Source organism: Caballeronia udeis, from assembly GCF_044909315.1.
GTDB classification, from domain to species: domain Bacteria; phylum Pseudomonadota; class Gammaproteobacteria; order Burkholderiales; family Burkholderiaceae; genus Caballeronia; species Caballeronia udeis_A.
In genome coordinates this window covers 1-47,314 of sequence record NZ_JBIYEB010000044.1, presented here as the reverse complement: position 1 = coordinate 47,314, position 47,314 = coordinate 1, and the positions used below count along the sequence as shown (strand labels likewise).

The 47,314-nt window shown below is 56.8% G+C and carries 35 protein-coding genes and 5 pseudogenes; 16 read left to right on the top strand and 24 right to left on the bottom strand.

Going from position 1 to position 47,314, the window contains the following annotated elements; genetic code table 11:
• Nucleotides 1-109 precede the first annotated feature (109 nt).
• From ABH944_RS40865 to ABH944_RS40845, 5 genes and pseudogenes are all read right to left on the bottom strand, one after another.
• Nucleotides 110-1,134: pseudogene (locus tag ABH944_RS40865) on the bottom strand (IS110 family RNA-guided transposase).
• Nucleotides 1,135-1,318: 184 nt separating this feature from the next.
• The gene (locus ABH944_RS40860) at nt 1,319-2,440 is read right to left on the bottom strand and encodes a porin (protein ID WP_404614480.1); all 1,122 of its coding nucleotides are present in this window, start codon (nt 2,438-2,440) and stop codon (nt 1,319-1,321) included.
• A gap of 71 nt (nt 2,441-2,511) precedes the next feature.
• Complete coding sequence (locus ABH944_RS40855) at nt 2,512-3,837, bottom strand: MFS transporter (protein WP_404614478.1); 1,326 nt, start codon at nt 3,835-3,837, stop codon at nt 2,512-2,514.
• Nucleotides 3,838-3,938: 101 nt separating this feature from the next.
• Nucleotides 3,939-4,415: a cupin domain-containing protein gene (locus tag ABH944_RS40850; RefSeq protein WP_404614476.1), complete on the bottom strand. Its 477-nt coding sequence runs from the start codon at nt 4,413-4,415 to the stop codon at nt 3,939-3,941.
• 64 nt (nt 4,416-4,479) lie between these two features.
• Nucleotides 4,480-5,334 (bottom strand): fumarylacetoacetate hydrolase family protein, encoded by an 855-nt coding sequence (locus ABH944_RS40845; protein WP_404614491.1) that lies wholly within the window; start codon nt 5,332-5,334, stop codon nt 4,480-4,482.
• A 240-nt stretch (nt 5,335-5,574) separates the two neighbouring features.
• Between ABH944_RS40845 and ABH944_RS40840 the strand changes: the two genes are divergently transcribed.
• The 3 genes and pseudogenes from ABH944_RS40840 (at nt 5,575) to ABH944_RS40830 (ending at nt 7,768) form a co-directional block, all read left to right on the top strand.
• Nucleotides 5,575-6,228: a GntR family transcriptional regulator gene (locus ABH944_RS40840; RefSeq protein WP_404614474.1), complete on the top strand. Its 654-nt coding sequence runs from the start codon at nt 5,575-5,577 to the stop codon at nt 6,226-6,228.
• Between the two features lie 189 nt (nt 6,229-6,417).
• Nucleotides 6,418-7,170 (top strand): annotated as a pseudogene (locus tag ABH944_RS40835) (IS6 family transposase).
• A 142-nt stretch (nt 7,171-7,312) separates the two neighbouring features.
• A complete protein-coding gene (locus ABH944_RS40830; protein WP_472975153.1) occupies nt 7,313-7,768 on the top strand; it encodes a porin family protein in 456 nt (151 codons plus the stop codon).
• Nucleotides 7,769-8,388: 620 nt separating this feature from the next.
• Here ABH944_RS40830 and ABH944_RS40825 read toward each other — a convergent pair.
• Nucleotides 8,389-9,303, bottom strand: coding sequence for a LysR family transcriptional regulator (locus ABH944_RS40825; RefSeq protein ID WP_472975152.1), 915 nt, complete (start codon nt 9,301-9,303; stop codon nt 8,389-8,391).
• Between the two features lie 102 nt (nt 9,304-9,405).
• On the opposite strand from ABH944_RS40825, the gene ABH944_RS40815 reads away from it, so the two are divergent.
• Together ABH944_RS40815 and ABH944_RS44675 are read left to right on the top strand one after the other, a co-directional pair.
• Nucleotides 9,406-10,425, top strand: coding sequence for an aldo/keto reductase (locus ABH944_RS40815; RefSeq protein ID WP_404614470.1), 1,020 nt, complete (start codon nt 9,406-9,408; stop codon nt 10,423-10,425).
• Between the two features lie 253 nt (nt 10,426-10,678).
• A complete protein-coding gene (locus ABH944_RS44675) occupies nt 10,679-11,092 on the top strand; it encodes a hypothetical protein (RefSeq protein ID WP_472975151.1) in 414 nt (137 codons plus the stop codon).
• 427 nt (nt 11,093-11,519) lie between these two features.
• On the opposite strand, the gene glcC is transcribed toward ABH944_RS44675, so the two are convergent.
• Nucleotides 11,520-12,263: a transcriptional regulator GlcC gene (gene glcC, locus ABH944_RS40805; protein ID WP_404614468.1), complete on the bottom strand. Its 744-nt coding sequence runs from the start codon at nt 12,261-12,263 to the stop codon at nt 11,520-11,522.
• A 224-nt stretch (nt 12,264-12,487) separates the two neighbouring features.
• On the opposite strand from glcC, the gene glcD reads away from it, so the two are divergent.
• The 4 genes from glcD to ABH944_RS40785 all read left to right on the top strand — a co-directional run bounded on the left by glcD (nt 12,488) and on the right by ABH944_RS40785 (nt 18,663).
• Nucleotides 12,488-13,987, top strand: a complete 1,500-nt coding sequence (gene glcD, locus ABH944_RS40800; protein ID WP_404614466.1) for a glycolate oxidase subunit GlcD — start codon at nt 12,488-12,490, stop codon at nt 13,985-13,987.
• Nucleotides 13,987-15,054, top strand: a complete 1,068-nt coding sequence (glcE, locus tag ABH944_RS40795) for a glycolate oxidase subunit GlcE (protein ID WP_404614464.1) — start codon at nt 13,987-13,989, stop codon at nt 15,052-15,054. The genes glcD and glcE overlap by 1 nt, the downstream gene beginning before the upstream one ends.
• Nucleotides 15,055-15,066: 12 nt before the next feature.
• Nucleotides 15,067-16,284 (top strand): glycolate oxidase subunit GlcF, encoded by a 1,218-nt coding sequence (gene glcF, locus ABH944_RS40790; protein ID WP_404614462.1) that lies wholly within the window; start codon nt 15,067-15,069, stop codon nt 16,282-16,284.
• A 210-nt stretch (nt 16,285-16,494) separates the two neighbouring features.
• A complete protein-coding gene (locus tag ABH944_RS40785) occupies nt 16,495-18,663 on the top strand; it encodes a malate synthase G (RefSeq protein ID WP_404614460.1) in 2,169 nt (722 codons plus the stop codon).
• Between the two features lie 40 nt (nt 18,664-18,703).
• Here the strand turns inward: ABH944_RS40785 and ABH944_RS40780 are convergent, their stop codons facing one another.
• Nucleotides 18,704-19,228 (bottom strand): gamma carbonic anhydrase family protein, encoded by a 525-nt coding sequence (locus ABH944_RS40780; protein WP_404614458.1) that lies wholly within the window; start codon nt 19,226-19,228, stop codon nt 18,704-18,706.
• Between the two features lie 348 nt (nt 19,229-19,576).
• The gene (locus tag ABH944_RS40775; protein ID WP_404614456.1) at nt 19,577-20,596 is read right to left on the bottom strand and encodes an IS110 family RNA-guided transposase; all 1,020 of its coding nucleotides are present in this window, start codon (nt 20,594-20,596) and stop codon (nt 19,577-19,579) included.
• A 252-nt stretch (nt 20,597-20,848) separates the two neighbouring features.
• Here ABH944_RS40775 and ABH944_RS40770 point away from each other — a divergent pair, with 252 nt between their 5' ends.
• On the top strand, nt 20,849-21,979 hold the full coding sequence (locus tag ABH944_RS40770; protein ID WP_404614454.1) for an IS110 family RNA-guided transposase: 1,131 nt from the start codon (nt 20,849-20,851) through the stop codon (nt 21,977-21,979).
• A 270-nt stretch (nt 21,980-22,249) separates the two neighbouring features.
• Here ABH944_RS40770 and ABH944_RS40765 read toward each other — a convergent pair whose 3' ends face one another.
• The 4 genes from ABH944_RS40765 to ABH944_RS40750 all read right to left on the bottom strand — a co-directional run bounded on the left by ABH944_RS40765 (nt 22,250) and on the right by ABH944_RS40750 (nt 28,341).
• Entirely contained in the window at nt 22,250-23,668 is a 1,419-nt protein-coding gene (locus tag ABH944_RS40765) for a sodium:solute symporter family protein (RefSeq protein ID WP_404614452.1), read from the bottom strand.
• 225 nt (nt 23,669-23,893) lie between these two features.
• Nucleotides 23,894-25,147: a CaiB/BaiF CoA transferase family protein gene (locus ABH944_RS40760; protein WP_404614450.1), complete on the bottom strand. Its 1,254-nt coding sequence runs from the start codon at nt 25,145-25,147 to the stop codon at nt 23,894-23,896.
• A gap of 28 nt (nt 25,148-25,175) precedes the next feature.
• Entirely contained in the window at nt 25,176-26,657 is a 1,482-nt protein-coding gene (locus ABH944_RS40755) for an FAD-binding oxidoreductase (protein ID WP_404614488.1), read from the bottom strand.
• 673 nt (nt 26,658-27,330) lie between these two features.
• Complete coding sequence (locus ABH944_RS40750) at nt 27,331-28,341, bottom strand: LacI family DNA-binding transcriptional regulator (RefSeq protein WP_404614448.1); 1,011 nt, start codon at nt 28,339-28,341, stop codon at nt 27,331-27,333.
• Nucleotides 28,342-28,842: 501 nt separating this feature from the next.
• On the opposite strand from ABH944_RS40750, the gene ABH944_RS40745 reads away from it, so the two are divergent.
• Nucleotides 28,843-30,498, top strand: a complete 1,656-nt coding sequence (locus tag ABH944_RS40745) for an MFS transporter (protein WP_404614446.1) — start codon at nt 28,843-28,845, stop codon at nt 30,496-30,498.
• A gap of 159 nt (nt 30,499-30,657) precedes the next feature.
• On the opposite strand, the pseudogene ABH944_RS40740 reads toward ABH944_RS40745, so the two are convergent.
• The 6 genes and pseudogenes from ABH944_RS40740 to ABH944_RS40715 all read right to left on the bottom strand — a co-directional run.
• Nucleotides 30,658-30,942, bottom strand: a pseudogene (locus ABH944_RS40740) (hypothetical protein); the annotation flags it as partial.
• A 111-nt stretch (nt 30,943-31,053) separates the two neighbouring features.
• Nucleotides 31,054-32,370, bottom strand: coding sequence for a DUF6765 family protein (locus ABH944_RS40735; protein WP_404614486.1), 1,317 nt, complete (start codon nt 32,368-32,370; stop codon nt 31,054-31,056).
• A 179-nt stretch (nt 32,371-32,549) separates the two neighbouring features.
• Nucleotides 32,550-34,184, bottom strand: a complete 1,635-nt coding sequence (locus ABH944_RS40730) for an LVIVD repeat-containing protein (RefSeq protein ID WP_404614444.1) — start codon at nt 34,182-34,184, stop codon at nt 32,550-32,552.
• A gap of 53 nt (nt 34,185-34,237) precedes the next feature.
• Entirely contained in the window at nt 34,238-34,645 is a 408-nt protein-coding gene (locus tag ABH944_RS40725; protein WP_404614442.1) for a hypothetical protein, read from the bottom strand.
• Between the two features lie 40 nt (nt 34,646-34,685).
• On the bottom strand, nt 34,686-36,170 hold the full coding sequence (locus ABH944_RS40720) for a hypothetical protein (protein ID WP_404614440.1): 1,485 nt from the start codon (nt 36,168-36,170) through the stop codon (nt 34,686-34,688).
• A gap of 288 nt (nt 36,171-36,458) precedes the next feature.
• The gene (locus tag ABH944_RS40715) at nt 36,459-37,412 is read right to left on the bottom strand and encodes a LysR family transcriptional regulator (RefSeq protein ID WP_404614438.1); all 954 of its coding nucleotides are present in this window, start codon (nt 37,410-37,412) and stop codon (nt 36,459-36,461) included.
• A 183-nt stretch (nt 37,413-37,595) separates the two neighbouring features.
• Between ABH944_RS40715 and ABH944_RS40710 the strand changes: the two genes are divergently transcribed.
• From ABH944_RS40710 to ABH944_RS40700, 3 genes and pseudogenes are all read left to right on the top strand, one after another.
• Entirely contained in the window at nt 37,596-38,951 is a 1,356-nt protein-coding gene (locus ABH944_RS40710) for an NAD(P)/FAD-dependent oxidoreductase (RefSeq protein ID WP_404614436.1), read from the top strand.
• A 286-nt stretch (nt 38,952-39,237) separates the two neighbouring features.
• Entirely contained in the window at nt 39,238-39,579 is a 342-nt protein-coding gene (locus ABH944_RS44670; protein WP_472975150.1) for a hypothetical protein, read from the top strand.
• A gap of 193 nt (nt 39,580-39,772) precedes the next feature.
• A pseudogene (locus ABH944_RS40700) lies at nt 39,773-40,226 on the top strand (Tn3 family transposase); the annotation flags it as partial.
• Nucleotides 40,227-40,294: 68 nt separating this feature from the next.
• On the opposite strand, the gene ABH944_RS40695 reads toward ABH944_RS40700, so the two are convergent.
• The 3 genes from ABH944_RS40695 to ABH944_RS40685 form a co-directional block, all read right to left on the bottom strand.
• Nucleotides 40,295-41,578 (bottom strand): GDSL-type esterase/lipase family protein, encoded by a 1,284-nt coding sequence (locus ABH944_RS40695; RefSeq protein ID WP_404614434.1) that lies wholly within the window; start codon nt 41,576-41,578, stop codon nt 40,295-40,297.
• A gap of 369 nt (nt 41,579-41,947) precedes the next feature.
• A complete protein-coding gene (locus ABH944_RS40690; RefSeq protein WP_404614432.1) occupies nt 41,948-43,108 on the bottom strand; it encodes a porin in 1,161 nt (386 codons plus the stop codon).
• A gap of 130 nt (nt 43,109-43,238) precedes the next feature.
• On the bottom strand, nt 43,239-43,793 hold the full coding sequence (locus ABH944_RS40685; RefSeq protein ID WP_404614430.1) for an ABC transporter substrate-binding protein: 555 nt from the start codon (nt 43,791-43,793) through the stop codon (nt 43,239-43,241).
• A 626-nt stretch (nt 43,794-44,419) separates the two neighbouring features.
• Here ABH944_RS40685 and ABH944_RS40680 point away from each other — a divergent pair.
• A pseudogene (locus tag ABH944_RS40680) lies at nt 44,420-45,233 on the top strand (aldehyde dehydrogenase family protein); the annotation flags it as partial.
• 53 nt (nt 45,234-45,286) lie between these two features.
• Nucleotides 45,287-45,658, top strand: coding sequence for an aldehyde dehydrogenase family protein (locus ABH944_RS40675; RefSeq protein WP_404614482.1), 372 nt, complete (start codon nt 45,287-45,289; stop codon nt 45,656-45,658).
• A gap of 193 nt (nt 45,659-45,851) precedes the next feature.
• On the opposite strand, the gene ABH944_RS40670 is transcribed toward ABH944_RS40675, so the two are convergent.
• Together ABH944_RS40670 and ABH944_RS40660 are read right to left on the bottom strand one after the other, a co-directional pair.
• Nucleotides 45,852-46,712: a 3-hydroxybutyryl-CoA dehydrogenase gene (locus ABH944_RS40670; RefSeq protein WP_404614428.1), complete on the bottom strand. Its 861-nt coding sequence runs from the start codon at nt 46,710-46,712 to the stop codon at nt 45,852-45,854.
• 92 nt (nt 46,713-46,804) lie between these two features.
• Nucleotides 46,805-47,314 (bottom strand): ABC transporter ATP-binding protein (locus ABH944_RS40660; protein WP_404614426.1); only part of this gene is annotated, 510 nt, incomplete at its 5' end.

Sequence of the window (47,314 nt, the reverse complement as noted above, 5' to 3'; positions counted from 1 at the left end):
ATTCGCGTTGAAATTTCGCAATGCAGAAAATTGCGCAGCGGTAGCCGCACAGAGCGAAAGGCGTCGCTTCAGGAGAGGTGTATTTCCGCAGCCTGCTAGGAGATGCCGGTCACACAACGGAGGCAGTCACCTGTTCTTCAAACACTGTGTTGTGGCTCACGATTGCCCACGCTATTCGTGCAAACTTGCTGGCCAACGCACACGCAACCACGCAGGAATGTCGCCGCGCGAGCATCGCCCGGGTCCAATCTGCCATGGGTCCGGAATGTTTACCCAGCCGAAGCATGAATGCCCGGGCACACTGGACCAACAGGTGGCGGATATTCTTGTCGCCTCGCTTGGAAATCCCGAGCAGGGTCGATCTACCGCCTGTACTGTATTGCCTTGGGACCAGCCCCACTGCGGCGGCGAAGTCTCGGCTGCATCGGTACTGCTTCCCGTCGCCGAGCTCCGAGGCGAGAAGACTAGCGGTGATGGGGCCAACACCAGGAATCGTCAACAAGCGTTGCCCGAGGGCGTCGTCGGAAAGCTGCCGCTGGAGCTCTTTTCGATATCACCGATTTGCTCGGTAAGATATTTAAAGTGCGCATGTAAGCGTTCAAGAATTGCTACGAGGCGCGGCGGTAATTCGTGCTCGGCGAGCACCAAAGATAGGCGCTTCACAACGGCGTGTCCCGTGGGCAAGCTGATACCGAATTCGAGTAAAAACCCATGCATCTGATTGGTAGCGCATACCCGATCGCGCACCAGGGTCTGGCGCACCCGGTGCAGTGCTGAAAGTGTTTGCTGGGATACGGTCTTCGGTGTCACGAACCGCATCGACGGCCGCGAAGCAGCCTCACAAATGGCTTCAGCATCAATGAAATCATTCTTCTTACTCTTGACGAAAGGGCGCACGAATTGTGGAGAGATTAGCTTGACCGCATGTCCAAAATCTCTAAGCTTTCGCGCCATCCAATGAGCGCCAGCGCAGGCCTCCATCACGACAGTGCAGCCGTGAAAGGTGGCGAAGAACTCAAGCAACTGCTTGCGCGAGAGCTTTTTCCGAAACACCGCTTTGCCGGTTCTGTCCTGCCCATGAACGTGAAATGAGTGTTTCCCCAGATCAATCCCGACTAACGTGACGTTTTGCATGGCATGGCCTCCGCTGGAAAGTTTCAGCAGCCTACTCGCTGAGAGGTGGGGGTGACCATCCCATTACAGCATGTCCATGAAGTTAACAGCCCCCTTCACGTCTTTTTGAAACCGTCTCTTATAGCGCATCTGCATCACCACTCCCTTCTTGAGGAACACCGTGCCCCGCTCGGGTATGGGAGACTCAAAACTGATGCCGAATACCGATTTGTGCGCCCAACTCATTGTGGCCACTGTCCGGTGTCAGCAACGAGCCGAGCGTGATGCTGGCACCGGCCATGCGAAACTGCGCACTGCGAAAATTCTTCAGCGACGAAGCCACAGCGTACAGTTGCGTCCGTTTGGACAGCGAGTAATTCACTATCGCGCCGATCTGCTCGGCATTGTTACCCAGCGATGAATCGTCCTTGATGTACGCATAAGCGGCCCCTGCGCTCAGAGCGGGCGTGATGAGGTAGTCGGCCGATACGCTAAAGGTACTGTGGTAGTTTCCCGGCACGTTTCCCACGGGGCCGACCGACGGATCATATTTGCCTGCAGGATTGGCCAGCGCATTGCCGGTAGTGGCAGAGATGACCTCGTTGGCGCGGAACCAAGCGAGGTAGACTTTCCCCTGGCCGTAGTCATAGCTGGCACCCGCCATGATCTCCTGAACGCGGTGGCTGTTGGTCGCGTTGGCCGCGTTGAGATACGCACCTGCCAGGTAGAGCGGTCCCTGCTGGCTTTGCATGGCCGCCTGGTAGACGGCATTGCCCGCAAGCGCTCCGGGCACGTCTCCCGCCGAATAGTGCAGTTCGATCTGTGTGTTGGCGATCTTCGGCGAAATGTACGAGATGTCGTTGTCGACACGGGAGAGCCAGTTCGCAAAGTCGTTATAGCCTGAGCCATAGGTCGCCGAGCCGAAAGCGTCGAGAACAGTCCCATAGACAAACATCGGTGTATTTTGTCTTCCAAAGCGTACTTCACCGAAGTTACCGGCAAGACCGACCCACGCCTGTCGATCGAACAGGCGAAAGCTGTTTTGCTCTGTTCCCGTGGAGGGATCGAAGCCGTTTTCGAGGTCGAATCGCACGCTGTACCCACTGCCCAGATCCTCAACGCCCCGCAGCCCCCAGCGGCTCGTCATTTCTCCATTGTTGGCGAGCGTGACGAGTTGCGTTGACTTGCCGCCAACCTGGGCCGACTGGTAGCCGACAAACGTATCAAGCACGCCGTAAAGCGTCACTGATGATTGAGCGAAAGCGCCGCCAGAACTCACGCCGCATGCCAGTGCGAAAAGTCTCCTGAGAGTAGAAATGTTTTTCATAATAAGTAGTTCTAATTTTATGGAAAAATCGGTGCAATCACCACGACTACAATGAATTCTGGGTTACCCGGCTAGGCAGCTACGTGGGTTCGAGAACGCCCGGTTGACGGCATGCGCAGCATTGCAAGCGCGCCTACGCATGAAACAGCCGCGAGCACGAACAGGCAATACGACGGTCGGCCCGTGAGTTCCCGTATCCAGCCGATCGTGAACGGGAAGACATAGCCGCCGATATTGCCGATCATCGAGATCAAGCCAATCCCGGCAGCTGCAGCCGTACCTGACAGCAACGTACCAGGGAGGGCGAAGAGGACGGCGTTCGCGCTGATGAGGCCGAAGGCGGCCAGCGTAAGACCGAGCAGTGAAATGGTGGGCATCGTGGCGAAGGTGCCGCTCAGCGCGAGGCCAAACGCGCCGATCAGCGCCGGTCCGGCAACGTGCCAGCGACGTTCGCCGGACCGGTCGGAATGCCGCCCAACCAGTACCATGCCAATGGCAGAGATGCCGAACGGAATGGCGCTGATGAGGCCGGTATTGATCAGTCCCTTCACGCCCAGTTCATGGATGATCTGGGGCAGCCAGAACGCGAGTCCGTATATCCCGCCAATCTGCGTGAAGTTGATGAGTGCAAGACGCCAGACATCGCCGCTGCGCAGTGCGTCGCCGAGTCGGTGCGCATGACCCTGCGCATCCCGGGCTGCCCGCTCGTGCGCCAACGTACCCAGCACGCGCTGGCACTCGTCGGGGCCCAGCCAGCCGGCCTTCGTCGGATTGTCGTCTAGCACACACAGCGTGGCGATACCTGCCAGTACTGCTGGTGCGCCCTCAAGCAGAAACAGCCATTGCCAGCCGTGCAGGGCCCCACGGCCGTCGAGTGTTTGCATGAGCCACCCGGACAGTGGCCCGCCAAGCACACCGGCAAGCGCAATGCCGAGCAGGAACAGACTGACTGCCTGAGCACGCTGGCGAGCGGGGAACCAGTAGGTTAGATAGAGGATCACGCCGGGGAAGAAGCCGGCTTCCGCTGCACCGAGCAATGCGCGCATCACGTAGAACGATAGCGGCGAGTGCACGAACATCATGGCAGCGGACACAATGCCCCACAAAATCATGATCCGTGCAATCCAGAAGCGCGCGCCGACGCGGGCGAGCATCAGGTTACTCGGTACTTCGCACAAGCAATAGGCAAGAAAGAAGATGCCTGCGCCAAATCCGTAGGCTGCGTCGCTGAGTCCGATATCACCCGCCATGCGCAGTTTGGCGAAACCAATGTTGATGCGGTCTACGAATGAAATAACATAAAGCAGGATCAGGAAAGGCAGCAGGCGGCTGGCAATGCGGTTGTACAGCTTCCAGTCCGCATCGCTGGAAAAGCCTGCGCGCGAGAGTAGGTTCAAGGGGGCTCCTCATGTTTTTCGGTGACCACCTCGATTGGCGCGATCGACGAGCCGGCCGGGTGTTCGCGATAGGGTCTGTGCGGTGGGAACAGTCGGCCCGGCTAGCCGGTTGCGTGCAATTCGTCGCCTGCTACGCTGACCGGTTTTGCCGCGATCAATACGAACGCGATCACGCACGGTTCTGTCCCGCGGTTGATCCAGTCGTGGATCGTGCCGCGCTGCACGAGCACGTCTCCCGCCTTCAAGTGGACCTCGGTGCCGTCGAGATCCATGTCGATTTCGCCGGACAGCACGACGGCATAGTCGATCGAATCCGTACGATGGTTGCGTGGTGTCACGCCAGGGGCATATTCGATGACCCGGAACACGGTGCCGTCTGGATGTGCGGTCGCTACCCGGCGCTTGGCGCCGTCTTCCTGTTCGGTGTTGTCCGCCGGAAAGCCTTCGGTGCTCCAGATCACCGACGCAGTGGCGCCTTGGCGAAGTGGCGCAATGTTCGAGACCTGCCCGTCGATCGCAACGCAAGCCTTGCCGTTCGCGTCGTGGCCGGTAACGACGCGTCGAATAGAAAAGCTCATGGTGTCTCCTGTCAAGACAAAGCAATAGATTAAGGCAGAGATTGCCGCCCCATCGTCGGCGGGTTCAGATGACGCCGATCGGGTTGCGCATCGTGCCGATACCACTGACCTCGGTTTCCATCACATCACCCGGCTTCATGAATTCCGGCGGAGTGCGCGCATGGCCGACACCGGGGGGCGTACCTGTCGCTATGACGTCTCCTGGCTCGAGGGTGAGACCAAGTGAGAGTTCGGCAATGATGGTCGGAATATCGAAGTACATGCTCCGAGTATTCGAAGACTGCTTGACCGCTCGATTGACACGGCACGACAGATCTAGGCCGGCTGGATCAAGCGCGTCGCGCGTTACGATCCATGGCCCCATGGGGCATGTGCCATCGAGGCTCTTACCTTTGAACCACTGTTGGCCGTGCCGGCGCTGGATGTCGCGCCAAGTGATGTCGTTGAGGGCTGTATAGCCAAAGACGTGTTCCATCGCACGCTCCTTCGCGATGTCCCGGCCTCCGGTTCCTATCACGACGGCCAACTCCACCTCCCAATCCAGCTGAGCCGAGATGTCAGCAAAGTATGGCACCGTGTCAAAGGGGCCGGTGACGGTCGTAGGTGCCTTCGTGAAGAAGGTCGGGAACGCCGGCATGTCCTTGACGTGCGGGCGAATTTTCTCGCCTTCCGCAAAATGCTCAAGATAGTTCCAGCCTACGCAAAAGACATTTTTGCGCGGGCGAGGAATGGGAGCGTGCAGCGTCGCGGCGTCAAGCGGCAGGTCGTCGGGAGCGCGACGCAAAATATCTTCCAGCACGGCCTGCGCGGGAGCGCCTGCGCTAATCAGCGAGACCATGTCGGTCGGATCGAACGGAAGTGCGATGTGAAGCAGAGCTGAGGCGGAGGCGATATCCACTACACGGTCTTCGTTGCGCATCACGCCCACACGCGAAGACGCTTGGGGGCCAGTGCTAAAGGTAAGTAGTCGCATAAGTCAAGTTCAAGTAAAAAGAAGATGTCTGGTTTGATATATGATCAGTATTAAATTGAAGAATAATATATAAACCTACGTCGGTCATCATAATATTGATTTTTCCGGGTAAACACCGGTATAGTAGATCCTGATCCCCTGAGCAGCGAGTACCTAGTGCCTCTTCAGAGCTATGACGATGCGGAAATGCAGGTTTCACAGACCACCGCGAGCGCCGTCTATCAAAAGCTGCGGCAGGACATCCTGCGCGGACTGCTTAAGCCCGGCGAGCGTTTGCGCGTAAACGAGGTGGCCCAGCGTTACGGTTGTGGCACCATCCCCACCCGCGAAGCATTAAGTCGGCTTTCGGCGGAAGCTCTCGTGCTTTATCTGGAGCAGCGCGGCTTCGCGGTCGCGCCGATCAGTATGGATAGCCTCGCCGACCTCACCCACGCACGTGTGTGGACCGCACAGGCCGCCATGCGCGAGGCAGTACTCAAAGGCGACGCGCAGTGGGAGGAGCGTGTATTGCTAAGTTATCACCGGCTTTCGAAAATATCCCGTTACGAATCGATTGATCCACCAGTGGCCAATCCGGCTTTCGATCAACCGCACCGCGAATTTCACATGCAACTCTTTTCGGGTTGTGGCTCACACTGGATGGTCGATACATGTATGCGACTTTTCGACCACGCCGAGCGATACAGGAGCCTGTCGCGTCAAGTCGCGGTAATGCCTCGCGAGGACGAACACCGGCGGATCGTGGACGCGGTGCTCGAGCGTCGGGTTGACGATGCCGTGTCGCTTATCAGCGAGCACTTCCGTCTTACCGCGAGGATCGTGGGCGATCCCGGGAAATGAGAGGTCCTTCCAAGGAGACTTCATTGGACCGTTAATCTCGTCGAGCATCATTTGCAGGCGGTGTAGACGCTCAGCGCGTTGGGTGAGATTTTTCAGTGGTACTAAAACGTAGTAGTCACGATACGTGAGGTCGCCTCGCAGCTGTGACGTACACGTACAGTGTCGGCGTGACCGATTTGAGAGCCGGCGATGATCAAGCTGAAGAGTCTGGACGGGCTGTTCACCGGTCGCCACTTTGACCGTGACGTGATCATTCTTTGTGTGCGCTGGTATCTGCGCTACAAGCTCAGCCTGCGCGATCTCGTCGAGATGATGGCTGAGCGAGAGTTGTCGCTTGCTCACACGACGATCCTGCGTTGGGTGCGACGCTATACGCCCGAATTCGTCAAGCGCTGGAACCGTTTCGCAACACCTGTGGGATGGCCCTGGCGGGTTGAAGAGACGTACCTGAAGATCCGTGGAAAATGGGTTTATCTATATCGGGCGGTGGATCGGGTCGGCCAGACGGTAGACTTCACGTTCAGGGCAAAGCGCGATGTGGCTGCGGCAAAATCCTTTTTCAGGAAGGCCATCAACCATCTGGGCCGGCCACCAGAGACGGTCACGCTCGATGGGTATGCCGCCTCGCACCGGGCCGTGCGTGAGATGAAGACTGATGGCCTGCTGCCCGAGGACACGGAGGGGCACTCTTCGAAATACCTCAATAATTTGATTGAACAGGACCATCGTCACATTGCCGCGCGTCAAACAAGATGAGGTCTCTCATCCAGATTGTCGCGCCACAGTCACATCAAGTCCAGGACGAACGTGATACTCGGGTCCAAACGTTTCACGAGTGCCGCGACCACGTTTTCAGGCATCGAATTGATACATCGCATTCGCAAGAGGCAGTTCGACCTCTCCGTTTTCGTGCTCGAGGACATCGTTGCGCCCGCCGTCTAGAATCTTATCCTGTTTAATCGATAAGGTATCCATATCTATAAGATACATCTCGGCTACGCCACCTATTTGTACCAGATCCGGTTTTAGCAACACGTTTGCCTATAGCTTTGGCAATGTCCCTGGATCAGTTGGCACAAACAACGTGCTCGCGATTGTTGACTACACGAACAACACCTTCGCCGCAACGCTTTGTGTACAACGGATCAAAATCCGAACCTGTCCTTCCTCGTCAGCTGCAAACCTCGGACCCGCGTCGAATCAAATGGATACCCATGCTGCTGTACGCTATACGGTGTCCCTCGCCAAAGACGTCCCGGAGTACCAACACTTCAATTACGGCGACATCTCGCGCAAGGACGACATAGGGAAAATTGGAACAGCGATCACTCTAAATCCGTCAAACCAGATTCTCGCATCCTGTGCTCGCGACTACATCACCTTTGACGCACAGCCACATAAATCGCGTGAGACAGCAAGCATCGCGTACGACTATACCCTTTCGGAGCGTACCGATGCTTACATTGCGTACCCGTACGACAAGGCGACAGACTTTGGCACAGCAAACATCTTAATTGCTGGTATCTGGCATCGCTTCTAGTCAGCAGTCAATCAGGTGTTGAATCAGCGTATGTGCAAAAGACAGCGAATGCGGTGGTCACTGCACGCAGCAGATCTGCTTGCTCAAGTCCGGTGCGCCGTCGTCAACGGTGAACTCAAGGAAAGGCTCGCAAGGTATGATAAGCCGAAGGTGCCAGCGCCCATCGAACTTGACGAGCTTCCCGGGCAATTCGGGCTCAACCCCAATGTGTTTAACGCCGCCATGGCAACACACACACCTTGATCTCACCAACCAGACTCAAGTTACGAGGCCCCGAAAATCATTATCATGTGATCGACTTTCACCTCTGTCTGGAAGGAGTGCATGTCAAGCTTCTGGCAACCGGTCATGCCGGCGACCTGGTCGGATGCGAAGGAAACATCGTCACTGGTTTGGGAGCAGACTTTGACCCTCCATGCGGCAATGGCGGTCGCAATTAACCAGGAAAATCAGCTCAGCATCAGGACTGCGGAGATACCGATGCCAGCCAGGAGTCGCCGTGGGTTCAAGCAATCCGGTATCGGACGCGGGTACAGGAAGTTCGGCATTGATGCTTTGCTTGAGCCCAAGTCCACTGTCACGGCGACTTCGACCAGCCATCGCACAATGATGCACTGAAGTTATGCGGCGTTCTCGATTGCAGTCCGGATCCACACGGTAAAGGCGTCCATGGTTGCCCTTGTCCGCGCCGGTAGATGACGGTCGCGTGGGTAGAGGATCGCAACTTTCGGCGCAGGCGTTTCCCATTTCGCCAAAATGCGCTCGAGCTTCCCCTCCCTCAGAGCGGGAGCGGCGATGAAACTGAGCGATTGGACGATACCCATGCCGGCTATCGCAAGCTGCAATCTCGCATCCGAGTCCCCGACAGCCGCGATGGTTGGCGGGTACATATGCACAGGTCTGCCTGCTTCCTCAAACTCCCATTCCAGCTTCTCGCCAGCTTGCGGAAGCAGAAAATCGATAAGTCGATGCCGCACAAGGTCGTCTGGCTTCTCCGGTCGGCCCACTCGACGCAGATACTCGGGAGAGGCGACAGTGACGCGCACTGGACGGCCAAGAGGCCGCAGGACCAGGTCCTGGTCCTCCAGTCCGCCGATCCTGACTGCGAAATCTATCCCTTCGCGCACAAAGTCACTTCGTTGGTCACTCATAATCAGCTCAACATGAATCTTCGGATGCTGTTCAGACCACTGCGGCAGTTGCGGCACGATGATCGAGCGCGCCACTGACATATTCGCGCTGACCCTAACGCGTCCTGCAAGCGCTTCCTGTGAGTCGGAAAGCGATGCCTCGATCTCGTCAAGTTCACTCAGCAGTCGTCGGCATACTTCGAAATACCGGGAACCGGCCACTGTCGGCGCAACCGCTCGCGTACTGCGCGCAAGAAGCCTGATTCCCAGCGCTTCCTCCAGCTTCGCAATTCGCTCTGTCACGTTTGAGGACGACATTCCCATTGCTTTGGCCGCTTTCCCGAACGAGCCTAACTCAACTATCCGGACAAACAGTCGCATGGCTGCCAACTGGTCAATGCGCATCGATTACTCGCTCCGAACGAAAGGGTTCTTCGCATTGTACGGTCTAGGCGAGCGTTCCCGGTTGCCCTATCGTGCTGAGACTTGGCATTCACGGAGAAGAAAATGCAATACGTAACATTCGGCCGTTCTGGTCTGCGAGTGTCACGCCTGACGCTCGGCGCAATGACGTTCGGTGCGGGATCTGGTGTCTGGGCATCGATTGCAGGACTCGGCCGCGAACAGGCAACCGCACTAACGCGAATTGCCATTGAGCGCGGTGTCAATCTGATCGATACGGCAGATGCATATTCGCAGGGGGCCTCGGAGAAGGCCGTCGGTGAGGTCCTGCATGACCTCCACCTGGACGAATCCCAGATGCTCGTCGCGACAAAGGTACGCCTGCGAACTGGCTCTGGTCCGAACCAGGTCGGCCTGAGCCGCTCACACATCATCCGTAGTGTGGAAACAAGCCTCGAGCGCATTGGACGCAGCCACATCGACCTCCTGCAGCTTCATGACCGTGACGCACTGACGCCGATAGACGAGACACTTCGCGCGCTCGACGACCTTGTAACACAGGGAAAAGTCCGGCACATCGGCGTGTGCAACTTCACTGCCTCTGAGCTTGAGCGGGTGAACGCAATTACCTCGCTTGCGCACTGGGCCAAAGTTACAAGCAACCAGGTCCACTACTCGATGGCCTCTCGCGACATTGAACATGAGGTCGCCCCTGTGGCGCGTGATCACGGGATGGCGTTGATGATCTGGAGCCCGCTTGCTGGCGGCTATCTCAGCGGCAAGTACACCGCAAACGGCGGTGAGCCGGCCAAAGGACGACGCACTAACCTGAATTTCCCTCCTATCGATCCGGTCCTTGCTGATCCCATCGTTCACGAGCTCCGCATCGTGGCCGAAGAACTGCGTTCGACGCCTGCGCAGGTTGCCCTGGCATGGCTGCTTGGCCGCAAGGAGGTCACCACAGTGATTGTCGGCGCAAGCAACGAGGCACAGCTAATTGCCAACCTCCAGGCCGAAGAGCTGGAATTGCCGCCAGAGCAGCGTGCCCGCCTCGACAAGGTGTCGCAGCCCAAGGTCCCCTACCCCCAGTGGATGCAACTCTTTCACGACAAAGACCGCCTCTGACTCGAGCAGCCCGCAAATATAACCGTCAGCGCTACGTTCCTTTGGAGATGCAATGACGATCAACAGCCTTTGGCCGAAGACGCGACCATCACCGCCCCCCAATCATCGCGATTTGTGTCGTTGGCACCGGATCCCTGCATTTAGAAATATGAAGTAGATTCGTTATTCCTGATTCTCCGAAAGGCAGACCGACTGCAATAACGACTATATCCCCGGAAGAGCAGCAACTGCGTTCCGCCGTGAAGACCTCCGGATGAAGCAGTGGAGCCCGCTCGCCGTTGCCTGGTGTCGAATCAAGATCGAGGCGAAATCTCTGCCCGGCGGACAGGTGCGCGGAGCCGCCCTCGATCGTACCAAGTCTGATTTTTGGAACTTGGAGATCGAGAAGGATTGCGATCGGTCGACCGCACTCAAATTCTATTTCCCGAATGGCGGTAAGTCGTCGCAGATGCTCTTCTCAACTACCGTGGCTGAAGTTAACCCGGAAAACGTCCGCCCCAGCATCGAACAGTTTCCTGATTGTTACTTTATCGGAACTGGCGAGCCCGAGGGTCGCGACAATCTTGGCATTATCGAACCGCTTCATCTTACATCCTTAACCAGGTCTACTGATCGACAACGCGAGAAAGCCGCTGTGGGCTCGCGGTGCGAGGCCGATGTAGATTAGTGCGAATGCGGGAGAGCGGAATGTGATTTTCAGTCGAAGCAGAGCGTACTAAAGGTGTTGAATGGGCTTTGCCGGATTCACTTTAAAATTCCATGGCCGTCTTGGCAGCGTTTTATTACTACCGATTGAAGGTCCAATCAGTGCGATACCCGGCTCGATCGCTGTCGATGCGTCTCACCTGATCGTACCGATGGCTGAGCCTGTTTTCAGGCAGTACAGAAGCTAGCGGAGCTCGATGGCTAAAGGGGCGCGTACATAAACAGATGCCGGCCGGAAGGCATTGAGCTGACTGATGCCGCTTTCGTAGCAGGCTTCCAGCAATTCGCGAAGCAGAACCGCCGCCGGAGTTGAATGCGGCCGGACAGCGTCCCCACGAGGCCATGACTTGCACGCCTGCGGCCGCGGCAAATCAACCGGAAGCTGACTGCTACCAACCGTTAACGCGCAGGGTTGCGCGAATAAGCCTTTGTTCTTCCAATTCGATCTCTTTCAAGGCCGTGCTAACGGCACGAATATGTTCGCCGGCCGCTCTGCGCGCCTGCTCTGGCAACTTGCCTGTCACAGCGTTGCACAGCCGTGCATGCTGTCGGTCGATCTGTTGCTTCTGCGGTTGCCGATGATACAAATTATTTACCGAAGCCAACACGGAACTCAGCATGAGATCCGTCAGGGAACTCAACGTGTGCACCAGGACCGGATTATGTGAAGCCTCGCAGATGGACAGATGAAAAGCGTGATCGAGCCGGGCGTGATCGGAAGCACTGATGTCAGTCCCATTTGCCGCCACCATGGCGTTGTAATGTCGCGTGATCGCCGCGAAGTCCGCAGGCGTGCCCCGCAATGCGGCAAGGCCAGCGGACTCTGCCTCAAGGAAGCCGCGCACCTCGAGTAAATCGTAGAGTGTTCTCGGCTGCGATCCTAGCAGGTGCATTAGTGGTGTAGGCGGCGATTGCGCACTCAGGTTCGCGACGAACGAGCCCCGTCCCTGCGACGTTTCGATAATCCCTCGGGCCCTCAGTGATTTGAGCCCTTCCCGCAGTGCCGATCTCGATACTCCCAGCTTGTCAGTAAGCCTTCTCTCAGAGGGTAGGATCTGCCCCGCTCCAAGGACCCCATCGGCGATCAACTGTTCGATACGTTCCGCAACCACATCCGCAACTTGCCGATCCATTTCACCTCCCTACCTCTGATTTCTTACTGGTATGACCAGTAGCAACATGTCACGACGAAACTCAACCTCGACCGCTACAACTCAATACTGTACTGCGAATACTCGATCGTCGTGCAACCATGACTAACAGAAAGTGGTATGACCAGCTAATTGTATGTCGACATCCAGGCCGTTTGAGGAAAGAATAATCCTAAGGATTAAATTCTTGAACGGCGGGGACATCCGTGAGCTACCACTACGACGAAAAAATTGATGGTGCATTGCCGTCGCACGATTGCGCCCAAATTCTCGCCGAGTTGTCCGCACTCCTGCCAGGATGCGAAATCCTGCATGAGAAGGAAGACCTTCGGCCTTTTGAATGCGATGGCCTGTCTTCGTATCGCGCCACTCCAATGGTGGTCGTGCTGCCAGAGACAATCGAAGAGGTTCAGGCGTTACTTGCGTTTGCGTCAAAACGCCAAGTGCCCATAGTCGCACGAGGAGCCGGAACCGGCTTGTCTGGAGGCGCGCTTCCACTTGAAAAGGGCATTCTGCTCGTGATGGCGCGGTTCAAAAAAATAATATCAATAGACGCAGAAGCCTGCGTTGCCCGGGTGCAACCCGGCGTTCGCAACCTTGCGATCTCACAAGCCGCTGCCCCGTTCGGTCTGTACTACGCGCCCGACCCGTCGTCCCAGATTGCTTGTTCGATTGGCGGAAATGTTGCCGAGAATTCGGGCGGTGTCCACTGCCTGAAGTATGGTTTGACAGTCCACAATATTCAGAAGCTCACGATCGTGACGATCGACGGCGAACTGCTCACTCTTGGATCGGACGCGCTGGACTGCCCTGGTTTCGACTTGCTTGCGCTATTCACTGGCTCGGAAGGCATGCTCGGGGTCATCGTGGAAGTAACGGTGAAATTATTGACCAAGCCACAAAGCGCGAAGGTCCTTTTGGCAAGCTTCGACAATGTCGAAAATGCCGGGCGCGCGGTTGGGGAAATCATCGGTGCCGGGATTATTCCCGGTGGACTGGAAATGATGGACAACCTAGCCATCCGCGCGGCGGAAGACTTCATTCACGCCGGCTACCCGGTCGACGCCGAAGCCATCTTGTTGTGCGAGCTTGACGGCGCGGAAATTGACGTGTTGGAAGATTGCGAGCGAGTAGAAGCTATCCTTCAGGCAGCGGGCGCCACAGACGTCCGGCTGTCCAGAGACGAAGAGGAGCGGCAACGCTTCTGGGCAGGCCGCAAGAACGCGTTCCCAGCGGTCGGGCGGATCTCACCTGACTATTACTGCATGGACGGCACCATTCCCCGGCGAGAGTTGCCGCGCGTTCTCCGGAGCATCAGTGAGCTTTCGGCTGAATACGGGCTCCAGGTCGCCAACGTTTTTCACGCCGGCGACGGTAACATGCATCCCCTTATCCTATTCGACGCGAATACACCGGGCGAAACGGAACGCGCAGAAGGGATCGGCGCGCGGATCCTTGAACTCTGCGTCGAGGTGGGCGGCAGCATTACGGGTGAACACGGGGTTGGCCGCGAAAAGATCAATCAGATGTGCGCCCAGTTCAACAGCGACGAACTCAGTTTGTTCCATGCAGTCAAGGCGGCTTTCGACCCCGCGGGTTTGCTAAATCCCGGCAAGAACATCCCGACGTTGCATCGTTGTGCAGAGTTTGGCTCGATGCACGTCCACCACGGTGAGCTGACATTCCCGGCACTGGAGCGGTTTTGATGCAACACGCATTCGAGGCAAAGGACGATAGCAAACGACTCATCGAGCAGGTCAAGTGCGCTTACGTCACGCGTTCGCCTGTGCGAATAGCGGGTGGCAACAGCAAATCGTTTCTCGGTCGACCGGTGCAGGGAGAGGAACTCGACACTCGCTCGCACCGGGGCATTGTCAGCTACGACCCTACCGAACTCGTGATCACGGTCCGTGCCGGCACACCGCTTGTCGTGCTTAGTGAAACCCTGCGTGAGGCCGGGCAGATGCTGCCGTGTGAGCCTCCCGAGTTCCAGGACAGGGCCACCGTAGGCGGGGCGGTTGCGAGCGGCCTGTGCGGGCCTCGACGGCCTTGGGCGGGTTCAATGCGCGACTTCGTGCTTGGTTGCCGCGTCATTAGCGGGCAGGCGCAGCACCTTCGCTTCGGAGGCGAGGTGATGAAAAATGTTGCGGGATACGACATGTCCCGCTTGCTTGCGGGGAGCTTCGGATGCCTGGGCATTCTGACGGAAGTTTCGCTCAAGGTACTACCCGGTTCACGCGAGCAGCGCAGCGTTACGTTCAACATCTCCTGGGCGGAAGCCTCGCTTTGTCTGAGCGAGTGGCGCAAGGATTCTTTGCCGATAAGCGGTGCGTGCTACGTCGACGGCAAACTTCACATTCGCCTTGAAGGCGGTGCTGGTTCGGTACAGGCGGCACTGGGACGCATAGGTGGCGAGGAACTGGATCCAGTTTTCTGGAGCATGCTTCGCGAGCAACAACTCCCGTTTTTCAAAGACCCTCGTCCACTTTGGCGTCTATCGACAGCCCGTAACAGGCTCGCCGATCCTCTACCTGGCGAGGTGCTGCTCGACTGGGGAGGCTCGCAACTTTGGCTCAAGAGCGACGAAACAGCGAAGGCCATCCGGGACATCGCCGAGGCCGCCGGCGGCCACGCGACGTGTTTTACTGCGCGAGATGGAATAGAACCCTTTCATCCGCTTGAGATACCTGTCCTTCGTTACCAGCGAAAGCTCAAGGAGCGGCTGGACCCGCGATCGATTCTCAATCCTGGGCGCATGTACGCGGACTTTTAAGGAAAGAGACTCATGCAAACCAATCTCAGCGACCAAGTAAAGACGTTGGCGCGCGCCGAAGAAGCGGAAAGCATTCTCCGCTCCTGCGTTCACTGCGGATTTTGCAACGCCACTTGCCCGACCTATCAACTTCTCGGCAATGAGTTGGATGGACCGCGCGGACGAATCTACCTGATCAAGCAGGTGCTCGAGGGAGAGGCGGTTACCGAGAAGACGCAGTTGCATCTGGATCGCTGCCTGAGCTGCCGCAACTGCGAGACCACATGTCCCTCAGGGGTCAAGTACCATGCCTTACTGGACATTGGGCGCGCGGAAGTTGAGCGGCGTGTCGAGCGTCCCGCGCTGCAACGACTAATGCGCGAAGGACTGAGACGCGTCGTGCCCAATCCTGCTGTATTCGGTTCGCTGCTAAAGACAGGGCTATTCTTTCGTCCCGTGCTTCCAGCCGCCCTCAAGCGAAAGTTACCTGTGCCCGGCGTGCAACCGAAGGCTCGCCCGAAGGCTCGACATGAGCGGCGCATGCTGATGCTCGAAGGCTGCGTGCAGCCATCGTTGTCCCCGAACACCAACGCGGCGGCTGCCCGTGTCCTCGACCGGCTGGGGATCAGCGTCACATATGCTCCGCAAGCCGGCTGTTGCGGTGCAACTGAATATCACTTGAACGACCAAGATGCGGGACTTGAAAAAGCGCGCAGAAACATCGACGCCTGGTGGCCAGCAGTCGAAGCGGGTGCACAAGCCATCGTTCAGACCGCAAGCGGCTGCGGCGCGTTCGTGAAGGAATACGGCCATTTGTTGCGCGACGATGCTGCTTACGCCGCGAAGGCAGCGCGGATCAGCGAACTGGCGCGCGACCTCGTGGAAGTGATTGGTGCGGAACAGGTGGAGTCTCTTCCCGCAAAGACGGCTAAGCGAATCGCATTCCACTGTCCGTGTACGTTGCAGCACGCACAAAAGCTCGGGGGAACGGTCGAAACCGTTCTACAACGACTCGGCTTCGCGCTGACGACCGTGCCAGACGCACATCTTTGCTGCGGGTCAGCAGGCATCTACTCCATCACTCAACCGGCGCTGGCCACGGCGCTGCGCGATAACAAGCTCGATGCATTAGAAAGCGGACGTCCTGATGTGATAGCGACAGCGAACATCGGTTGTCAAATGCACCTGGACGGCGCGCGTCGAACTCCGGTTCGACACTGGATCGAACTTGTCGAGGAAGCCCTTGCGTAGTGCGCGTATGGTTCGTACTTGGCAATGCCTTCCCTCACAAGTCCCCCTTCCCTTTGCCAACGCCGTGAGTCAGGACAAGAGGCTCGATGCGCGCGTCCAAATTTGCTGCTCTCGACGTGCGAAGCGGGAGCAGAACAGATAACTTTCCCAGCAAACAGCAGGCGCTGCTAGCGTCTTCGGATCAACCTTAAACACGATGATATGAGTCAAATGATCGAGCACAACGGCCTCAAGGTCGCGGCTGTTTTCAGCAAGTTTGTCAATGAGGAAGCGCTGCCCGGCACAGGCGTCGACGCGCAGGCCTTCTGGCGTGAGTTCGATGCGCTGGTCCACGATCTCGCGCCGAAGAATCGCGGGCTGCTCGCCGAACGCGATCGCCTGCAAAGCGAACTCGACACGTGGCACCAGAGTCACCCGGGCCCGGTGCGCGACCTGAAAGCGTATCGCGCATTTCTCGAACGCATCGGCTACATCGTGCCGGCGATGGCCTCTACCGAGGCCAAGGCGACCACCTCCAACGTCGATCGCGAAATTGCCGAGCAGGCGGGCCCGCAACTGATCGTGCCGCTGTCGAACCGGCGTTACTCCCTCAACGCCGCGAACGCGCGCTGGGGCAGCCTCTACGACGCGCTCTACGGCAGCGATGCCATTCCCGATACCGACGGCGCGGAACGCCAGAAGGCGTTCAACCCTAAGCGGGGCGCCAAGGTGATCGCCCGCGCGCGCGCTTTCCTCGACAAAGCCGCTCCGCTCGCGAACGGATCACATGCCGATGCGACCCTCTACGCCATCGAAGGCAGCCAGTTGAAGATCACGCTCAAGAACGGCACGACGGGCCTGAAGAGTCCAGTGCAACTGACCGGCTTCCAGGGTCTCGCGAGCGCACCCTCGACCGTGCTGCTCAAACACAACGGCCTGCACTTCGAGATCCAGATCGACGCGCAGGATCCCATCGGCAAGACGGACGCGGCGCATGTCAAGGACGTGCTGCTCGAAGCCGCGGTAACGACCATCATCGATTGCGAGGATTCGGTGGCCGCTGTGGACGCCGCCGACAAGGTCCAGCTCTATCGCAACTGGATGGGCCTGATGAAGGGCGATCTCGCCGAGCAAGTGACGAAGAACGGCAAGACCTTCACGCGCCGCATGAACCCGGATCGCGAGTACGAAACGCCGCACGGATCGACCCTGAAGCTGCATGGCCGCTCGCTTCTCTTTATTCGCAATGTCGGCCACCTGATGACGAACCCGACCGTCGTCGACCGCGAGGGCCATGAGATCCCCGAGGGCATCCTCGATGCGGTGATGACGTCGCTTGGCGCGATGCACGACCTGCAGCGCAAGCTCAATTCGCGCACCGGCTCGATCTACATCGTCAAACCGAAGATGCACGGCCCGGCCGAGGTCGCGCTTTCCAACGAACTGTTCGGGCGCGTGGAGGACCTGCTCGGGCTGCCGCGCAACACCATCAAGATGGGGATCATGGACGAGGAACGCCGCACGAGCGTGAACCTGCAGGCATGCATCGGCGCGGCCTCGGCACGGGTGGCCTTCATCAACACGGGTTTCCTCGACCGCACCGGCGACGAGATGCACTCCGCCATGCAGGCCGGTCCGATGTTGCGCAAGGGCGACATGAAGGCGTCGGCGTGGATCAAGGCCTACGAACGCAACAACGTTCTGGCGGGCCTGAGCTCCGGCTTGCGCGGCCGGGCGCAGATCGGCAAGGGCATGTGGGCCATGCCCGACCTGATGCACGCCATGCTCGAGCAGAAGATCGGCCATCTGGAGGCGGGCGCAAACACCGCCTGGGTGCCCTCGCCCACCGCAGCCACGCTGCACGCACTGCACTATCACATGGTCGACGTCCAGGCCGTCCAGCAGGAGCTGGAGCGCACGAGCTACGAGGGCGTCCGCGACGAACTGCTCGATGGCCTGCTTTCAATCCCTGTCGTGGAGAAGGCGAACTGGTCCGACGAAGAGATCAAGGCGGAGATCGAGAATAACGCGCAGGGTATTCTCGGCTACGTGGTGCGCTGGGTCGACCAAGGCGTGGGGTGCTCCAAGGTGCCCGATATCCATGATGTCGGCCTGATGGAAGACCGCGCGACGCTGCGCATCTCGAGCCAGCACATAGCGAACTGGCTGTTCCACGGGGTGGTGACGAAGGAGCAGGTGCAGCAGACGCTCGAACGCATGGCGACGGTCGTCGACGCGCAGAACGCGGAGGATCCGCAGTACAAGCCGATGGCGCCGGATTACCAAGCCTCGCTTGCGTTCAAGGCAGCCTGTGCATTGGTGTTCGAGGGTTGTGCGCAGCCGAGCGGCTATACCGAGCCGCTGCTGCACAAGTTCCGGCTTGAGGTAAAGCCACATTGATGATCTATCGAACCCGCAAAGCTTTCGACCAGTGATCGTTTTACGAACGTTCCTTTAAATGCGCTTTGTAGAGGCCGGCCTTTGCCACGTAGTCTTCGGCATTGGCCAGCACCTCCGCAATGTCGTCCTCGGAAAGCTGCCGCACCACCTTTCCGGTAACCCCCATAATGAGCGACCCGTCGGGAAAATGCTTGCCCTCTGAAATCACCGCGCCGGCAGCAACAATACAGTGCCGACCTATCACCGCATCATTAAGAATCGTCGCGTGAATCCCAATCAGGGTCCCATCGTGTATCGTGCACCCGTGGAGGACCGCCGCATGTCCGACGCTAACATCCTCACCCACCGACAAGGGATGGTTCGCATCCGCATGTAAGATCGCACCGTCCTGAATATTACTGCCCCTCCCAACAGTAATTCGATCGTTGTCTCCTCTGATAACCGCACCAGGCCACACACTGCTTCCATCCAAAATATGGACATCGTCAATAACTGTTGCCGCTGTGCTCACGTAGGCGGTGTCCGCGATGGATGGTTGTTGTTCCTTTAACTGAAAGATTGTCATGATATCTCGAAGATAGATTAAAACGGTTCTCGTGACGCTCAGTTCGGCTTAACCTTTAAGGCAGTATGACTTTTATATGGACGCCTCCCTTTTTGCGAAGGTTTTTCGTGTGCATGACTCGATGGGACGGTTGCTGCTTTATATCCGGCCTGTTGCAGCCAATCATTCGGCTGCGGGCCCCGATGAAATCCGCTGACTCCCACCTCATTTCCGTGTCGAGCTGAAGGCTCTTCGTCATACCCAGGTTTAGGGAGTCCCGGTCCGACCTATCTTGTCATTGCACGCGATTGCCAACGCAACCTGTCGAGGTGCCTCCTGTGAGAACAGCTCCTTTGTAACGCATATTTTTTAAAGAGGTTTCGAGCTTACGTATGCGCTGCTGTACTGCCTGTCGTGGGCGAGAAGTGCCCAGATGGTTCTAGCGATCTTGTTCGCTAGCGCCACGATTACCACGTTGAACGGTCGGCGTTTGCCAAGCTGCTCGACCCATGCGCCAGCCCTGTCTGGGTGTCGCAGCACACTACGGGCGCCGTGGATCAGCAGCGTTCGCACGTAGGTGTCGCCTCTCTTGCTGATACCCAGCAGTTGAACCTTGCCTCCAGAGCCCGTTTGTTTCGGTACCAGGCCGAGCCAAGCGGCAAATTCCCGACCGGAGCGAAAGGCCTTCGCGTCGCCCATCGTCGCGACAGCCGCTGTGGCGCTCAACAAGCCGACGCCCGGTATGGCCGCGATTGTCTGGCATGCGACGTCGTCTTTCATCCATGCCTGAAGGCGTTGTTCGATCCCGGCAATTTGCCGATCCAGCCCCGTCAGGCCACTCCACTGTTCCCGCAACGAATCGATCAGCACGGCAGACAAACGGTCCGACAGCTTTGCCAGAATTCCCGGTATCGCCTTGTCCAGGGTCTCGCGGCTCTTGCCCATCACTTCGCCGTACTCGGTTAGCATGCCTCGCAGACTGTTGATCTGCATCGTGCGGAACTTCACCAGTTGCTGCCGCATGCGGTGCAGTGCCAGCACGGCCTGTTGCGCTTCTGTCTTGACCGCGACCGGCTTGCTGGGTATCTGTGTGGCCATCCAGATGGCGCGCGCATCCGCTGGATCGTTCTTGTTGCCGATGTTGAACGCCTTGACGAACTTCGGCGGCATCAGCTTCACCAGGTGACCCATCTTCGTGAGCTGGCGTGCCCAATGCTGCGCACCGCCACACGCTTCCATACCGATCAGGCAAGGTTCCCGGTTCGCGAAGTAGTCGAGAAACCTATCTCGCTTGACTGGCTTGTTGACGACTTCACCTGTGTGCGGGTCGACCCAGTGCACCTGAAAGACGCTTTTGGCAATGTCGACGCCTATGGCCGTATGGTTCATGGCGGACCTCCTCCGGTTGGCTCTGAAGACCTCAATGATCTTCTATTCCGACCGTACCGTTACGGCCGGTCCGTGAGTGAGTATGTGTGTCTGTTCATCGCTTCCACCATTTACGAGGTGGGAGGCGTCCATTCCATTTCCGTGAGTCAGCGGCTGGCCCGCCGTGAGGAATCAAACGCGGGTTAGCATTGCTGCCAGAGCCGCACGATGTGCACCGGGCACACCCCGGCGATTTCCAGCGCGGAGGCCAGCATGGAACACGATAGCACGGTGTACGTCGGTCTTGATGTACACAAGGAGTCGATCACCGCGGCGTACGCGGTCGGCATTAGCGAGGTGGAGTTGCTGGGTAAAATCGGTACGACGAAGACTGATATCGATCACCTGTGCAAACGTCTGCAGTCGAAAGCGCGACACGTAAATGTTGTCTACGAGGCCGGCCCTTCAGGCTACGGACTGTACCGCGATCTCGTCCAGAAAGGATTTGAATGCATGGTATGCGCACCGTCCCTGATTCCGAAGAAGCCGGGCGAGCGCGTCAAGACGGACCGGCGCGACGCGGTCAAGCTCGTACGCGCGCTGCGCGCCGGTGATCTGTCAGCAGTGCACGTACCGGATGTTGAAGACGAGGCGTTCCGGGACCTGGCCCGCGCATGGGCAGCAGCGAAAATGGATCTCAGACAGGCACGCCAGCGGCTGAAGTCGTTCCTTCTGGCGCATGGCGTTCGCTATGCAGGTCACGCCGATTGGGGGGCCGCGCACCGGCGGTGGGTCAGCACATTTGCATTCCCCAACCACTGGCAGCAACTGACCTTCGACGAGTGCCGTCGCACGATCGAAGACAGGCTCGCACAGTGTGATCGCCTTGAAGCGACGCTGCATGCAGCCGTCGTCAGCTGGCGGTTCTATCCAGCCATACTGGGCCTGCAGGCGATGCGCGGCATACAGTTCATCACCGCCGTGGGCATGCTCTCCGAGCTGGGCGACCTGTCGCGCTTCGAACATCCGCGCCAGCTGATGGCGTGGCTCGGCGTGACACCATCAGAACATTCTTCGGGAGACCGGCGCCGTCAGGGCAGCATTACAAAGACCGGCAACAGCTACGCAAGAAAGCTGCTGGTCGAGGCGGCCTGGAGTTACCGGTACCCGGCACGTGTGAGTCCTGACATCCAGCGTCGGCACGAAGGCATTCCGAAGCCCATCATTGATCGCGCCTGGGACGCGCAGGTCCGACTATGCCGGCGATATCGCAAGCTGGCAGCACGCGGCAAAAACGTCAACATAGCGGTGGTCGCCGTTGCCCGCGAGCTGGCGGGGTTCATCTGGGACATCGGCCGACTCGCGATGTCGCTCTCCGTGCCGTACGAAGCGCAGGCAGCGTAACGGGCGTATCTGTCGAACATCTGACGCGAGGAGTTTCCTGAAGGCGGCGTAGCCCGGCACCCGAGCAACCCGCGCTTGGACTATGCAATGGGTCCCATCCGATTTGCGGCTTTAGATAGCGGCAGGCTCAAGGGGCGGACCTCTGTAATGCGGTAACCAACCCGCGGATATCAGTGTGATCCACCGTCGAGACTTACTGCTACGTCGCCCTCAGGAAATTTACGTACCTATGAAACGAAAACGAACACCGATTCCGATTGACACGGAAAGTCATATCAGTCCACTGTTTGATACGGCCTTTTCCTTCATTTCCCTATCAGATTTTTTTGCGACGAAGCGTTCGATCAACATCACCAGGGGCGGCGTCACCAACGCGATGTATATATCGTCAATTCCGTACGGATCGCCAAGCAGATACCAAGCTGTCGTCGACAGCGCTGCTGCCAACAGGCCGAGTGTCGCACCTCGGCTGCTGCGATAGAAAGGCAGATAGAAACCTATCATTGCCACCACGGAAATGGACAGGCGAAGTGCGCGCGTAAAAAATGAAAGATGCAGTACTTCGGGAACGAAAAGCACAAAGATCAAGGGGATGAACCCAATTGGGATGGAAAGCAAGCGCGAGATTCTGAACTCTGCCTCTGGAGTAGGATGCCGGGCAGGGACGTAAAAGTCGCGAACAATCAAGGAGGAGATCGCAAGCCCTACGCTGCTCACGCCGACAAATACCGACGCTGCCAGCGATGTGGTAACGAAGCCGGCAACGATCGGACTCATATGATTCAGAAAGATTGGGAATGCATATAGGCTATTCATCCCGGGGAAGAGATATTTCGCCGCGATGCCTACCAATCCTAACGCGACGCTGATCGGTATACAAAGGACAGCCGATATATATGTCGATCGTCTTACGCTTTCAGGCTTTTTAAGCGAAGACATCGCCTGGATAATGTACTGCGTCGAGAATATCGCGCCAACGTTAGCAATGGTCCATGCCACGACTGTCGAGGCGCCGATTTTTCCGTCCCATGTGAAATAGTAATGCGGCATCTGTGCGAGCATCGGTCGCACGCCATGAGTCATATTCAATGCCACCGCGAGGACAATGAAAACACCGACATACTTGATGGTCGTGTGCATGATGGAGACGTAAGCCACGCTCTTCATGCCTCCTATTGCACAATAGAAGGTGCTCACGACAGCGGTGATCACGGCAGCCGAAGGCAAGGAAATCCGTAAAACGCTCGAGATTGCAGCAGCGCCGCTTATGTAATAACCCACATTCACGAGCAAGAGCGCATAGATCATTATCAGCGAAACAGTTATCTGCGTAGAGCGCCCATACTTTTTGGCGATCGCCCCTGAAATCGTAAACTCCCCTGAGGCGTACAGCTTTTTCGCCAGAAACAATCCGAACAGCGGGAAGCCGATAGCGGCACTCAACACTGCCCAAGACGCAGCCAGACCGGATTCAAACGCGGTTTGTGCGGCACCGACGGTGGACTTTGCGCCAATGAACTCCGACATCATCAGAATCCCGATCACGATCGCGGGCATGGACCGCGCGGCAACCATGAAGTCTCCGGCGGTTTTGCTACGCAGTCTTAAGGTGAGCCAGAATGATACGGCTAGATATGCAACAAGGATTCCAGCGATTATGATGGTTCCACCTACATCAAAGGAATGCATCGTCGTCTCCTGATTTTAATTAGTATCACTAACTATATGGCAAAAAATCCAACCAATCTCGTTTTGAATCCAATGAATGACTCGGTTGCCGACCAACAGTTGCGATCTTCGTCGCACTGTGTATCGTTGGCCAGCAACGACCATCACAAAGTCATTTCATCGAGCCGCGCCTGCTCCAATCTCCGTCATAACTGACTTTTACCGGGCTGAAAAATCCGCTATTACTCAGCTCGCACCGATAACATCTCGTCCAGGTCTGTAAATCACTCCCGCAGCGTGTAGTTCGTCCTGGTTTTTGTCAGTCCACCCGATAGAAGCAAGAACTTCCGCAGTGTGCTCGCCAAGCATGGGTGGCGGACGCCGGTATTCGATCGCTGTGCGCGAAAACTTGATCGGGTTTGCGATTTGCGGTACATGCACACCCATCGAGTGCTGCATCGAGAAGCTCATTCCCCGACTGACCACTTGCGGATCCGCAAGGGCTTGCGCGACGGTATTGATCGGACCCGCGGGCACCCCCGCTTCTTCGAGCGCCGAGAGCCATTCGTCTCGACACTTTGTGCGAAGGAGATGCTCGATCTGTTCCACTAGGCTATCGCGGTTTGCCAGTCTGGCGCTGTTCGTAGCGAAACGTGAATCGCCAGCGACAGACGGCATCAACAGAACCCGGCACAGCGCCTGAAACTGCCGGTCATTCCCTACGGCTATGATCAAATGCCCATCACTAGCCGCGAATGACTGATACGGGCAAAGATTCGGATGAGCATTTCCCCAGCGCCTTGCAGGCGCTCCGGACACAAGGTAATTAAGCCCGTGATTTGCCAGCCAGCCGACCTGGGTATCGAGCAAACTCATATCGATATACTGCCCTTCGCCGCTGGTCTGGCGTTCATGCAAAGCACTCAAAATTCCTACCGTTGCATACATCCCGGTCATCATATCGGCAATGGGAACGCCACATTTCTGAGGACCGCCTCCGGGCTTCTCGTCAGTTTCGCCCGTGATACTCATCAGGCCACCCATCGCTTGAATGACGAAATCGTATCCTGCTCGCTCCCGGTAGGGACCGGTCTGCCCAAAACCCGTAATGGAGCAGTAAATTAGCTTCGGATTTAAGCTACGAAGGCTTTCGTAGTCCAGGCCGTATCGCTGCATGTCACCGAATTTGAGATTTTCGATAATGACATCAGCGGTCTTTGCCAGTTCACGCACGATTTCTTGCCCCTCTGGCACACTGAAATCCACTGCGATGGAACGTTTTCCCCGGTTCGCGGCTAAAAAGTAAGCAGATTCCGCGCTGGGCGTTCCATCGTCGCCAGGTGCAAACGGCGGCCCCCATGCCCGTGTGTCATCGCCCGTGCCCGGTCGCTCGAGTTTTACAACATCTGCGCCCAGATCCGCGAGCAACTGCGTCGACCAGGGCCCCGCCAGGATGCGGCTAAGGTCGAGAACTCGGATTCCCGAAAGAGTACCTGCCATCACACCTCCTACGTTTCATTGAGCAAGCTTATGAAGGATCGAAAAGTACGCCAGGGTTCAGGATCGAATGCGGATCAAACGCGGTTTTCGCCGCCTTCAATGCAGTACAGAACAGTTCGGGGCGCTCCTTGTCGTACCACGGACGGTGATCTCGCCCCAGCGCGTGGTGGTGAGTCACTGTGCCGCCAGCATCAACCATCGATTGCTCGGCGATCGCCTTGATTGCCACGTATTGCTCAGGGATACGAGCTTTATCGCCATAGGCAAACCATGTGAAATAGGGCGCAGGTCCGTCCGGATAGATGTGGGTGAATCGGCACGTGACTGAACCGGGTCGTCCCGTGACTTCTCGAATTGCACGATTGGTTTCCTTCTTGACATGGTCGCGCAGTTGAGCAAAGCGATCCCACGTGATTGCAGTCTCCATCGTTTCCCGCATCACACCTCGAGCAATAGCGTGTTCTCGCAGTGCCGGGCCTCGGAGAAATTTGTCTCTCCAGTTCTTGGCGTCGGAGTCAGCACTTTCAGGGCCATTTCCGAGCCCGGCCTCATCCCAACTGCCGCCGTGATCGCCACAGATTTCGAGTGCCCGGCTCATCCACGGGTCGACTGGATGATCCGCCGACTCGAAGCCAAGCACCAAGATGTCGTAGGTACCGTCGCTTGACCCGGTGTATGCAGCTTCTTCACGCTCGACAAGCCGGGCGTTGGCTGGATTTAACCCGGACTGCGAGATGATTCGCACCGCTTCGACAGCGTCGTCATAGCTAGTAAAGCGCACGCTCGTCATCTTGCGATGAGTCGGGCGTCGATGAAGCTTCACCCAAGCCTCGGTGATGATGCCCAAAGCCCCTTCGGATCCAAGAAATAGCCGGTCGGGGTTGGGCCCTGCGCCTGATACCGGAAAGCGCTTCGACTCGATATTGCCAGCCGGCGTCACTACTTTGAGGCTTTCGATGTGGTCATCGATCTGCGTATATGCAGTTGCGAAGTGCCCAGCGGCGCGTGTTGCAATCCATCCGCCGAGCGAGGAAAACTCCCATGCTTGAAGAAAAAATCGCATGGTGAGACCCGTTGGCTTGAGCTGCTGCTCCAGGTGCGGGCCTAACACGCCTGCCTGGATGCGCGCGGCTTGCGACTTCATGTCAACTTCGAGGACCTGATCGAAATGTTTCATATCAATCGACACCGTCCCCCGATACCGATCGTGCGACGGCGGGTTGACGCCACCAACGACGCTGGTGCCGCCGCCATAAGGAATCGCCGCGAGGCTGGCATCTTCGCACCACCGATACAAGCTGACGATATCGTCTTCCGTTCGGGGATAAGCCACGACGTCCGGAGGATTCTTGAACTCCCCGCGGATCGCGCGGGCTACATCGACCGTCGACGCACCGTAGGTGTGATACAGCCGGTCATGCTGCCCAATCGAGCAAATCGATTTGAGCGATTCGGGCACTGTCACTCGAGGCGCCCGCAACTTGATCGAATCTTCTGTTGGAAACGGCATGGGCTCGAAACCGCTGACACCGAGTAGACGCGTCCACGCTTGTTCAAACTCGCGGATTTCTTCCGGAGATACATCATTTCCTTCGTAGCCCCAGCCATAAAAATTTCGCCTGCGATCTTGCATATCGGTCTCCATAAGCAGTTGAGCAATATTGCCAACGATTGCATTTCAATGCAAATGTAACAAAATTTCTATAACAATCAAAGAGTTGATTTTTTGCAATCGTTGTCATTATATTAGGACGCGCGGAAGCGCGATGTCAATGATTCGGTTCGCAGGATTTACATCAGGAGGAACACAAGGATCGATGGGGGGCATCGACTCAGGCAGATATTGCGGATCTTGGGGCAGGCGGAGAGCGCGCGCGGCCCGATTGCGCCGCGCAATTCCACGCGGTTTTTTACGGCAGTGATCAGTGAATGGCTGCGTTTGCCGGGAGCGCGAATCGGCCAAAAGGAGCAGCCGTCGACTGTAGATGTCCTGGTATCAGTTCAGTTTTGCTCAACCGAACCAACGGTTCGCCTTTTCGCCTGCAGCAGGAGGCAGGAGGCAGGAGGCAGGGACAGTTAAGCCGGTTCGCCTCCGGGATGAGCAGCGAGGCCTCGACTGGCCTCACTGGGCGCCGCGATCGTGTAAAGAGGCGCTGAGATATGTCGTTCGAGAGCGAGCGGACCTATACAGCCGGCGGAGCAGCAGTACTTTCCCGCACAATGAGTTCCGCCTCGAACTCGTCTTGCTCGACCGTCTGAACACCCCTGTTGTTGATCTGCGCCAACAAGTTTTTAGCACTTAGCCGTCCGATCCTGACCGCGTCGGAGTGGACCGTAGTGAGTGATGGTGAACCGATCCTAGCCAGATCCCAGTCGCCAAAACCCGTTACCGAGACTTGGCCCGGAACGGAGATCCCCAGCGCTCTGCACTCAGCGATCGCGGATGCAGCTATAAAATCGTTGTTACAAATGAGTGCTGTAGGACTCGCCTGAGAAAGTAATTGGCGGGTTGCGCCGCGAACTGACTCAGGGTCATATGGCGTGGCGATGACGGCTTGAGGGCGCAAGGCTATTCCATGACGCCCCAACTCCTCGCGTATGCCCGAGAGCCTGACAGCCGACAACTGATGGGCATCAGACGGGCCCGTCAGCACGCCAACACGGACATGCCCAAGGTTGACGAGATGTTCGGTAACGCGCCCCATTGCGCGTTGGTTGTCATAGCCGACAGTCGGATGAACGCGCTCCCGGTCGGTCGCCCACATCAACACGTAGGGAAGTTTCTGCCTGCGCAGCAAGGTGAGCACGTCAGGATGATGGCTTAAACCGACTAGCGCGAGGCCATCAACTCCACGCTCGATAAGTGTCCGGACGATACGCAACTCCAAGTCTCGATCGTCACGATGGCAGGTCAGCAAGCCCGTGTAATCCAATTGAAGAAATTCACTTTCCAAGGTATCAACGGCTCGCGCGTACAACTCGTTCATTAGTGTCGGAGCAACGATACCGATGGTTCGCGAGCGACCTGACCGCAACACGCGAGCTGGCGCGAATGGCACATAGTCAAGCGACGCAATTGCCTCTCTGACCTTTTTCAACGTTTTGGGGTGCAGGCGTTCCGGCGCCGCGAGCGCGCGCGAAACGGTAGACGACGAAACCCCCGCAAGAGTGGCGACTTGTTTCAAATTCACCATATGTACCCCGGGAACTACCTTATCCGTACCTATAAAAGTTCGTGCGGCGATGAGTGTATCAAACCGGCAGCCCTCTTCACGGCTCCTCAAGGTCCAATCAACGCCCCACGACCCTACCCAGACGGGTCCTCGATTCGCCTACCACCGAACACGTGAATGACAACGATTGCAAAATCGAATATCATTGATATTAATCAAATAAATATGACATGATTATATTATATGCAATCGTTGTCATTTTGTGAACCAAAACCACGAGATCGGGCAATCTTGCGTGATCCCGCGACGCAGCTCGTCGAATAAACGGCTCAGTCCAGGCCAGGATCGACGTTCCGCGTCGTCTTGCGTCACTTGAGCCAATGCTGATCCAGCCGAAAGATTCGACCGGCGTAAGCGGGTCGCATGCATCTGCATCCCAACCATGTCAGGTCGCGCGTGCAACCGTACATCAGCGCCGATGCGCAGGACGCGCGCAGTAATGGATATTGATTCGTCCCGCGCATGCCGGCCAACGAGTTCGCGAGGGTTTCTCGCCCATCAAAACTTGGTCGACGAATTGAGGAACTGGAAAGCCCGGTACTCTTTTCATACTATCGACCGCTGTTGGAGAAGAATATGAAAGTGTCAAAAAACTTGCTGGTCATGCTATGCGTTTCTGTTCCGTCGTTCATGATCAACCTTGACGGAAACATCATCTCCGTATCGCTAAGCTCGATTGCGCGTTCGCTGCATGCCGATTTCGCCGCGGTGGAATGGGTGATCAGTGCTTATACCTTGACGTTTGCAGCCATGCTGATGCCAGCCGGCACGCTTGCCGACCGCTTTGGCCGCAAGCGGATGTTGATCATCGGACTCATACTATTTACGTTAGCCTCGGCGCTATGCGGCGCAGCGCAAAATGATACAGCGCTCAATTGGGCGCGCACACTGCAGGGCGTAGGCGCGGCCTTGCAACTGAGCGCGGCCATGGCCACGCTCTCTCACGCGTTTCGTGGACTTGAACGTGCCCGTGCGTTCTCGTTCTGGGGTTCGGTAGTCGGCGCCGCGATCACGCTCGGACCGGTCGTCGGAGGACTTATCACTCAGTATCTAGGGTGGCGTTGGGTTTTCTTTGTAAATTTACCGGTCGGTATTGCAATGATCGCGTTGACGTTGTTTGCGGTCGAAGATTCGAAAGACCCGCAGGCGAAGCGGCTCGATATCGCAGGCGTCGCGACGTTCAGCGGCTTTCTGATACTGCTTACGCTTGCCCTTATCTCCGGCAACCGCGCCGGATGGTCAAATAGCCTGATACTGGGGGAGTTCATCGGAGCAGGAGCGCTTTTGGCTGCATTCCTGGCAGTCGAAACACGGCAGCCCAGGCCAATGGTCGACCTTTATTTCTTTAAACGTCCAACGTATGTAGGTGCAAATATCGCGGGTTTGGCCTATGGTATGGCGTTCCTGACCATGTTGACCTATTTGCCGCTCTACTTTCAGAACGGCATGGGTCATACGCCGCTTGCCTCAGGACTCCTGATGTTACCCATGGCAGTGCCGCTGTTCGTGATTCCCCGTGTCGTCGCTCGATGGCTGGCGCCGAGTTGGTCCGGGCGCCTGCTGCTGACTACCGGGTTGACATTGGTCGGGGTGGGCTTGATATGGACTTCCACCGAGATGCGCGGTTTTGCCTACGAGCCCATCCTCGTAAGTATGCTCGTCGCCTCTTGCGGTGCCGGAGTTCTCAATGAAGAAACCGCACGGGTCGGGATGACGGTCATCCCGGCGGACCGCGCGGGAATGGCGTCCGGAGTATCGGGGACTGTTAAATTCAGCGGAATTGTGATCGGATTTGCGACGCTTGGTGCAATCCTGTTTTCCCGTGTGGAAGCGTCGCTTACAGCCACTTTTCCACGGTACTCCCTGCCGGTGAGCAAAGAGCTCGCGCGAATGATCACAGGCGGCCATTTTCACGCCGCGCAGATGCTGGAAGGCCAAATCGGTGGATCGTCGTTTGCGCAGCTGAGCTTTGGGAGTGGTTATGAGGCCATGCTCATGACAGCAGGGGCCATTGCGCTGATCGCCTCCGCCCTAAGTTGGATGCTGGTGGACGCAGGTGAGACTGCACCGATAGGAACAGAAAGCATCCCGGGGCACATTGCTGTCCTGGGAGATTGATCCCATCAGATTCGGTCGCCTCCACGGACAATTTGCAGTTGAGCTCTGCAGCGGGACATATCGATCATTCTGTGTTGGCCCGCTGGTTGTCCACGGTCGAGCGGCGGACGGGAGATCACGCCCACGTCGCCCGGCGGTGGAATACCGTGCCGCCGCGGCTTCTCTGGCTCTTGATATTCGTAGCAGCGCAGCCAGATTAGAGTCGCTTTTGTCGATGGTTATCGTCTCGGGTACACCGTTCCGAGCAATCGGCTTTTCAAAGAAGCGCCGCGCCGCCACCTTGTCGCGCTTGGCCATCATTTCTTCGAGACTACCCCAACTCACTGAATAGGCGACTTACCACCGCACGCACTGCATCATCGCATCGAGCGGACAGTGAAGGCGCTTTAGCACTCGGGCGATGCCCGCAGCAAGCGTCTTTCGCGGGCTTTTGGTCTTCTTCATTGGCCAGTCAAAACATATTTGTCAGCCTCGGATACTACCTCTTCCGCCTTAACGCGACAAAGCCACCGCATCGCGACATCATTGCACCTGGCACGAAGTGGCACTTCAAGTTTAATAGTCGAACGTTGAGACGAGTCCGGTCACCTTCCTCCGACCGTTAATGACATCCGAGACGATGCCTAACGTCTCGTACGGAGCATCAAGCAATCTTACGATGGCTATGGTGCGCTGAGGCGTAGCATTAGAGATGCGGAACACTACATACGGCAGAAGCGGGGAAGGTTTATCGCTCTCGATCATAAGCGGCAGCACGCCATCAGAGACGGTTCGGAAAAATTCGATTGCACCCGGCCGCTGGATCGACACTGTCGCTTTCTCCCGCATCGTTGACTGTTTGAGGTTGCTATCAGCAAGTAGTGCAGTTACCGATCCATGATCCCTGAGTCGCCACAGCCAAAGTTCAAGTTCCACGTTGTTCGCCTGACCGGCCGTGACACGGGTTGCGTCTGCTCGTATATAGGTCGCCAGTTTCCCTAGGTGCGCCGAGCCGGTCAACCAGTCACTGAATAGGCTGTTGTAAAACTGAAGAATCGCCGGATCGACACCGGGTTGTGATGACGCGTTAGTTGTAAAGCTCGGAAGTTTTCTTCCATGCCACCGCACGGGCGTCCAATGTTTTCCATCAGGCAGGCTGGTGCCATCGAGGAAAGAAACATCATCAAATCCTTGACCTTGGAACCAGGTCGCTTTCTCACTTTTGGTGGCCGCTCTGGAGAATGTTTCGATCTCTTGAGCCAATGGCCCCCACAAGGCCGGTTTCCTTATTTTTCCATCAACGGCTGGATATTTCGACATCATGGCGTACGTTGATTGAGCCATTTGTAGAACGTCTTGCGGCCAATATCTTGTCAGCTCAGCACGGTGGTAGCCGTTGGACTGACGCTCCTTCGGAGCGCTCATCGACAGACCCGGGTCGCAATCAATTTCCGGGGAAAGCGACTCCATGAGAGATGGCACGCCCTGATGGGCGAAAGAGTCCTGCAATGGGTGTAGCGATCGGCCAAACAACTGAAGCATGAAGCCCGCTTTGCCATGCGCCTGCGCGACCAGTTTCTCGGCAAGCGCAAGTGCCTGGCGATCACCCGGTATCACCACGCGGCGCTCTGGCTGCGACGGAACTGGCTGCGCGCTCGGATAATGCAAGCTCTGGACCTCAGCAGCATCTTCAGGGTATGGCGAGAGACACGCGTACTGAAGGGCCGTCTTCATGTTTTGGATGAGCCCCCCGTCTACCCTCTGGTCGCCGAGAGCGATAGCTTCGGCCTCCCCTTTATCGAACCCCGCCTTTCCCGCCAGCCATCGCGTCAAACCATAGTGAACGTCGGCCTCGAACGCACAGGCATGGCCCGGCAACATGTTCAGCGCCATCGCCAATATAAGGATTCCTGTACCCCGGAAGCCCCAAATTCTCGTGTAACGTGCACCGCTAATAATTCTGATCTTCCTACAATCTAAATCTAGCCTGTTCGCCATACGCCCTTGTCCCGAGTGTCCGGCCTGACCTTAATGGGGACCGCAGATGCGTTCCCCATTACACAGATCGCGCGTTAATTGCTTGCGTCCATAGCCGGAGTGCTTTCGGGCATCGGCCAAACTGAGTTTTTGAAAGCCATGATCAGTTCGCCGTTGTCCTGACATGCTGTCACTAAGCGGTGGTTAGCAAAGTCGAAGTCAAGACGTGACGAACACCAGTCCGGCGACCCCGAGTGCCATTGTCCAGTTCCGCTATGCCCAGAGCCCGGGACGCTCGTGGTTGTCCCCGGAGGATTGAGATAGGCAATCTCCTTTGGCGCGGCCGGATTACGAATGTCGAAGACACGGATACCAGAATTCTGGAATGCGCAAGCCATCGCCGTCGCGTTATCACGATTGTCCACCGTGCAATAGTGACTGCCATACGTGAAAAAACTCAGACCAGCTACGTCCGGGAGCACCTTTTCACAATTGGCGATTACATGAGTTTCCAAGCGCGTCTCCGATACTTGCACGGGATTTGCCTCGTTCGTCATATCGTAAATATGTGCCATTGGGAATGGAGCCAAGCCTGCCGCACACGCTGCTCCGGGATTTTTCGTTGCCGGATCCGCAAGTCCGCCCGCGCCGCCTTCATCAACGTCAACCAGATATGGCCTTCCCGCGACAACAATAGGAATTGTGTGCTGCGAGGTACTACCGTCTCTGACAGGCACAGCGGCAATAAGCTTCATCTGTGCGCCAGGGGATCGCGCCTGCACCTGCGTGGTATCCATAATGTAGTAGCCGTTCTGGACTTTGGCATTCGCGTCATTCAGCGGCGCGGGCAAGCTCGCAATACCTATGCCGTCTCCCCCGATCGATGCAAGATAGGCTCGGTTGCCATTGTCACTTACCGACAACCCGTGCGCCACGCCGCCAAGGGGCAGCGTGCTCAAATCGACCGATGCAATATATTTAGGATGAGCAGGTAGGGAGATGTCAATCGCATAGTACGCGTTCGATTTCAGTGAGCCAATATAATACGTGAGTCCATCAGGGGACAGGCCACCTTCGTGCCCCGATGGCGCTTTCGGGGCGACGGCACCCCCGTCAGATCCCGTTCCAACATCAATGCTTGAAAGCAATTGAGGATGACTACAGTCTGACGCGATGTCATAAATATCGATCTGTGATCCCCCACCCCCCCCATTGGTTCCATTGTCCGCGACCAGCAATCCACGCTTTTGACTCGCTCGCAGCGACTCCCAAGGGTCAATCATGGCAGGGGATGTGAGAGATTCCGTCCGCACCGGCTTCGTTGGGTCGGTAATGTCGATCACCGGCACGCCGGGATTAATGAGGCCACCGCTGTTTCCGCTCGCAACCGTGGGTGCGCCGAGCATCGCATGATATGCGCAAACACGCCCCGAGCTATCTTTATACATCGCCGCTGACCAGTCTGCTCCTTCTCCCTGAAGTTGGCCGACCACTTCGAGGTTGCAATTAAACCCCGCAAAGCTTGCTCGCATTGCAGCCGGCACTTGTCCCTGCAAGCCGGTCTCTGGATGATCACCGGTTCCGCATGTCGCCTTCGGGACTACATACGATGCCACCGCTGCTGCAGTAGGGTCCTCGGACACCGCGTCATCATGGCCTCCGCCGCAACCGACGAGTGTGGTAAACATTGCGACGATCAAAGCCGCCTGCGCACTTTCTAGCCAGATCATGAAGTCTCCTCATTGTGTAATAAAAATTGCCAACGGTCAGGCGCGCACCAAAATCAGTCGTCGGGCGAGACTTCGATAGTCGCGATGTCGATTTGAGTTCCGTTAGACGTGTGAAGATGGAGCGAAAATCGCCCCGTCTGGGTCGCGCGCATCTGAAAAACGGCTGGATGCAAGGCATCGACCTGCGGCATATCATCGAACCCGTGGACCATGATCATTCCCGCTTGCGCAGACGAGATGTTGATCACAACAAGGTCTCCTTTCTGGACCGACAGCACTGGCAGTAATTGACCAACGTCCTTTTTCCCTGCAGTCACATTGAACGCATGCGTGTGAGGGCTATGCGCGGCGTTTGAGGGCTTCGCAACCTTATAGCCAATGCCAATTGCAACGAACAGCAAGATTGCCGCGAGGAATGTGCCTAGCACCAATTGGTTGTCTGCAGCCGCCGTCTTTTGCATAAGAGATCTCCTTGTTCCACAGTTGAATGCGCCAATGGCTTCAGGCCGCTGCCATGGGCAATGATAGGATCCACAGGCCGCTTGCTGTAAACAGGACCATTAGAACTACCATGGGGACCTGACTGAGGATGGCCCTTGAACGAGATCCGAAGCTTTGAAATGATTGACTGTGCGCAAGATAAACGCTCAGGATATGGCCCATGAGAATCAATGCGACCTGGGCATGCCAGACGAATCCCGCGTCGAGTATGAGAGGCGGGATGCTTATTGAAGCAGTGCCAAAAATATCCCATCGCTTGCCGAATGGATCGGAGGCAAGCCTGACGATCTGTGGCGACTGACTGATTGCAACGGTGAAATAGTGGGTGACGTTGTAGAAGAATGCGATCGGCACGAGTGACCACGAAAAGTCCAGGATGAGTTCGTTGAGCGCGCGCTGGCTCCTCACTAACCACTTGCCTGCGACCAAGACCGCAGCATAGGCCGCGAGGTACAGCGTCGGAGATAGCGCAAGACAGAGCCATTGCCACAAGTAGTAGACCTTCGCTGCGTTACCGTACAAATCATTTGAGTAATTTTCGATGACAGGCTTGATGATCGGAAAGAGCTTAGCCCAGTATGCGGTATTCCATAATATGGTGTCGTGAATTCCATCAAATGCAGTGGACGAGAGCATGAAGACGATGAAACACGTCATGCTGAAGGATGGACTCTCTACCGTAGAAAACCCTGAGAACGGAAGCCGCAGCTTTATGCGCCACGAGCCGTCGGCCGCCACCCATTCGATCGGCGCAAGCAGAGATACAAGCGAAAACACTACTCCAAATACATCCGCATGCCGGATCCATGTTTCACGACCAAATAGCCATGCCCCCACAAATAGCAGGCAAGAGTACGCAAGCAGGCACACACTCAACTTTTCAGGACTTGCATTCCCAAATAGTTCGAGAGCAATCAGGCCAAAGTAAGCAAGCAAGGCTGGAAAGTAGCCGAGCCGTCGCGGGTATCGCAAAATCCCTTTGAAAGAAACCAGACCCGTACGTCCTGCCAACCGGATTGCGGCGTTCCATGGGTTGACCATTTGATAGAAGTCGCCGATCAAACATGCCGCATACATGCTCAAGAGCATGAAGATCATCCAAAACCACGTCATGTTGAAATTCAACAGCGCATTGGGCGTACCGATCAAACCACAGACAATCGTAAAAAGGAGGATGAGTGCGGTGACGACTTGTGCGATCCAAGCAATAAGCCTGTAGAGACTCCAGCTTCGCACGCGAAACCGCCGCGACCCTGAACGGTTCTCGGAGAATCTCGATGATGTATTTACGGCCGAAAATAACGCGAAGAATACGAAAGAAATGAGCAGTGCGACGGCGGACCCATATGCGTAAAGCCAAAACGGAACAGGAAGCGTATAGGGCGCAGCGAACGCGTGACCTTCGGCAGTGATCGAGGACGCGAACGCTGCGATGAGCGTCGCGGTGCGAACGCATGCCGCAAGCGAACGGGATCGCATACGCATCACTTGTCTCCGGTTTAGGTCACCGATATTTGTCGGCGCTGATCAGATACTCTGCTTGATTACTGACGCAAAACTTACGCGCTGCGCGGGACATACCCTTATCCGCGGAACGGCATATCTCTTTCGACAGCATAAGCGAGCGCCCGGGTATACGCTGATGAAGGTTCTGGTGCAAATGGGTAAACCGGTTTAGAAATTTACCATTTAGAGGATACCTTATCGATCGCACAGAGCAGCATTCCATACAGCAAGCGCCGGCGCTACGCGTGGATCGCGTTGTCAACTTTTTCAATCATGACACCGGCGCTTCGCCGCGGTGAGCGTAGGCAACGGAATCGGGACGGCGCCCGACATACCTTGATCGATAAGGAAATCGCGAAACAGGCTGGCCACATGCGGCAGGCGCTTGTCGGAGACATGCATCACATACCAGTCCCGCTCAATTGGATTGCCTGGCAACGGCAGCAGCGCGAGCAAGCCTGCCTGAAACTCCAGTGAACACGCGTGCAACGATAAAAACGAAATCCCAAGGCCCGCTTCAACAAGCTGCTTGATCGCTTCGTTGCTCGATAGCTCTGAGCCAATGTGCAACTTGTGGCCCTCCTGCTTGAATAGATTTTCGACAGTCGAGCGCGTACCCGAACCCCGTTCACGCACGAACATGTTTTCGCTTTTCAGATCGTCGAGCGACAGGCGTTTTTTTTTCATCAGCGGATGCGACGGCGAAGCAACAAACGCCATGGGATGTTTCGCGAATGGCGTCGCCAACGTACGCAACTCACGCGGCGCGCTGCCCATGATCGCGAGATCGATCTCATGCGTCGCCAGCATCCGGATAATGTCTGCACGATTACCCACCTTGAACTGCACCTTCACCTGCGGCCGCTGTTCGGTGAAGCGCACGAGGAACGGCGGAATCAGATATTCAGCCGTGGTGATTGCTCCAATACGCAGCGTGCCGCCCTGCTCTCCCTGCAGCGCGGCCAGGTCGTCGGCGGCACCATTCCATAGATCAAGAATTTCAAGCGCGTAACGCGCGAGGATTTCGCCTGCCGCTGTGAGCTGTATACCCCGACCGACGCGTTGCAATAACGGCGCGCCCGCTCCGTCCTCCAGCAAGCGAATCTGCAGCGACACCGCCGGCTGCGTCAGACGCAACTCTTCAGCCGCGCGTGACACGCTACCCAACTTCGCTACAGTATGAAGCGTTTTCAACTGGCGGAAAGTCGCTGCTTTTAGCATAAGCTCCAACCTATATATTGTGTATAAACATTAAATTGTGCTGTGGTTTTACCGAATTCTATACTCGGCCTCAGAGAACGTGCTGATGACCTTGCGCAGTGGCTCATTGGCATGTTCGTGCTGATCCGGAAGAACGGTCCGACGCAACTCGACACAACGTAACGTTTCAGGAGGACAGACATCATGGCCGCAACTGATCGACATGCAGCACGCACGACCCGCAAAAGACCGCATCGGATCGTTATCGTCGGGGGTGGTGTCGGCGGTCTCGGGCTGGCAACACGTCTTGGCGAAACACTTGGAAAGACCGGTGATGCGCAGATCGTGCTTGTCGACCGCTCGCCGACTCACTTCTGGAAGCCGCTGCTGCATGAAGCAGCGTCTGGACAGATCGATCCGGCTACGCATCAGCTGCAATATGCGGTGCAGGCGCAACGCAACGGCTTTGAATTCGAACAAGGCGAACTTGCCGGTATTGATCGCGCGGAACAGCTCGCAATGATCGGCGCCACACTCGATGCCGATGGGCGCGAGATTCTGCCTGCGCGGCAACTGGCTTTCGATACGCTCGTGCTCGCATTGGGCAGCGTGACCAACTTCTTCGGCGTAAGCGGTGCGGCCGAGCACGCGCTGCCGCTCGAATCGGTCGCGCACGCGGAAATGTTCAGACGCAAGCTGCTGGACGCGTGCATTCGCGCGAACCACGCGCGCCGCACGAACCCAGCACAAGCGACCGAGCCCGTGTCCATCAACATTGTGGGCGCCGGTGCAACGGGCGTTGAACTCGCGGCTGCGCTGCTCGATACCGTTCGACTGCTCAATCGCTACAGCTTGTTTGCGCTCGACCCGGTGCGGGACTTCCGCATCCGGCTGATCGAAAGCAGTGGCCGGATATTGCCTGCCTTGTCCGATGAGATCTCCGATCGTGCACAACTCATGCTCGACAGTCTCGGGGTCGATGTGCTGACCGACACGCATGTTACCGAGGTGCGTGCAGACGCAGTGCTCACGCATAACGGCATCTGGTTGACGAGCGACATCGCTATCTGGACAGCAGGTGTTGCCGGCCCTCCAGTGCTGGGCGTGCTGGATGGCGTTGTCATGAACCGAAGCGCGCAGGTGCTGGTGAACCGCGCGCTGCAGACTACAACCGATACGAACATCTTCGCGCTTGGCGACTGTGCCGCGTGTCCGTCGCACAGCGCGGATGCTTTTCTCGCGCCGCGTGCTCAAGTCGCACACCAGCAGGCGCTATTCCTTGCGCGGGCAATGAAGTGCCGTGTCGCTGGCCACGCACTGCCAGAATTCACCTACCGCGACGCGGGCACGATGGTCGGGTTCGGCAACAAAGGAGCCATCGGCAGCCTGAGCGGGCTTCGGGCTCGGCCCATATTCATCGATGGCTGGCTTGCGACGGTTGTGTACAGGCTGATCTACCGCAAGCACGTGATGACCCTCACGGGCTTCCCCAGGATGATGTTCGATACGGTGAGCCATTGGTTGCGTGGGCGTGCGCATCCGTTGATCAAGCTGCACTAAGCAGGACATGGCAGGCCGGTGCTGGCGCTTGCACAATGAGATCAATAGGGGCCGGGTGAAAATCGTCAGGACCGTAGTGGCGGTGGATGAATAGATCACGCGCCCGACACCGTCTCAACTGTTGCGATCGTGCTCGCAAGCATGGCGATAAGAAGGAGCGGTTGGCTGCCTGGCGCGCAAGTTTTCAATGTGACGACAGCAAATCTCGATGTGTCGTTATGCCAAACAACACTGTCCTCTCCGCTCAAAGTACTGCACGACCTCCGGTAGTTCCTCGGAGGTCCCCATGGACCTTCACTTTTACTTGCGACTTGCAGTCCCATTCTATTTTCTCCATAACGTCGTCTTACTGATTCCGAACACCTTGCAGACTGCCTCGCGGTCGCCATTACAGGAAGCGAGTGCCACACGGATCCCATCGACCTCGATGTGGCGGTCGCGCTCGCACAGCATCAGCGCATCTTCTTGCGCGCCTGAGCGTGCCTTAAAGGATCTGGACGAGGCGGCGACCCTGACCCACGCATGCCAACTGCTGCTGGATACGAGCGTGCCCGATGCCGGGTTGCGCACCATGTTTGAGAAGATTCCGCGCGATGCTCTCACGCAAGTGAAGGGGTTAAGGCCTTAGTCCGGCCCACGTGCCGGTCTGCTCGATCGCGCCAAATGGGAAGCTACCTGAGATCATCTGCCGGACCCTACGTCTGTCGGCCGACCCCGCGCCGACACTTACCGCCCTGGCCGTCGAGCTGGATCGTACCTGCCGTGCAGAGGCAGCGAGACTGCCCGATAACCCGGCAGTACGCCTCGACATGACGGCGCTCAAGCGCGCGACCCGACTCGAACAGGCCATCGCCTAGTTCGGGCGCATCGATAAGACGCTGCACACGCTGACCTATATCGACGACGAGGCGAAACGCCGGGGAACGTTGACGCAGCTTAACCGCGGCGAAGGTCGCCAGAGCGTCGCGCGCGCCGTCTTCCATGGCAAGCGCGCCGAGCCAGAGTCAGCATTGCCGCGAGGGTCAGGAAGACCCGTTAGATGCGCTCGGCCTGATGCTCAATATGATCGTGTTGTGGAACACCATCTATACGGGGGCAAGCTTGATCCAGCTGCGCACGCAAGGCTATGAGGTCAAGGACGCAGAAATGGGGCGGCTGTCACCGCTGTTGCGCGAGCACCTCAACATGCTGGGGCGCTATTCGTTCTCGGCGCCGGATGCGATGGCCAAGGGCGAGTTACGACCCCTACGTGATCCAGCAGACACCGACTCATAAAAATGCTTAACCCGGTTTTTTTGTTCCACTGCACCTCAAACCCCAAAACAGCCTCTTTAGCGAGTTGCCTACTGGAACTTTGACAAATCAACTGTCTTTGCCATTGTTGTATAGCCCGCGCTGCTCGGATGCAAATGGTCTCCACTGTCATACGCAGCCAAGATAGCTGTCGGATTATTTGGATCTTGAATGGCTTTATCGAAATCAAAGACAGCTACTACGTCCTTGCTGCCTCGGATCCACGCATTGATCGTCTGCCTCTGCGCCTCACCTGCTTCTGTATAATATGAGGCCCCTTTAAAAGGCGTAATTGTCGCAAGGAAAACCTTAATATTTGCGGCTTGGGCTTGAGCGATTGCGCTGGAAATAGCCGCGATGATTTGGCTTGCAGACTCAGTCTCGCCAGGTATAGCGCCCGAAAAGCCTATGTCGTTGATTCCCATAAAAATGATTGTGTGGGTTACACCGGTCACTCCAAGGACATCGTGCGCAAAACGTGATGATCCGCTTGGACCAAATACGTTGTATAGCCATCTATTTCCACCGAGACCTTGATTTACCACTGACACCTGGGGCGCTAGATTGAGACCGATTCCGATTGCCGAAAGCTGATCGGGATACCGTAAATTGGCGCCTGCCGTGGACCCGACACCGTCGGTAATGGAATCTCCGAATGCCACCACTACCTTGGATGATGCAGTTGTCTTAACGTCCACTTCGCTTAAATAGTAGTAGGACGTAGTCATGGACGACGGATCGCTCAAGTTTAGACTGGAGGCGGAGCTGACGTCACCGGCAGCAATATAGTTGGTACGAAGGGCAAACCGATGCGAAGTGTTGTTCACTGCAGTTCCGCTAATGTAAATGCTGACTGCAAGATCACTAGCCGAGTTTAGCTTCAATTTCGCTTCATCACTCCAGGTTTCAGCGCCCGGTGCAATGGTTACTGCAGCATTTCCATTAAAGGTAAGCGGGAGATCGGACGACGGATCGATGGACGAAATTCCGGTGCTTCTGGCAAGACGGACCTTGTCAAAATGAATAGGTGATGTCCCATACAAGTTTGAAAATTTAATCCTGACTGACTCGCCTCCGACAGATATGTGCGCAACTTGTCGAACCGTCTCATTGGTAAAAGTCTGAACGGATGGGGTCAATACGCCGTAACCAAGGGATGCAAGATCTTCGTTCGAATCATTTTGTGCGGCAGTCCACGACGCAACAAAGGCTGAATTATCCGATGAGCTGCCTCCACAAGCAGTGAGCGAGGCAATCAACATCAGTCCTATGCCGATCGCCTTCATTCGAACAGAAAACCTACAGTTAAGAATCAATGCATAATCATTTATCATACCCTGTCTCCGGTTTTACTTTTATGTCGTGACAATTCCGTCTTATCAAGACGTAGAGGTAAGTTAAGATCCGACACTTACGTGATTCTTACTCACCGCCGCTATTAGCCGGAGCCGCGGGTATTCCTTAAAGAGATTTCTGGTGCAATCGAGTGAAAATCCTCGCGGGTGAGTGCGCTTGCGCTACCGGGATGCCCAACTCCAATAGCTTGAGCACTGCTTCTATCTGCTCTGCCAAGAACTGCTAGCCTTTCATCGCCGTCTTCCCCGACAAAGGGAAATTTGCGTTGAAACACTAGCATTCGTTTCTGTTCAGCCCAAAGCAGATCCGCGATGCCGGTGCCGGGGTGAAGTTGAAAAGCCTGTCTCCTAGAACAGGTGCGAAATGCCGATTCGGACTACCGACTGATGGTTGTTACTCGATGCGTCACCGACTGCGCCATCGAGGATATCAGCCACACTGGCGCCGCCAGCTGCCTTCTGCCACACGGCCATCGCGTAGACGGATGTGCGCTTCGAAATCGCGTACGATGCCGCCAACCCGACCGAGTGATAGATTGGAACCTGATCGTTGTAGTTCACCTTGCCGTGTGTATAAGTGTAGGAACCCCCAACGGTCAGGCTAGGGGTTAAAGCGTATCGCAGAAATGCTTCATAATTGTCGAAGTACACTGAGCTCGTCGTGCCATTCGCATCTTTGAAATCCGTATCGCTGAAATCCAGGCCGAGCGTCGCATTCCCGATCGCATATGATGCACCGACGCCCATGATCCTTTGACTGGCCGGCTGCCCGACGTAGCTGAACGGGCCCGTTGAGCCAATCGCCGCTCCCGTTGTATTCGGAACGTAGTCACCGTCGGCAAGCAGGGCACCTGGATCTTTGATGTATTCGTACACGCCGGCAATATTAAACTGGCCCAGAGAATAGCTCGCCCCAAGACCCCAGAGACCGGTCGTACTGCGCCCAATCGCATTAGTGTTTGAGAACGAATACATTCCGCCAAACGTCAGGCCAGCGATCTTCGGACTTACGTACTTGATTGAATTGTCCACACGGAACGAGTTGTCCGTATTATCGATATCGCCCGAATGGACGAACGGGCCGCCAAATTGACCACCTGCAGTCAATGGCTGCAAGAAATCAACGACGGGATCGTATTGGCGCCCAATCGTAACCGTACCGTATTTGTCGTCGGACAATCCGACGTAAGCCTGCCGACCAAATTCAAGTCCCCCTTGTCGCATCTGGCCATTTTCAAGGCTGAACCCTGCCTCCAGCTTAAAGATCGCCTGGATCCCCCCGCCGAGGTCTTCGGTCCCCTTCAGTCCCCATCGGCTTCCGTACTGGCCATCGTATGTACCGTCCCGCATCCGCACAAGAGAATGCCCCCCGCTGTTGGTGACGTAGTCGATACCTTCGTCGAGCGCGCCATATAGGGTCACCGTGGACTGCGCGTGAGCGCTGGCGGCGCAAAGCGCGCACGAAAACGCGATTACAGAAAGCTTAACATTGGCTACAGAATTGCTCACGGCGGTCTCCCATTCTAAAGTTCATTTCAATAAGATGGCAACTAATTCGTATAACTAATTAATAGCTCGATTCGAGTGCAATATCTGCGACTCGCATCGCTATCTGACGATCACACTAAACTTTTCCTGCTCACACCTTCGTCTGCTCCAACTCTCTTCCATCTCCCGCGCCAAATGTAGTTCGATCGTCGAGAATGGCAATCCTCTTTGCCTTTAACCTGGTCGCCGAGTACCGGTCAGCCTGCGAAATTGCGGAGTTCGTCGTTGCCGGCGAGATCATGAAAATTCCGGCCCTTTGCATAATCTGCGACGACGGGAGGGTCGTCGTCGAATTGAAATGAGTGATTACCGCGACCACAACTACATGGCTGTCGACAACTTGCTGGGTAACCTGGCCTGCGGTGCGCAGATCGCCCTGATCGTCAACCGTAACCCGCTGGAACTTGACCGGGTTGCCACGGATCGTCACTCTCGGAGCGTTGACTTCGCCAATGGCCAGTTGCTTTGGGTTTGCGCTGTCTTTGCCATAGCCCGCGTGGGAGCCCGTCATCGGGGCGGCCAATCCAACCTGCACGAACGTTTCCGGAGTACACGCATACGCATGGTCGATTGCGAAGGGAAAATGAAGCAAAAATGCCGCGCCAATTGTCAGGAGCTGCATGCGGTATTGCAACAACTCGAACATTTTGCGAATCCTTCGAATGGCCAAACGATCAACGGAAACCGCACGCTCGTGCATTGAGCAACGTAACCCGGCAAGTAACTTAAAGTCTTAAGTCTGATATCGGAACAATGGTTTCATAACAGACCTTGGCTGGATTATAGGCAGCGGTGTTTTTTGAAAACAAATAATTTTTGCAAGACTCATCGCAAACCCTGATGCCGATGTGGTTTATCAACAGCATCATGCGAGAGCTTTGCTGCGTCTGCCCGCAATATGGCCCGCAGGCGGTACCCTGAGTCGATACCGCGACGGACGTTTGGCAGGTCAGTGAGTTGCATCCGAGCACAACGAACAAACGAGATGCCCGGAATTCGAAGATGGCGGCCCTCATTCTCGCGGGTCATGCAATTTGCCTCGAAAAACCGCCTCCGATATCCTGACGCATCCGCGAAAGGACGTTGAGAAAAAGCCGAGCAAATGAACATAAACGCTGAATGGAGGGGTGACTTATGAAGCTACGGTGCGCAAGTCTCTTTGAACAATCGGCATATATCGGTGGCGTCTGGGTCGACAACACGTCACTGCCGAGGGTGCCAGTCATGAATCCGTCGAGCCATGAGATCATTGGCTCTGTGCCATAAGTGACAATGCAGCAGGTCGATGAGGCCGTCGCCAGTGCCAAATCAGCTTTCAAGGACTGGAGCGGCCAGGAGCGCACTTTGATATTGCGGGATTGGGCGCGTATGGTCGAAAGTCATCGTGAGGATCTCGCCCTCATCCTGTGCAGCGAGCAGGGAAAACCGCTCCACGAGGCCCGTTCAGAAATCACGCAGGCTGCGAATTACCTTGACTGGTTCGCTGAAGAAGCGAGAAGAATTTACGCTGACAACATCCCGGCACCTCGCCGCACCCAGCGGATCCGGGTGCTGCATCAACCGATTGGGGGGTGCGCCGCGATGACGGCTTGGACCTTTCCCTCTTCCATGGTTGCAAGGCGTATCGGCGCGGCTTTGGCGGGCGGTTGTACCGTCATGCTTGCCGGACTACCCCGCGGTGTGCTATCCGTTTTGACCGGAGAAGGAAAGGCCGTCACGAACGCGATGGTATCAAACGCGGGCGTTAGAAAAGTGTCCTTTACGGGCTCGATTGACGGAGGCAAAAGGTTAATGGGGCTATGTTCAGCCACCGTTAAAAAGGTGTCACTCGAACTGGGCGCAAACTGCCCCTTCATCGTCTTCGACGACGCGGATGTCGACCTTGCGGTCAAAGGCGCCATTGACGCGCTTCCGGCATTCCGGGCAGGCTGCCATATGCGCAAACCGATTCCTGGTGCATGTGGATGTGTTCGACGATTTCGTCGCGCGACTCGTGGCGAAGGTATCGGCGCTCACGCTGGGAGATGGAAAGGTCGAGGGTACGCAGATTGGGCCACTCATTAGCGACAAGGTTGTCACGGGAATAGAAAACCTCGTGGACGAGGCCGTGCAAACAGGTGCGACCGTGGCGACCGGCGGATCGCGCCTCACTCCAGGATCTATTTTTTTCGGCCGACTGTTCTCACAGGCGTTCGTCCCGAAATGGGCGTGTGCGGCGATGAGATCCTTGGACCAGTCGCGAGTATGCTCCGGTTCAAAGACGAGGACGAGGCGATTGCCCTTGCGAACAACACACGGACCGGTCTCGCTGCATACTTTTACACGACCAACATCAGTCGCGCTTTCCGGGTAATGGAGGCACTTGAATGCGGCGTAGTCGGAATAAACGAAAGCCTGGTCTTCAGCCAAGTCGCTCCCTTCGGCGGAATCAAGGAGTCGGGCATGGGGAGGGAGGGGCCAGGGGTAGAAGAATACTTAGAGCCAAAATACGTTTGCTTCGGAGACCTTTGATAGATGTTCATGGGTATTGCGCCATACAGTGCGAAGCCGGCCACTGGTCTCGTGTTGAACGCAGAGCGACGTCGGGAGAGCCTGATTCTGTTGCGGCAAGCCAATTACCCCAAGGTCACGCGTGCCGATTCTTCTGGCTAATGAGTGCGGTGGGTAGCGCATGCTGTGCGCCACCGCGCGACGGTGCATACGTTTACACGGTCTTGTCGTACCTGAATACACCATGGCCCGTTTTACGGCCCAGCCTCCCCGCCGCGACCATCTCCCGTAGCAACAAGCAGGCGCGATACTTCGAATCACCGAAGTCCTTCAGGAACACATCCATTACCGACAGGCACACGTCGAGGCCTATCAGGTCCGCGAGTGCGAGCGGTCCGATCGGATGATTTGCCCCAAGCCGCATGCCGGCGTCGATCTCTTCGGCAGTCGCGATTCCCTCAGCCAGCACGAAGAAGGCTTCGTTGATCATCGGTACAAGTATCCGGTTAACCACAAACCCGGGTGCGTTCTTCACGGTGATCGGCGACTTCTCGAGCTGCAGCGCGAGCTTGCGTACGCGGTCGGCGGTATCTGCACTGGTCTGTAGGCCGCTGATTATTTCGACAAGCGGCATCAGCGGTACGGGGTTGAAGAAGTGCATTCCAATGAAGCGACGCGGATCCGCAAGTGTTGTCGCGAGCGCGGTGATCGAAATCGACGACGTGTTGGAGGCGATGATCGTATCGGAGGGAACGGTGGCTTCTATCTGTCTCAGAATGCGCGTCTTGAGCTCGGCGTTTTCGGTCGCGGCCTCGATCACCAGATCGACCCCTGCAAGACGCTGATAGTCTGTCGAGGTATCGATACGGGCGCGTGCCGCGTCGCGAGCGCCGGCTTCCAGCGTGCCCTTGGAGACCAGCCTATCGAGGCTGTGCGTAAGCGTCGCAATGCCCTTCGCGAGCGCGGCCTCAGTGACATCGATCACTACGACTTTCAGGCCGGCAACGGCAGCTGCCTGAGCGATTCCACTGCCCATCGCGCCCGCGCCGACGATGCCTACCAACTCGATTGTCATTGCTACTCCTCAATAGCGGCAGGCCGCGGTCTTGTCTCGCTTGGCGCAGAACAGGAAGTCCACCGTGTCGCCACCCTTATCGACAGCACGAATTACTCGCCGAGGTACGCTGCCCGTACTTTCGGGTCGTCGAGCATCTGCTTCGCGTCACCGGACATGGTCACCAGACCTGAGTCCATCACGTAGGCGCGGTTCGCCGCTTGCAACGCGAGACGCGCATTCTGCTCGACCAGCAGCACCGTCATTCCTTCAGCCGAGATCGCCCGCACCACCTCGAAAATCGTCTCGACCATGATCGGCGAGAGGCCCATCGACGGTTCGTCGAGCAGCAGCAGCTTCGGCCGCGACACCAGCGCCCGCGCCATGGCCAGCATCTGCTGTTCGCCACCCGACAACGTGCCCGCATACTGCGAGGCCCGCTCTTTCAGCCGCGGAAAGAAGCCGAACATGCGGTCGGTGTCCTTGTCGATTTCGTCCTTGTCGTTGCGAAGGTATGCGCCCATCTGGATGTTTTCAAGAATCGACATGCGCGCAAAAATACCCCGCCCTTCCGGCACCATCGCCAGACCGCGCTTGAGCAATTCGTGCGATGGCACGCCCTT

Bases quoted from the DNA above. Each gene is read 5' to 3' on its own strand.
- ABH944_RS40860 (WP_404614480.1), bottom strand. From the start codon at position 2,440: ATGAAAAACATTTCTACTCTCAGGAGACTTTTCGCACTGGCATGCGGC.
- ABH944_RS40850 (WP_404614476.1), bottom strand. From the start codon at position 4,415: ATGAGCTTTTCTATTCGACGCGTCGTTACCGGCCACGACGCGAACGGC.
- ABH944_RS40845 (WP_404614491.1), bottom strand. From the start codon at position 5,334: ATGCGCAACGAAGACCGTGTAGTGGATATCGCCTCCGCCTCAGCTCTG.
- ABH944_RS40840 (WP_404614474.1), top strand. From the start codon at position 5,575: ATGCAGGTTTCACAGACCACCGCGAGCGCCGTCTATCAAAAGCTGCGG.
- ABH944_RS40825 (WP_472975152.1), bottom strand. From the start codon at position 9,303: ATGCGCATTGACCAGTTGGCAGCCATGCGACTGTTTGTCCGGATAGTT.
- ABH944_RS40815 (WP_404614470.1), top strand. From the start codon at position 9,406: ATGCAATACGTAACATTCGGCCGTTCTGGTCTGCGAGTGTCACGCCTG.
- ABH944_RS44675 (WP_472975151.1), top strand. From the start codon at position 10,679: ATGAAGCAGTGGAGCCCGCTCGCCGTTGCCTGGTGTCGAATCAAGATC.
- glcC (WP_404614468.1), bottom strand. From the start codon at position 12,263: ATGGATCGGCAAGTTGCGGATGTGGTTGCGGAACGTATCGAACAGTTG.
- glcE (WP_404614464.1), top strand. From the start codon at position 13,987: ATGCAACACGCATTCGAGGCAAAGGACGATAGCAAACGACTCATCGAG.
- glcF (WP_404614462.1), top strand. From the start codon at position 15,067: ATGCAAACCAATCTCAGCGACCAAGTAAAGACGTTGGCGCGCGCCGAA.
- ABH944_RS40785 (WP_404614460.1), top strand. From the start codon at position 16,495: ATGATCGAGCACAACGGCCTCAAGGTCGCGGCTGTTTTCAGCAAGTTT.
- ABH944_RS40780 (WP_404614458.1), bottom strand. From the start codon at position 19,228: ATGACAATCTTTCAGTTAAAGGAACAACAACCATCCATCGCGGACACC.
- ABH944_RS40775 (WP_404614456.1), bottom strand. From the start codon at position 20,596: ATGAACCATACGGCCATAGGCGTCGACATTGCCAAAAGCGTCTTTCAG.
- ABH944_RS40770 (WP_404614454.1), top strand. From the start codon at position 20,849: ATGGAACACGATAGCACGGTGTACGTCGGTCTTGATGTACACAAGGAG.
- ABH944_RS40765 (WP_404614452.1), bottom strand. From the start codon at position 23,668: ATGCATTCCTTTGATGTAGGTGGAACCATCATAATCGCTGGAATCCTT.
- ABH944_RS40760 (WP_404614450.1), bottom strand. From the start codon at position 25,147: ATGGCAGGTACTCTTTCGGGAATCCGAGTTCTCGACCTTAGCCGCATC.
- ABH944_RS40755 (WP_404614488.1), bottom strand. From the start codon at position 26,657: ATGCCGTTTCCAACAGAAGATTCGATCAAGTTGCGGGCGCCTCGAGTG.
- ABH944_RS40750 (WP_404614448.1), bottom strand. From the start codon at position 28,341: ATGGTGAATTTGAAACAAGTCGCCACTCTTGCGGGGGTTTCGTCGTCT.
- ABH944_RS40745 (WP_404614446.1), top strand. From the start codon at position 28,843: ATGCCGGCCAACGAGTTCGCGAGGGTTTCTCGCCCATCAAAACTTGGT.
- ABH944_RS40735 (WP_404614486.1), bottom strand. From the start codon at position 32,370: ATGGCGCTGAACATGTTGCCGGGCCATGCCTGTGCGTTCGAGGCCGAC.
- ABH944_RS40730 (WP_404614444.1), bottom strand. From the start codon at position 34,184: ATGATCTGGCTAGAAAGTGCGCAGGCGGCTTTGATCGTCGCAATGTTT.
- ABH944_RS40725 (WP_404614442.1), bottom strand. From the start codon at position 34,645: ATGCAAAAGACGGCGGCTGCAGACAACCAATTGGTGCTAGGCACATTC.
- ABH944_RS40720 (WP_404614440.1), bottom strand. From the start codon at position 36,170: ATGCGTATGCGATCCCGTTCGCTTGCGGCATGCGTTCGCACCGCGACG.
- ABH944_RS40715 (WP_404614438.1), bottom strand. From the start codon at position 37,412: ATGCTAAAAGCAGCGACTTTCCGCCAGTTGAAAACGCTTCATACTGTA.
- ABH944_RS40710 (WP_404614436.1), top strand. From the start codon at position 37,596: ATGGCCGCAACTGATCGACATGCAGCACGCACGACCCGCAAAAGACCG.
- ABH944_RS44670 (WP_472975150.1), top strand. From the start codon at position 39,238: ATGGACCTTCACTTTTACTTGCGACTTGCAGTCCCATTCTATTTTCTC.
- ABH944_RS40695 (WP_404614434.1), bottom strand. From the start codon at position 41,578: ATGATAAATGATTATGCATTGATTCTTAACTGTAGGTTTTCTGTTCGA.
- ABH944_RS40685 (WP_404614430.1), bottom strand. From the start codon at position 43,793: ATGTTCGAGTTGTTGCAATACCGCATGCAGCTCCTGACAATTGGCGCG.
- ABH944_RS40670 (WP_404614428.1), bottom strand. From the start codon at position 46,712: ATGACAATCGAGTTGGTAGGCATCGTCGGCGCGGGCGCGATGGGCAGT.